General features: G+C 61.2%; 56 protein-coding genes and 1 tRNA gene (2 of these 57 only partly in view). 33 read left to right on the forward strand and 24 right to left on the reverse strand.

Going from position 1 to position 54,359, the window contains the following annotated elements; translation table 11 throughout:
• The 6 genes in view from QCE83_RS14060 to QCE83_RS14085 are tightly spaced (at most 11 nt apart) and all read left to right on the forward strand, a layout consistent with a single transcriptional unit that may run on beyond the window.
• Positions 1-140 carry the 3' end of a xanthine dehydrogenase family protein molybdopterin-binding subunit gene (locus tag QCE83_RS14060; protein WP_309811109.1) on the forward strand. Its footprint begins 2,242 nt before the window's first position, so the window shows 140 of its 2,382 coding nt (coding positions 2,243-2,382); its start codon lies off the left edge, out of view; it ends in the stop codon at positions 138-140.
• Between the two features lie 11 nt (positions 141-151).
• Entirely contained in the window at positions 152-952 is an 801-nt protein-coding gene (locus tag QCE83_RS14065; RefSeq protein ID WP_309811111.1) for a xanthine dehydrogenase family protein subunit M, read from the forward strand.
• A 5-nt stretch (positions 953-957) separates the two neighbouring features.
• Complete coding sequence (locus tag QCE83_RS14070) at positions 958-1,851, forward strand: MoxR family ATPase (RefSeq protein ID WP_309811114.1); 894 nt, start codon at positions 958-960, stop codon at positions 1,849-1,851.
• Entirely contained in the window at positions 1,848-3,047 is a 1,200-nt protein-coding gene (locus QCE83_RS14075) for a VWA domain-containing protein (RefSeq protein WP_309811117.1), read from the forward strand. The genes QCE83_RS14070 and QCE83_RS14075 overlap by 4 nt, the downstream gene beginning before the upstream one ends.
• Complete coding sequence (locus QCE83_RS14080; protein ID WP_309811120.1) at positions 3,038-3,601, forward strand: carbon monoxide dehydrogenase subunit G; 564 nt, start codon at positions 3,038-3,040, stop codon at positions 3,599-3,601. The genes QCE83_RS14075 and QCE83_RS14080 overlap by 10 nt, the downstream gene beginning before the upstream one ends.
• Positions 3,574-4,593, forward strand: coding sequence for an XdhC family protein (locus tag QCE83_RS14085; RefSeq protein WP_309811122.1), 1,020 nt, complete (start codon positions 3,574-3,576; stop codon positions 4,591-4,593). Before QCE83_RS14080 ends, QCE83_RS14085 begins: the two co-directional genes overlap by 28 nt.
• Positions 4,594-4,627: 34 nt before the next feature.
• Here the strand turns inward: QCE83_RS14085 and QCE83_RS14090 are convergent, their stop codons facing one another.
• The 3 genes from QCE83_RS14090 to QCE83_RS14100 all read right to left on the reverse strand — a co-directional run bounded on the left by QCE83_RS14090 (position 4,628) and on the right by QCE83_RS14100 (position 6,835).
• On the reverse strand, positions 4,628-5,356 hold the full coding sequence (locus tag QCE83_RS14090; protein WP_309811125.1) for a PepSY-associated TM helix domain-containing protein: 729 nt from the start codon (positions 5,354-5,356) through the stop codon (positions 4,628-4,630).
• 164 nt (positions 5,357-5,520) lie between these two features.
• Entirely contained in the window at positions 5,521-6,561 is a 1,041-nt protein-coding gene (locus tag QCE83_RS14095; protein WP_309811128.1) for a serine/threonine protein kinase, read from the reverse strand.
• A 61-nt stretch (positions 6,562-6,622) separates the two neighbouring features.
• The gene (locus QCE83_RS14100; RefSeq protein ID WP_309811131.1) at positions 6,623-6,835 is read right to left on the reverse strand and encodes a hypothetical protein; all 213 of its coding nucleotides are present in this window, start codon (positions 6,833-6,835) and stop codon (positions 6,623-6,625) included.
• Positions 6,836-7,160: 325 nt separating this feature from the next.
• Here QCE83_RS14100 and QCE83_RS14105 point away from each other — a divergent pair, with 325 nt between their 5' ends.
• Both QCE83_RS14105 and QCE83_RS14110 read left to right on the forward strand, forming a co-directional pair.
• Entirely contained in the window at positions 7,161-8,414 is a 1,254-nt protein-coding gene (locus tag QCE83_RS14105; RefSeq protein ID WP_309811133.1) for an MFS transporter, read from the forward strand.
• Between the two features lie 240 nt (positions 8,415-8,654).
• Positions 8,655-8,837, forward strand: coding sequence for a hypothetical protein (locus QCE83_RS14110; RefSeq protein WP_309811135.1), 183 nt, complete (start codon positions 8,655-8,657; stop codon positions 8,835-8,837).
• Between the two features lie 73 nt (positions 8,838-8,910).
• Here the strand turns inward: QCE83_RS14110 and QCE83_RS14115 are convergent, their stop codons facing one another.
• Positions 8,911-9,615, reverse strand: coding sequence for a dienelactone hydrolase family protein (locus QCE83_RS14115; RefSeq protein ID WP_309811138.1), 705 nt, complete (start codon positions 9,613-9,615; stop codon positions 8,911-8,913).
• 542 nt (positions 9,616-10,157) lie between these two features.
• Between QCE83_RS14115 and QCE83_RS14120 the strand changes: the two genes are divergently transcribed.
• A complete protein-coding gene (locus tag QCE83_RS14120; RefSeq protein WP_309811143.1) occupies positions 10,158-11,303 on the forward strand; it encodes a branched-chain amino acid ABC transporter substrate-binding protein in 1,146 nt (381 codons plus the stop codon).
• 57 nt (positions 11,304-11,360) lie between these two features.
• On the opposite strand, the gene QCE83_RS14125 is transcribed toward QCE83_RS14120, so the two are convergent.
• Positions 11,361-12,587 (reverse strand): MFS transporter, encoded by a 1,227-nt coding sequence (locus tag QCE83_RS14125; protein ID WP_309811150.1) that lies wholly within the window; start codon positions 12,585-12,587, stop codon positions 11,361-11,363.
• 161 nt (positions 12,588-12,748) lie between these two features.
• Between QCE83_RS14125 and QCE83_RS14130 the strand changes: the two genes are divergently transcribed.
• From QCE83_RS14130 to QCE83_RS14140, 3 genes are all read left to right on the forward strand, one after another.
• The gene (locus QCE83_RS14130) at positions 12,749-13,414 is read left to right on the forward strand and encodes a DUF2470 domain-containing protein (protein WP_309811153.1); all 666 of its coding nucleotides are present in this window, start codon (positions 12,749-12,751) and stop codon (positions 13,412-13,414) included.
• 364 nt (positions 13,415-13,778) lie between these two features.
• Positions 13,779-14,081, forward strand: coding sequence for an H-NS histone family protein (locus QCE83_RS14135; RefSeq protein WP_309811155.1), 303 nt, complete (start codon positions 13,779-13,781; stop codon positions 14,079-14,081).
• 206 nt (positions 14,082-14,287) lie between these two features.
• Positions 14,288-15,463, forward strand: a complete 1,176-nt coding sequence (locus QCE83_RS14140) for a cation diffusion facilitator family transporter (RefSeq protein WP_309811158.1) — start codon at positions 14,288-14,290, stop codon at positions 15,461-15,463.
• 30 nt (positions 15,464-15,493) lie between these two features.
• On the opposite strand, the gene QCE83_RS14145 is transcribed toward QCE83_RS14140, so the two are convergent.
• The 3 genes from QCE83_RS14145 to QCE83_RS14155 form a co-directional block, all read right to left on the reverse strand.
• Positions 15,494-15,952 (reverse strand): Lrp/AsnC family transcriptional regulator, encoded by a 459-nt coding sequence (locus tag QCE83_RS14145; protein WP_008352298.1) that lies wholly within the window; start codon positions 15,950-15,952, stop codon positions 15,494-15,496.
• 104 nt (positions 15,953-16,056) lie between these two features.
• Complete coding sequence (locus QCE83_RS14150; protein WP_309811161.1) at positions 16,057-16,680, reverse strand: exonuclease; 624 nt, start codon at positions 16,678-16,680, stop codon at positions 16,057-16,059.
• Positions 16,677-17,321, reverse strand: coding sequence for an MBL fold metallo-hydrolase (locus QCE83_RS14155; protein ID WP_309811165.1), 645 nt, complete (start codon positions 17,319-17,321; stop codon positions 16,677-16,679). Before QCE83_RS14155 ends, QCE83_RS14150 begins: the two co-directional genes overlap by 4 nt.
• 664 nt (positions 17,322-17,985) lie before the next feature.
• On the opposite strand from QCE83_RS14155, the gene QCE83_RS14160 reads away from it, so the two are divergent.
• Entirely contained in the window at positions 17,986-18,594 is a 609-nt protein-coding gene (locus QCE83_RS14160) for a septal ring lytic transglycosylase RlpA family protein (RefSeq protein ID WP_309811168.1), read from the forward strand.
• A 61-nt stretch (positions 18,595-18,655) separates the two neighbouring features.
• Here QCE83_RS14160 and rsmI read toward each other — a convergent pair whose 3' ends face one another.
• Complete coding sequence (gene rsmI / locus QCE83_RS14165) at positions 18,656-19,573, reverse strand: 16S rRNA (cytidine(1402)-2'-O)-methyltransferase (RefSeq protein WP_309811170.1); 918 nt, start codon at positions 19,571-19,573, stop codon at positions 18,656-18,658.
• Between the two features lie 79 nt (positions 19,574-19,652).
• Here rsmI and QCE83_RS14170 point away from each other — a divergent pair, with 79 nt between their 5' ends.
• The 6 genes from QCE83_RS14170 to QCE83_RS14195 all read left to right on the forward strand — a co-directional run bounded on the left by QCE83_RS14170 (position 19,653) and on the right by QCE83_RS14195 (position 22,562).
• A complete protein-coding gene (locus QCE83_RS14170) occupies positions 19,653-20,006 on the forward strand; it encodes a YraN family protein (protein ID WP_309811173.1) in 354 nt (117 codons plus the stop codon).
• Between the two features lie 122 nt (positions 20,007-20,128).
• A complete protein-coding gene (locus QCE83_RS14175) occupies positions 20,129-20,716 on the forward strand; it encodes a phosphoheptose isomerase (protein WP_309811176.1) in 588 nt (195 codons plus the stop codon).
• Positions 20,717-20,739: 23 nt separating this feature from the next.
• On the forward strand, positions 20,740-21,552 hold the full coding sequence (locus QCE83_RS14180) for a BON domain-containing protein (protein ID WP_309811179.1): 813 nt from the start codon (positions 20,740-20,742) through the stop codon (positions 21,550-21,552).
• 2 nt (positions 21,553-21,554) lie between these two features.
• On the forward strand, positions 21,555-21,893 hold the full coding sequence (locus QCE83_RS14185; protein WP_309811763.1) for a c-type cytochrome: 339 nt from the start codon (positions 21,555-21,557) through the stop codon (positions 21,891-21,893).
• Between the two features lie 67 nt (positions 21,894-21,960).
• Positions 21,961-22,036, forward strand: a tRNA-Ala gene (locus tag QCE83_RS14190).
• 94 nt (positions 22,037-22,130) lie between these two features.
• Complete coding sequence (locus QCE83_RS14195) at positions 22,131-22,562, forward strand: VOC family protein (protein ID WP_309811181.1); 432 nt, start codon at positions 22,131-22,133, stop codon at positions 22,560-22,562.
• Here the strand turns inward: QCE83_RS14195 and QCE83_RS14200 are convergent.
• Together QCE83_RS14200 and sap1 are read right to left on the reverse strand one after the other, a co-directional pair.
• A complete protein-coding gene (locus QCE83_RS14200) occupies positions 22,552-23,094 on the reverse strand; it encodes a YaeQ family protein (protein ID WP_309811187.1) in 543 nt (180 codons plus the stop codon). The two genes, QCE83_RS14195 and QCE83_RS14200, sit on opposite strands and share 11 nt — an antisense overlap.
• Positions 23,095-23,350: 256 nt before the next feature.
• Complete coding sequence (gene sap1, locus QCE83_RS14205) at positions 23,351-23,695, reverse strand: surface attachment protein Sap1 (RefSeq protein WP_309811190.1); 345 nt, start codon at positions 23,693-23,695, stop codon at positions 23,351-23,353.
• Positions 23,696-24,096: 401 nt separating this feature from the next.
• On the opposite strand from sap1, the gene QCE83_RS14210 reads away from it, so the two are divergent.
• Positions 24,097-24,723, forward strand: a complete 627-nt coding sequence (locus tag QCE83_RS14210) for a LysE family translocator (protein ID WP_309811193.1) — start codon at positions 24,097-24,099, stop codon at positions 24,721-24,723.
• Positions 24,720-25,190, forward strand: a complete 471-nt coding sequence (locus QCE83_RS14215; RefSeq protein WP_309811196.1) for an SgcJ/EcaC family oxidoreductase — start codon at positions 24,720-24,722, stop codon at positions 25,188-25,190. The genes QCE83_RS14210 and QCE83_RS14215 overlap by 4 nt, the downstream gene beginning before the upstream one ends.
• 2 nt (positions 25,191-25,192) lie before the next feature.
• Here QCE83_RS14215 and mnmE read toward each other — a convergent pair whose 3' ends face one another.
• Positions 25,193-26,581: a tRNA uridine-5-carboxymethylaminomethyl(34) synthesis GTPase MnmE gene (gene mnmE / locus QCE83_RS14220; protein WP_309811199.1), complete on the reverse strand. Its 1,389-nt coding sequence runs from the start codon at positions 26,579-26,581 to the stop codon at positions 25,193-25,195.
• A gap of 308 nt (positions 26,582-26,889) precedes the next feature.
• Between mnmE and QCE83_RS14225 the strand changes: the two genes are divergently transcribed.
• Positions 26,890-27,306, forward strand: a complete 417-nt coding sequence (locus QCE83_RS14225; protein WP_309811766.1) for a transcriptional regulator — start codon at positions 26,890-26,892, stop codon at positions 27,304-27,306.
• 79 nt (positions 27,307-27,385) lie between these two features.
• On the opposite strand, the gene yidC is transcribed toward QCE83_RS14225, so the two are convergent.
• Genes yidC through rpmH form a run of 4 tightly spaced genes read right to left on the reverse strand, consistent with a single transcriptional unit; the run spans position 27,386 to position 30,149 of the window.
• Complete coding sequence (gene yidC, locus QCE83_RS14230; protein ID WP_309811202.1) at positions 27,386-29,053, reverse strand: membrane protein insertase YidC; 1,668 nt, start codon at positions 29,051-29,053, stop codon at positions 27,386-27,388.
• An 8-nt stretch (positions 29,054-29,061) separates the two neighbouring features.
• Positions 29,062-29,397, reverse strand: coding sequence for a membrane protein insertion efficiency factor YidD (yidD, locus tag QCE83_RS14235; RefSeq protein ID WP_309811770.1), 336 nt, complete (start codon positions 29,395-29,397; stop codon positions 29,062-29,064).
• A 57-nt stretch (positions 29,398-29,454) separates the two neighbouring features.
• A complete protein-coding gene (gene rnpA, locus QCE83_RS14240) occupies positions 29,455-29,958 on the reverse strand; it encodes a ribonuclease P protein component (protein ID WP_309811205.1) in 504 nt (167 codons plus the stop codon).
• A 56-nt stretch (positions 29,959-30,014) separates the two neighbouring features.
• Positions 30,015-30,149 (reverse strand): 50S ribosomal protein L34, encoded by a 135-nt coding sequence (gene rpmH, locus QCE83_RS14245; protein WP_006998755.1) that lies wholly within the window; start codon positions 30,147-30,149, stop codon positions 30,015-30,017.
• A gap of 415 nt (positions 30,150-30,564) precedes the next feature.
• On the opposite strand from rpmH, the gene dnaA reads away from it, so the two are divergent.
• From dnaA to QCE83_RS14265, 4 genes are all read left to right on the forward strand, one after another.
• Positions 30,565-32,139 (forward strand): chromosomal replication initiator protein DnaA, encoded by a 1,575-nt coding sequence (gene dnaA, locus QCE83_RS14250; RefSeq protein WP_309811209.1) that lies wholly within the window; start codon positions 30,565-30,567, stop codon positions 32,137-32,139.
• 274 nt (positions 32,140-32,413) lie between these two features.
• Positions 32,414-33,517, forward strand: a complete 1,104-nt coding sequence (gene dnaN, locus QCE83_RS14255) for a DNA polymerase III subunit beta (protein WP_309811212.1) — start codon at positions 32,414-32,416, stop codon at positions 33,515-33,517.
• Positions 33,518-33,631: 114 nt separating this feature from the next.
• Positions 33,632-36,115: a DNA topoisomerase (ATP-hydrolyzing) subunit B gene (gene gyrB / locus QCE83_RS14260; protein ID WP_309811217.1), complete on the forward strand. Its 2,484-nt coding sequence runs from the start codon at positions 33,632-33,634 to the stop codon at positions 36,113-36,115.
• Between the two features lie 93 nt (positions 36,116-36,208).
• Positions 36,209-37,132 (forward strand): phosphorothioated DNA-binding restriction endonuclease, encoded by a 924-nt coding sequence (locus tag QCE83_RS14265; RefSeq protein ID WP_309811219.1) that lies wholly within the window; start codon positions 36,209-36,211, stop codon positions 37,130-37,132.
• 9 nt (positions 37,133-37,141) lie between these two features.
• On the opposite strand, the gene QCE83_RS14270 is transcribed toward QCE83_RS14265, so the two are convergent.
• Entirely contained in the window at positions 37,142-37,528 is a 387-nt protein-coding gene (locus QCE83_RS14270) for a DUF488 family protein (protein WP_309811220.1), read from the reverse strand.
• A gap of 203 nt (positions 37,529-37,731) precedes the next feature.
• Here QCE83_RS14270 and QCE83_RS14275 point away from each other — a divergent pair, with 203 nt between their 5' ends.
• Positions 37,732-39,120, forward strand: a complete 1,389-nt coding sequence (locus QCE83_RS14275) for an MFS transporter (RefSeq protein ID WP_309811773.1) — start codon at positions 37,732-37,734, stop codon at positions 39,118-39,120.
• Positions 39,121-39,134: 14 nt separating this feature from the next.
• On the opposite strand, the gene dbpA is transcribed toward QCE83_RS14275, so the two are convergent.
• Together dbpA and QCE83_RS14285 are read right to left on the reverse strand one after the other, a co-directional pair.
• Entirely contained in the window at positions 39,135-40,517 is a 1,383-nt protein-coding gene (dbpA, locus tag QCE83_RS14280) for an ATP-dependent RNA helicase DbpA (protein WP_309811223.1), read from the reverse strand.
• Positions 40,518-40,522: 5 nt separating this feature from the next.
• Complete coding sequence (locus QCE83_RS14285) at positions 40,523-40,717, reverse strand: hypothetical protein (RefSeq protein WP_309811225.1); 195 nt, start codon at positions 40,715-40,717, stop codon at positions 40,523-40,525.
• A 207-nt stretch (positions 40,718-40,924) separates the two neighbouring features.
• Between QCE83_RS14285 and QCE83_RS14290 the strand changes: the two genes are divergently transcribed.
• The 3 genes from QCE83_RS14290 to QCE83_RS14300 all read left to right on the forward strand — a co-directional run bounded on the left by QCE83_RS14290 (position 40,925) and on the right by QCE83_RS14300 (position 44,137).
• Positions 40,925-41,782: an AraC family transcriptional regulator gene (locus QCE83_RS14290; RefSeq protein ID WP_309811775.1), complete on the forward strand. Its 858-nt coding sequence runs from the start codon at positions 40,925-40,927 to the stop codon at positions 41,780-41,782.
• Positions 41,783-42,065: 283 nt separating this feature from the next.
• Complete coding sequence (locus tag QCE83_RS14295) at positions 42,066-43,415, forward strand: integrase family protein (protein ID WP_309811779.1); 1,350 nt, start codon at positions 42,066-42,068, stop codon at positions 43,413-43,415.
• Complete coding sequence (locus tag QCE83_RS14300) at positions 43,412-44,137, forward strand: hypothetical protein (RefSeq protein WP_309811227.1); 726 nt, start codon at positions 43,412-43,414, stop codon at positions 44,135-44,137. The genes QCE83_RS14295 and QCE83_RS14300 overlap by 4 nt, the downstream gene beginning before the upstream one ends.
• Here the strand turns inward: QCE83_RS14300 and QCE83_RS14305 are convergent.
• Positions 44,134-45,252 (reverse strand): hypothetical protein, encoded by a 1,119-nt coding sequence (locus tag QCE83_RS14305; protein WP_309811230.1) that lies wholly within the window; start codon positions 45,250-45,252, stop codon positions 44,134-44,136. The two genes, QCE83_RS14300 and QCE83_RS14305, sit on opposite strands and share 4 nt — an antisense overlap.
• 736 nt (positions 45,253-45,988) lie before the next feature.
• Here QCE83_RS14305 and QCE83_RS14310 point away from each other — a divergent pair.
• On the forward strand, positions 45,989-47,110 hold the full coding sequence (locus QCE83_RS14310) for a hypothetical protein (RefSeq protein WP_309811233.1): 1,122 nt from the start codon (positions 45,989-45,991) through the stop codon (positions 47,108-47,110).
• Between the two features lie 435 nt (positions 47,111-47,545).
• Here the strand turns inward: QCE83_RS14310 and QCE83_RS14315 are convergent, their stop codons facing one another.
• The 3 genes from QCE83_RS14315 to QCE83_RS14325 form a co-directional block, all read right to left on the reverse strand.
• Positions 47,546-48,454, reverse strand: coding sequence for a hypothetical protein (locus tag QCE83_RS14315; RefSeq protein ID WP_309811236.1), 909 nt, complete (start codon positions 48,452-48,454; stop codon positions 47,546-47,548).
• A gap of 511 nt (positions 48,455-48,965) precedes the next feature.
• On the reverse strand, positions 48,966-49,889 hold the full coding sequence (locus QCE83_RS14320) for an ImmA/IrrE family metallo-endopeptidase (protein ID WP_309811240.1): 924 nt from the start codon (positions 49,887-49,889) through the stop codon (positions 48,966-48,968).
• Positions 49,828-50,151: a helix-turn-helix transcriptional regulator gene (locus QCE83_RS14325; protein WP_309811244.1), complete on the reverse strand. Its 324-nt coding sequence runs from the start codon at positions 50,149-50,151 to the stop codon at positions 49,828-49,830. The genes QCE83_RS14320 and QCE83_RS14325 overlap by 62 nt, the downstream gene beginning before the upstream one ends.
• Before the next feature lie 355 nt (positions 50,152-50,506).
• On the opposite strand from QCE83_RS14325, the gene QCE83_RS14330 reads away from it, so the two are divergent.
• Both QCE83_RS14330 and QCE83_RS14335 read left to right on the forward strand, forming a co-directional pair.
• Positions 50,507-51,820 (forward strand): nucleotidyltransferase, encoded by a 1,314-nt coding sequence (locus QCE83_RS14330; RefSeq protein ID WP_309811247.1) that lies wholly within the window; start codon positions 50,507-50,509, stop codon positions 51,818-51,820.
• A gap of 539 nt (positions 51,821-52,359) precedes the next feature.
• Positions 52,360-53,124 carry a hypothetical protein gene (locus QCE83_RS14335; protein ID WP_309811250.1) on the forward strand — a complete coding sequence of 255 codons (765 nt, stop codon included), beginning with the start codon at positions 52,360-52,362 and terminating at the stop codon, positions 53,122-53,124.
• Positions 53,125-53,392: 268 nt separating this feature from the next.
• Here the strand turns inward: QCE83_RS14335 and QCE83_RS14340 are convergent, their stop codons facing one another.
• Positions 53,393-54,359, reverse strand: partial view of a DUF4087 domain-containing protein gene (locus QCE83_RS14340; RefSeq protein WP_309811254.1) — the 3' portion only. The gene runs 458 nt beyond the window's last position; only the last 967 of its 1,425 coding nucleotides appear in the window; its start codon lies off the right edge, out of view; its stop codon occupies positions 53,393-53,395.

The following is a 54,359-nucleotide window of genomic DNA, read 5'->3' on the forward strand; positions in this document are numbered from 1 at the left end:
AAGCGGGGGCGATCGGCTCGCCGCCCGCCGTCATCAACGCGATTCTCGACGCGCTCGCGCCGCTCGGCGTGAAGGACCTGCAGATGCCCGCGACGCCGCACCGCGTCTGGACCGCGATGCACACCGCCCAAACCGCATAAGGAGACCGGCCATGTACTCATTCGACTATCAACGGCCGGGCGAAGCGCAGGCGGCGGTCGCGGCGCTTTCCTCGAACGACGAGGCCAAGTTCCTCGCCGGCGGCCAGAGCCTGTTGCCGACCATGCGCCTGCGTCTCGCGCAGCCGTCGGCGTTGATCGACGTGACGCGCATCGCGTCGATGAAAGCCGTCACGCTGAATGGCGGCACGCTCACCATCGGCGGGGCCGTGTGCCATGCCGCGGTGGCGGCGAACCCCGACGTGCAGCAGGCCTTGCCGGGCCTCGCGGATCTCGCGGGCCGCATCGGCGACCGCCAGGTGCGCGAGCGCGGGACCATCGGCGGCTCGCTCGCCAACGACGATCCCGCCGCGTGCTATCCGTCCGCCGTGCTCGCGCTGAATGCAACCGTCGTGACGGATCGCCGGCGCATCGCCGCTGACGACTTTTTCATCGACATGTATCAGACCGCGCTCGAACCCGATGAACTCATCACCGCGGTCGAGTTTCCGCTGGCCGAGCGCGCGGCGTACGAGAAGTTTCGCAATCCCGCGTCGCACTTCGCGCTGGTCGGCGTGTTCGTCGCGAAGTTCAAGGATGGCGTGCGCGTCGGCGTGACCGGCGCGGCGCCTTCGGTGTTCCGGCCCGCCGAGCTGGAGGCGGCGTTGTCGAAGGACTTTTCGGTGGCGTCGGCGCGCGGCGTGACCATCGCGCCGGATCAACTCAACGCCGACATGCACGCCAGCGCCGCCTACCGCGCGCACCTGATACCGGTGCTCGCGGGCCGCGCGGTGGAACGTGCGCTGTCCTTCTAGCCGCGATGCAGGACGACCCCGCTTCCATCGACGAAACGCTCGCGCGCCTGCGCGAGCAGCAGTACTTCGCGACTCGCGAACTCGCGACGGCGCTCTTTCTCGCGCTGAAGCTGCAGCGCCCGCTGTTTCTCGAAGGCGAGCCGGGCGTCGGCAAGACCGAGCTCGCGAAGGCGGCGGCCGGCGTGTGCGGCACGACGCTGCTGCGGCTGCAATGCTACGAAGGACTCGACACCGCGAGCGCGCTGTACGAGTGGGACTATCCGCGGCAGATCATGGCGCTGCGGCTGGCGGAAGCGGCGGGCGAGACGCCGTCGAACGAATCGCTGTATCGCGGCGAGTTCCTGCTCAAGCGTCCGCTCTTGCAAGCCTTGCTGCCCGATGCCGCGCATCCGGAAGCGCGCCGCGTGCTGCTGATCGATGAAATCGACCGCGCCGATGAACCGTTCGAGGCCTTTTTGCTGGAACTGCTGTCGGACTTCCAGGTGTCGATTCCCGAGTACGGCACCGTACGCGCCGCGCGCCCGCCGCTCGTCGTGATGACGTCGAACCGCACGCGCGAAGTCCACGATGCGTTGAAGCGCCGCTGCCTGTATCAGTGGATCGGCTATCCGGCGCGCGACGTGGAACTGGCGATCGTCGCGGCGCGCGCGCCTGAAGCCGGGCAAGACTTGCAGGCGCGCGCGGTTGCCTTCGTCCATGCGCTGCGCACACTGGACCTGTTCAAGGCGCCGGGCGTGGCGGAGACGATCGACTGGTGCCGTGCGCTGGCGGCGTTGTCGGTGTCGGAGCTCGATCCGCAATCGGTGCAGGACACGCTGGGCGTGCTGCTCAAGTACCAGGACGATCTCGCGCGCATGGACGCCGATACCCTCGCGCGCTGTCTCGCGGCGGCGCCATGACGCTGGGACCGTTCGCGCGCAATGTCGTGCATTTCGTGAGGCTGCTGCGTGGCGCGGGGCTCGGCATGTCGCCTGCGCAGGCCGTCGATGCAATCGACGCATTGCGCCACGTGGATCTCGGCCGGCGCGACGATGTCCGCGCGACGCTCGCCTGTCTGCTGGTGCATGCGAGCGACGAGCGCGAGATCTTCGATGCCGCCTTCGATCTGTTCTGGCGCGATCCCGACTGGGAAGGCAAGCTGCGCGCGCTGCTGTTGCCGAAGGTGACGAACGGCATGCCGCCGCCGAAGCGCAACAACCGTCTCGCCGATGCGCTCGCGGCGCGCGCTGCGCCGGCGCAGACCCCGCAGCCGCCGGCTTCGGACGCGCAGACGGAGCAGGCGCATGCGCGCATCACGTTCAGTGCGCAGGAGCGCCTGAGTCACCGCGACTTCGACACGCTCAGCGCCGACGAATGGCGCACGCTGCGACATCAGATTCGCGCGCACCGTATTCCGCTCGCGACCGAGCCGACCCGCAGGCTCAAGGCAGCGTCGCGCGGCACGCATGCCGACCTGAAAGCGAGCGCGCGGCATGCCGTGCGTTCAGGCGGCGACTGGACCGTGTGGAAGTATCGCGCGGTCGTCGAACGCCGGCCGCCGCTGGTGTTGCTGCTCGATATCTCGGGCTCGATGAGCGCCTATTCGCGCGCGGTGCTGTATTTCTGCCACGCGCTCGTGCAGTCGCGTGAACGGCTACAGGTCTTCCTGTTCGGCACGCGCCTGACTCACGCCACGCGCGCGCTGCGCGAACGCGATCCCGATATCGCGATCGCGGCGCTCGGCCAGAGCGTCGCGGACTGGTCGGGCGGTACGCGCATCGGCGCGGCGCTCGCGGAGTTCAACCGGCGCTGGGCGCGCCGCGTGCTGGCGGGACGCGCAACCGTACTGCTCGTGACCGATGGCCTGGATCATGAAGCCATCGACGTGCTCGATGCCGAGATGCACCGGCTCAGGCGCTTCGCACACCGGCTCGTGTGGCTCAATCCGCTGCTGCGCTACGCCGGTTTCACGCCGCGCGCGCGGGGTGCGCGCGCGATCCTGCCGCACGTCGATGCGATGCTCGCGGCGCATAACCTCGACAGTCTCGCGGCCGTCGGACGCGAGCTTGCTGCCTTGTCGCAACATCCGCCCTCCGGAGGCCCGCGATGGAACTGACCGAAACGCACATCCTGCCCGTCACGCAGGAACGCGCGTGGGAAGCGCTGAACGACACGTCGATCCTGAAAGCCTGCATTCCGGGCTGCGACAGCATCGAAGCCGACGGCGAAAACGCCTACGCCGTCGCGATGACGGCGGCGGTGGGTCCGGTGAAGGCGCGTTTCAAGGGCAGAATGGAGCTGACGAACATCGACGCCCCCCGAACCTATACGATCGTGTTCGAAGGGCAGGGCGGCGCGGCGGGTTTCAGCAAGGGCAGCGCGACCGTGCATCTCGAACCCGGCGACGAAGCGGACTCGACCAGGCTCAGCTATACCGCCAACGCGCAGGTGGGCGGCAAGCTGGCGCAGATCGGTTCGCGTCTCGTCGACGGCGCGGCGCGCAAGATTGCGGCAGAATTTTTCAAGCGCTTCGGCGCGCAGCTTCAGGGCGATCAGGCGCCGCAGGATGCCACAGCCGAGGGCAGCGGCGACGCGCCGGATGCACCCGAAGAACAGGACGTGCAGCAAAAGGGAAAGAAATCATGGACAGCGTGGATCTCGAAGTCCTGAAGAACAGCGCGCGATGGCTCGAAGAAGGCCATCGCGCACTGCTCGTCACGGTCGTCAAAACATGGGGCTCGTCGCCGCGGCCCGAGGGCGCGATGCTCGCCGTGCGCGGCGATGGACACGTGGTCGGATCGGTATCGGGCGGGTGTATCGAGGATGATCTGATCGAGCGGGTGCGGCAGCGGGGCATCGAGCAGACCGCGCCCGAGGCGGTGAAATACGGCATCAGCGCCGAGGAGGCGCATCGCTTCGGCTTGCCGTGTGGCGGCACCATCCAGCTCGTGCTGGAGCCGCTCACGCGCGCAAGCGGCATCGCGGAACTGTGCGCGGCGGTGGAAAGCGGCAGGCTGGTGGCGCGCACGCTCGACATGGCGACCGGCGCCGCGCGCCTCGAACCGGCCCAGGCCACCGACGGCGTGCTCTTCGACGACCAGCAACTGCTGACGATCCACGGCCCGCGTTACCGGATGCTGGTGATCGGCGCGGGGCAGTTGTCGCGTTATCTGTGCAGCATTGCGGTCGGGCTGGATTATCAGGTGACCGTGTGCGATCCGCGCGAGGAATACACGGAAGAGTGGAACGTGCCGGGCACGACGATCGTCCGCACCATGCCCGACGACACCGTGATGGAGATGCAACTCGACGAACGCTGCGCGGTGATCGCGCTGACGCACGATCCGAAGCTCGACGACCTCGCGCTCATGGAAGCGCTGAAGACGCCGGCGTTCTATGTCGGCGCGCTGGGATCGCGGCGCAATAACGCGGCGCGGCGCGAACGTCTCAAGGAGTTCGATCTCAGCGAAGCCGAACTGGCCCGGCTGCACGGGCCGGTGGGCATCTATATCGGCAGCAGGACGCCGCCGGAGATCGCGGTATCGATACTCGCCGAAGTCACCGCCGCCAAGAACGGCGTCTCGCTGCCGGAGCTGCTGCAGGTGGAAGGCGCGAAGGCGGCGCGTGAAGTGGCGGGCAAAGGCGAGGTGTGCGGCGTGTGAGCGTCGTGAGAACGCTCATCGCGTGACCGAGCGTTCAGATCAACCCGCAGACGATCGCCGCAATCAGCGAAGCCGCCACGATCACCGCGCCTGCCGTGCGCTTCTTGTTGAGTTCGGTCCAGAGCAGCACGCCCGTCAGCGACAGCAGCACGATGCTGCCCGCGAACGTATCGATGAGCAGGATCCAGCCCACGCTCAGGCCCACGCCCTTGTGCAGGTTGGTCATCATCGCGAGGAAGGTGTTGTCGGTGCGCTTCACCGAAACGAAGTTGTTGCCCACCCAGTATTCGGCCATCACGTTGCCGCCCGGCGAAGCCACCATCACCGACCACTGTTCCGGCTGCATCGTGCTCTTGTCGCCCCAGCCCACGGGATGCGACGGTTCGCGGCGCGTGCGGCCGAGGTTGCCGTCGAGCTTCAGTTCGCGCTTGAGCCAGGCGCCCATGTCGCGCGGCGTCTTGAAGCCTTCCGCCGGCAGCGGCATCTGCAATTGCGACACCTGCGGCTCACCCGTGGAGATGCGCAGCGGCGGCGCGCGATGATTCAGCAGAAAGCCCGTCACGCCGAACAAGAGACCGAGCAGCGCACCCCACAGACCGATCCAGCCATGCACCTTGCGCAGCCATTTGAGAAAGGTCGAGCGGCGCGAGCGGTTTTTGCGCACGAACTGCTCGGCGTCGTCGATCAGACGGCCATGCGGACGATAGTGGGCCGGGCCGCTCGCTGCAGGCGGCTGCGGATTGAGGGTGTCGGGCGCGTTCAAGCGTCTCTCCAGGATTTCGAAAACGGGATGCACAAGGCCGCCCCCGATCGCACAAGCGGCGATCGAAACGAGGCGGGAAGATGAGAATCGTTATCGTTACACGCGTCAAAAGGCTTTGCAATCTTTTGTGATTGCTTAAAACGCGTGGGGTGTCACGAAAGATGTCAGACGGGCCAGAGCGGCCCTTCCTGCATGGCGCCGACTTGCTCCCGTAATTCGAGGATGCGTTCCTCCCAATAACGCTGCGTGTTGAACCACGGAAATGCGGCGGGGAAGGCCGGATCGTTCCAGCGGCGCGCGAGCCACGCCGAATAGTGGATCAGGCGCAGCGTGCGCAAGGCTTCGATCAGATGCAGCTCGCGCGGATTGAACTCGCAGAAGTCCTCGTAGCCGGCGAGCAGGTCGGTCAGCGCCCGCGAGGCGTCCGCGCGGCCCGCCGGCAGCAGCAGCCACAGGTCCTGGATGGCCGGGCCCATGCGGCTGTCGTCGAAATCGACGAAATGCGGGCCGCTGTCGGTCCACAGCACATTGCTCGGATGGCAGTCGCCGTGCAGGCGCAGATGCTGCACGTCGCCCGCCCGCTCGAAGCAGTGCGCGACGCCTTCCAGTGCCATTGCAACGACCGTTTCCCATGCCTCGCGCACGTCGGCGGGCACGAAGTCGTGCGCGAGCAGATAGTCGCGCGGTTCATAGCCGAAGGTGGCGATGTCGAGCGTCGGACGCTCGCGATACGGCTCGATTGCGCCCACCGCGTGAATCCGCCCGATGAAGCGCCCGAGCCACTCGAGCGTGTCGGTGCGATCGAGATCGGGCGCGCGTCCGCCGCGCCGCTCGAACACGGAAAAGCGGAAGCCGCCGAACGCCTGCAGCGTGGCGCCTTCGAGCACGCGCGCGGGCACGGCCGGAATCTCGCGTGCGACGAGGCTCGCGACGAACGCGTGCTCTTCCAGGATCGCGCCGTCCGACCAGCGTTCCGGCCGATAAAACTTCGCGACGACCGGCGGGCCGTCCTCCACGCCCACTTGATAGACGCGGTTCTCGTAGCTGTTCAGGGGCAGCAGGCGGCCGTCGGTGCGCGTGCCTGCAGGAATCAGGACGCTGTCGAGCGCATCGAGCACGCGCTCGGGCGTGAGGCCGGCGAAGGGGGGCGCGTCGCCATCGCGGGGAACGGGCGCGCCGTGGGAGTCGGGATCGATCGGGTTCATCCCGGCATTGTGCCGCGCCGGCGCGCGGACGGCATCGGCACGGCGGTTTTTTCAGTGAGCCTCAGTGAACGACCGTGTTCGCCGGCCGCACGATGTCGCCGGTGTCGATCAGGTCTTCAAGGAAGAACGGTTCCGTGTTGAGGAGCTGGGTGACGCCGGGCTCGCCTGCGTACCAGGCGACCATGGCCATGTCGCCGAGAATGCGCATGACGATGCCGCGCGCGCCCTGAGGCACGGCGATATGCACTGAGCGGACAATCGAACCGATTTGCATGATGAATCCCCGTTTCAACGCCGGCTGAGGATGACGCGCCGGTCAAAAAATATCGCAACAAGCACAGGCTTTTGACGGCCCGTGCACCACACTTTCGCTGCGTCAGCCTTGCGCGAAGGGGCTCGGCGCGCGGCGATCATGAACGATTGTGCGCTTACTTTAGCGCATCGCGGCGCGCCGACGCGACGCCAATTGCCGTCTTATGTTGTCGAGCGCAGACGGTTGGAAGTAATTACTCGCTGATCATCATTTAAAACGTCCAGCGCATTAGGCAAAACCCTTGGGGCGGCGTATCGTTGAAGGTTTGTCAGAGAATACTTAAAAAATGAGCGTTGCTTCGGCGGGGCAAACTCCGCAAGGCGATGGGGAAGAGCCCCCGTATCTCGAACGCGGCTCGCGGGCCTATTGGCGGGCGTCGCTCGCGCTGCTGTTCGCCGGCTACGCCACCTTCTCGCTGCTGTATTGCGTGCAGCCGCTGCTTCCGGAGTTCACGAGAGCGTTTGGCGTCAGTCCGGCGGTCAGCGCGCTGGCGGTTTCCGTCAGTACGGCCGCCCTGGCGATCGCGATCTTCATCGCGGGATTCGTCTCCGAAAGCTGGAGCCGTCATCGGCTGATGACGCTTTCGCTGCTGGCGTCGTCGGTGCTGACGGTGCTCGCGGCCGTGCTGCCGGACTGGCACGCGCTGCTCATCGTGCGCGCATTGGCCGGTTTCGCGCTCGGCGGCGTGCCCGCCGTCGCGATGGCCTATCTCGCCGAGGAAGTGCACCCGAAAGGACTCGGTCTCGCGATGGGACTGTATGTCGGCGGAACGGCCGTCGGCGGCATGGCCGGGCGCGTGATCAGCGGCGTGCTGGCGGACCTGTTCGGCTGGCGCGTGGCGATCGGCGGAATCGGCGTGCTCGGACTGCTCGCCATGCTGATCTTTCGCGCGCTGCTGCCGCCGTCGCAACGCTTTCAGCCCCGGCGCGGCGTCGGTTTCACGCAGCATCGACGCTCGCTGGCCGGACACGTGCGTCATCGCGGCCTGCCGTTCCTGTTCCTGCTCGGCTTCGTCATGATGGGCAGCTTCGTCACGCTGTATAACTACGTCGGCTATCGCCTGCTCGGGGCGCCGTTCCGCTTGAACCAGACCCAGATCGGCGCGATCTTCACCGTCTATCTGACAGGCGTCATCGCTTCGCCCAGTTCCGGCAAGCTGGCCGATGCCTTCGGGCGCGGCCGTGTGCTGATCGCCAGTCTTCTGCTGATGATGCTCGGCATCGCGCTGACGCTGTGGATGTCGCTGTCGGTGATCATCGCGGGCATCGCTTGCCTCACGTTCGGCTTCTTCGCGGGCCATTCGGTGGCGAGCGGCTGGGTCGGACGGCTCGCCGCACAGGCGAAAGGCCAGGCGGCAGCGCTCTATCTGCTCGCGTATTACCTTGGTTCGAGCGTGATCGGCTCGTATGGCGGGCACTTCTGGACCGCGTTCGGCTGGCCGGGCGTGGCCGGTCTCATTGGCGTGCTGCTGCTGGTTGGCTTGGCCGCTGCGGTGTATCTCGATCGCAGGGAGCGGGTCGGAACCGCACCCGCGCGATAGGCCACGCGTCGATCAGAAAGCCAGTTGAAATACGAAGAAAGTAAGGGTTTTTACGCGGGCGCTTAAAAAGGTCGCCCGCAAGCCCTTGTCGCGCAAGGGTTTTACGATCTCGCTCGTTTCCCGCCGAACGAAGAAGGCCCGACGCCCTTCGAGGCGCCGCCTATACTCGAAATGTCGACGCACAGAACAGAACTTCAGCGCGCGACAACCAGGTACAGACTGGACGAAGGGAGACGCACCATGACGTATTTCACGATCGGCGACTTCATCTTGATCATTCCGATGGCGCTCGCCGGCGCCCTGTTTCTCGGGGCCATTCCCTGCGCGACGCATTTCAAGAACAACACCTTGCGCGTGTGCGGCGCGCTGCTAGGCGTGCTCGCCGCGTTCCTGCTGGTCGAGGGACTGCCCGCGCTGATCTAGCGCCGGCCCGGCAGTCCCGCAGGCTGTTCCACGCCTGACCGGCGCGCGCTTGCGTGCGCGCGCCGTCGGGGTCTTACAGGTGTTCGCCGAGGAAGGTCAGCGTGCGTCCGTGCGCGAGCGCTGATGCCTTCGCGTTGTACGAAGCGCGATCGCCGCAATTGAAGCCGTGATCGGCTTGCGGATACACATACAATTCCGAATCCTTGCGTCCGGCAAACTTCTGGCGCACGGCATCCACGGCGTCGGCCGGGATGTGGGCGTCGAGTTCGCCGTAATGGAACTGCATCGGCACCTTGACCTGGTCGGCCTGGTCGAGCGCGTTCTGAATGCCGCCGCCGTAGTAGGCGACGCCCAGGTCCAGCGATCCCAGCGCCGCCGCCAGATACGCGAGCCGGCCGCCGAAGCAGTAACCGATTGCCGCCACCTTGCCCGTCACTTCCGGCAGTGCGCGCAGCGCCTTGGCCGCCGCGCCGACGTCGGCGACCGCGGCTTCCACCTTGGTCTTCTGCAGCAGTTCCATCGCCTTTTCGCGATCCGCGCCTTCGTAGCCCAGCTCGACGCGCGGCTGCGTGCGCCAGAAGACGTCCGGTGCGAGTGCGACATAGCCATCGGCCGCATATTGATCCGCGACGCTGCGGATGTGGCCATTCACCCCGAAGATCTCTTGCAGGATGATGACGGCCGGTCCGCTGCCGGTCTTGGGCAGCGCGAGATAGCCCTGAAAGCTGCCGCCATCGGCGGGAATGTCGATCCAGCGGGATGTCACGGGTACGGTCACGTCGAAGCTCCTTGTGTGTGAGATGCCGAGGCGGGTGAGTGTGCCAGCTTTCCCTTTCAGCCGCCCTGTGCCGGTTCGGTGCTGCCTGGCACGATGCTTGACCACGTGCAGCATTTTTAGAGCGGCGAGCCTAATCGCCGGCTAAAAGCTTCGGTTAAAAACCGGGCTAATGATCTGACGGCCGGAGATTATCGGCGTCGTGTGATGAAACTTGAATGACGCTCAAAAGACTGTAAGCCGATGTCGCGGAAACCCGCATGAACAGGGCGTCTTCGCGCAAGCGCCAGCACAAACCGACGGCGCTCACAACTGGCCGTTAATCGGTAGTGACACCAGTATCCTAAAAAACTTCCCTAAATTAATTTGACAACCCTACACTTGCGCGCAGTGCGGATGGCGGCCGCCACGAACGGCCCGCCGGAAGGACTTGCCAAGTGCATGACGATGCATCCGGCGTGGTCGTCCACGGGACTGAGCGGTCGAGATGAAAGACGGGGCACAGGGCGATTACGTTGTTTTTGGGACCGAAACTGGAGACTTACATGAACACCAAGCTTCACAAACTGTTGCCGATCAGCGCCGCGGCTGTTTTGTTCGCCACGCTGGCAACGACCGCAGCAGCCGACCAGGTCGTCAAGATCGGTCACGTCGCTCCGCTGACCGGCGGCATTGCTCACCTGGGCAAGGACAACGAAAACGGCGCGCGGCTGGCAGTCGAAGAAATCAACGCAAAGGGTCTCACGATCGGCGGCGAAAAGATCACGCTGCAACTGGACCCGCAAGACGATGCCGCTGACCCGCGTACCGCTACGCAGGTTGCGCAGAAGCTCGTCGATGACAAGGTCGTGGCCGTCGTCGGCCACCTGAACTCCGGCACCTCGATCCCGGCGTCGAAGATCTACAGTGATGCGGGCATCGTGCAGATTTCCCCGTCGGCAACGAACCCGGCCTACACGCAGCAAGGCTTCAAGACGACGTACCGCGTCGTCGCGACCGATGCGCAACAGGGCCCGGCGCTCGCCAACTACGCGGCGAAGAACCTGAAGGTGAAGACGGTTGCCGTCGTCGACGACTCGACCGCTTATGGCCAGGGTCTCGCGAACGAGTTCGAGAAGACGGCCAAGTCGCTCGGCCTGAAGGTGATCTCGCATGACGCGACGAACGACAAGGCGGTCGACTTCCGCGCGATTCTGACGAAGATCAAGGGCGAAAACCCCGACGCCGTGATGTACGGCGGCATGGACGCAACCGGCGGCCCGTTCGCCAAGCAAGCCAAGCAGCTCGGCCTGCGCGCGAAGGTTCTGGCCGGCGACGGCGTCTGTACCGAGAAGCTGGCTGACCTCGCCGGCGACGCAACCGACAACGTCGTGTGCTCGGAAGCCGGCATGGCGCTCGAGAAGATGGAAGGCGGCCAGGCGTTCGCGGCCAAGTTCCAGAAGCGTTTCGGCCAGCCGATCCAGATCTACGCGCCGTTCACGTATGACGCGGTGTACATCATCGTCGACGCGATGAAGCGCGCGAACTCGACCGATCCGGCGAAGATCCTCGCTGCGATGCCGAACACGGACTACAAGGGCGTGATCGGTCAGACGAGCTTCGATTCGAAGGGCGACCTGAAGCACGGCGTGATCTCGCTGTACGACTACAAGAAGGGCAAGAAGACCCTGCTCGACGTCGTCAAGATGTAAGTCACACGGGACTTCGGTCCTGAGAAGCGCGCGGCGCCGCAAGGGCCGCGCGTTTTTTTATATCTTCAGCCGCCTGAGGATCTTCGGTCCGATCAGCGTGATGATCGCGCAGCAGGCGGCGACCACGCACAGGCCGATGGGCAGACTCGTGACCTGTGCAACGCCGCCGATCAGCACCGGCCCGAGCAACAGCCCGAAGTAAGCGAGACCCGCGACCTGCGCGAGTCCTTCGGCGGGCGTCACGCCTTCCACACGCGCCGCCGCCGCGAACAGCACCGGCATCATGTTCGCGAGACCGAGTCCCATCAGCGTGAAGCCGGTCATCGTGAAGACCGTGTTGGGCAGCACGAGCGCCATCACCATGCCGACGAACGCGAGCCCCGCGCTGCCGAAGATCAACTGCGGCGCGCCAAAGCGCGCGCGCACCGCGTCGCCGCCGAAGCGGCCCGCCGCCATGCCGCCAGAGAAGGCGGCGTAGGCGGCGCTCGATACCGAGGGCGTCGCCTCCACCACGTCGCGCATGTAGACGGTGGCCCAGTCGTACATCGCGCCTTCGGCGATCAACGCGATCAGCGCCAGGCCGCCGAGCGCCCACAACGCGCCCGAGCGCCAGCGTCTCGACGACGACGCCTTCGCGTGTTCATCGTGATGCGGCACGTGCGGCAGCGTGGCGGGGATCGAGACGAGCAGGACCAGCAGGCTCACGCCCGAGGCCAGCGCGAAATGCGCCGCCGGCGCGAGTCCGTGGGCGAGCAGCGCGCCACCCGCCGCCGCGCCCGCCATCCCGCCGATGCTGAACATGCCGTGCAGCGACGACATGATCGGCCGGTCCAGAGCCTCTTCGACCGCGCTGGCCTCGGCGTTCATGGCGACGTCGAGCGTGGCCATGCCGAAGCCGAACAGGGCGAGCACTAGCAGCAGCAGCCAGAACCACGGCGTCACGAGCACCAGCGCGCCGCAGATCATCATCAGGACGCCGCCCGTCATGCACGCGGTCCGCGTGCCGGCGCGCGCGATCCACGAGCCGGCGGTGAGCATCGCGAAGATCGAGCCGCCCGCCACCGCGAACAGCGCGAGGGACAGCATGCCGGGACTGAGCGAGAACTTGTCGCGCACCGTCGGCACGTGGACGCCCCACGAGGCGTACATCATGCCGGCGATGAAGAAGATGGCCATCGTCGCGTAGCGGGCGCGCACGCGCGTGGCGTAGGGAAGGCTGCGATGCAGCGCGAGCGCCGGACTGGTTTCGCGGACGGCGGAAGAGGCGGTGGTCGAATCTGACACGGGAGGGATTCTGGAGTGGGGCGCAACGCAGGGCAACCTGACAGCTTGCCTGAGCTTGCCTGTTTGCGCGAAGGCTTTCGATTCTATCGAACGGCCAGGAGACACGCTTGAGGGCGCTGCATTACCATCGCGTGGACATATCGCAGCCGTACGAGGATTCAATGCATATTCCGTCGCAGGCCCCGCTCCATTTGCTGCATCACGTCGCGGAAGGCACGCTCGCCACGCATTCGCGCGAACCCGAGGGCTTTCCGTATCCGACCGCCCTGCCGTTCGCACTGACCGCGAAGCACCTGCCGATGCTGCTGATCAGCCGTCTCGCCGAACACACGCGCAACCTGCAAGCCAATGCGCAGGCAGGCTTTCTGGTCACGCACGCGGGACACGGCAACGTGCTGGAGGGACAGCGCCTGACGATGCTCGGCGCTTTCTCGCCTGCGGCGCCGGAAGAGAGCGACCGGCTCGCGCGACGCTATCTGCGCTATCACCCACAAGCGGCGCGTTATCTGGAATTGGGCGACTTCTCTTTCTGGGTGATGAAACTGGCGCGGATGCGTTATATCGGCGGCTTTGGCGCGATGGGCTGGCTCGGCGAAGACCAGCTGGATCCGCTCGAGCCGCTTTCATACGATGACGAATCATCGTTGTGTGAATATCTCGACACTTATCCCGGCCGGCCTGCCGGAACCCGATTAATGGGGATTGACCGTTACGGATGCGATTTGCAGCATGAAGAGTGTCGCAATCGTTTTACATTCGATAAGCCCATGGAAACAAAGGATGAACTGAAGCTGGCGCTTATCGATTGTTTTGAGCGAAACGTCTGAATTCCCACTGAATGGTAAAAGAGACGGACACCTCTCATGGACATTACAAAATCTGGCGAATGGGCCGGCAAGCTGTCATTCCATGAAACGTTGGGGGGGTGTCGGGTTGATTGTTCTCATGCGATGCCAGTGCGGCATGCTTATTTCAATTGCTCCGTATCTTTTTAAGCCTAATGGACGATGCTGCGGAGATCGGAATTATCGGCAAATCTTACGAAGAAAGTCGCAAAAGTTTATTAAGCGGCAAACCGCATGTGCCGCGTTAATCAGAACTGTGTTAATCTGCGTGCCAGTCCGAGGCTATACCGAAAACTGCAAGCGAGCGAGTCGATTCGTAAATCAGCAAACCACTTAGGGAATTGCCATGCCTTCATACAAGGAACTGCTCGCACAGCGCGAGTCTCTCGAACGCCAGATTGAAGAAGCGAAGTCGCGCGAATACGCCGAAGTACTTAATGAGATCAAGCAGAAAATGGCGGATTACGGCATCACGCTTCAGGAGCTCGCTGGCGGCCGGGGCGCAAAGGTGTCAAAGGCATCGCGCAGCCGTTCGGGCGTCGCACCGAAGTATCGCGACCCGGAAAGCGGCAGCACGTGGTCTGGCCGCGGCAAGCCGCCGAAATGGATTGCCGGACAGGACCGCGACAGCTTCCTGATCAGCAAGTAATTTTTTGCGTCAAGATTGCCGGTAAAGGCCGCGTCCGCAGGGGCGCGGCCTTTCTGTTTTGTTGCACAGGTTTTCTGCGGCGATGAATGCCGCAGTAGCGTTGTCCGAAATTCTTGCAGACCGGCTTCAAACATACGATGCAAACCCGGCATTATTTGCGCGCCGCGCGTTAAAGTGACCGTCTGAGCAAGCCAGGACGCAATCACATGTCACTTTCGAGTTCGATTATTGCTGAAAAGCAGGCAGTTGCACGCAGGACGACCTGGGCGAGCATTGGGCTGAATAGCGGACTCGTGATTGCGCAACTCGTCGTCGGTTTTCTTGCTCACTCCCAGGCCTTGATTGCGGACGGCATTCACTCGCTGGCCGATATCGTGTCCGATTTCATTGTTCTGATCGCCAATCGGCATGCAGCCGCCGCGCCGGACCTCGATCATAACTACGGGCATAGCCGCTATGAGACCGTCGCGTCATTATTCCTCGGCGGATTGTTGATCGCGGTCGGAGTCGGCATGTTATGGCGCGCCGGAACGCGACTCGTGAACCTTCAGGATATTCCGCCAGTTCACGCGATCGCCCTGCCGGTGGCAATCGTTGTATTGATTTCGAAAGAAGCATTGTTTCGGTTCATGCTCCGCGCCGCCGAAAAGGTTCGTTCAGCCATGCTGGTCGCAAATGCGTGGCATGCGCGCTCTGATGCGGCTTCTTCGCTGGTGGTGGCATTGGGGATTGTCGGCAGTCTGGCGGGTTTTCGTATTCTCGATCCCATCGCCGCGGCGCTTGTGGGCTTTCTGATTGGGAAAATGGGATGGACGTTCGCGTGGGACGCGTTGCAGGATTTGTCCGACCGCGCGCTCGATCAAACCACCACGAATGATTTGCGTGTGATTTTGCTGAACACGCCCGGCGTGCGGGAAGTGCATGAACTACGCACGAGAAAGATGGGCGATCTCGCCATGGTCGACGCTCATATTCTCGTGGATCCGCTGATATCGGTTTCGGAAGGTCATTTCATCGCGGAGTCGGCGCGCGCCCATGTCCGTGCCGACCCGCGCGTGCTCGATGCGCTCATTCACGTCGATCCGGAAAGCGACGAGCTCAATCCGTTGCCGGGCCACTTCCCCTTGCGTTCGGTGGTCAGCGAAGCCGTGCGCAGTGCCTTTGCTCAGCATGGCTTAGCGGTTCAGTCGCTGGGCCTGCATTATCTGAGCGGCGGCTTTGCCGTCGAGATCGTCCTGCCGGCCCCGGCCGTGAAAGACACGGAAGCAAGGCTCGGTGCGATTGACTTCGACGCACTCGCCCGACGAATAGGCGCGCGTGAAATTCGCCTGACACAGGCGCTTGAACTTTCCCGCGCTCCGCATCACGACCGTGCAACCTGAAGCGTCAGGCCGTAGCGCCGGTGCTTCGGCTCAAAGCGGCAACTGCGTATCGAACTTGATCTCGCGCAGCACGACGCTGGTGCGAACCTGCGCGACGGCCGGGATCTTGAAGATGCGGTCGTGCAGGAATGCGTCGTATGCCTTGATGTCCGGCGCGACGATCTTGAGGATGTAGTCCGATTCGCCGGTGGTGCTGTAGCACTCGGTCACTTCGGGGCAGGTCGCGATCTCGCGCTCGAATTGCTCGACGCCGCCTTCCGTGTGCCGCGTGAGATGGATATGCGCGAGTGCGCAGACGTGCAGGCCGAGCTTTTCGCGGTCGAGCAGCGCGGTGTAGCGCTGGATCACGCCGGACTGCTCCATGTCCTTGATGCGACGCCAGCACGGCGTACTCGACAGCCCGACCTGATCCGAAATTTCCTGAACGGAGCGTCGTGCATCCAGTTGCAGAAGACGCAGGATTTTTTGTGAGAATGTATCGAGAGTCAACTGCGCCTCCGTTCGGTCGCGATCTGACTCTTATGGTAGAGGCCTCGGAAAAGAAACGCAATGCAATGCGGCTGCACTGAGGGAGTTTCCCTAACTCGCTGGCCTCACTGCGCGGTTTTACCTTCCGTGTCTTCGGGTGTCCCGGCCGTGGCGTCAGCCGCCTTTTGCGTGGCGCGCAACTCCGCCAGCATGTTGCAGAAGAGCGCGCCTTGCTCGATGGCGTCGTCGAGTGCGACGTGGGTATGCGGCAACTCGTCGAACCAGTGCTTGGGCAGACGCGGCTTGATGGCCTTGCGGTACGGCAGGCCGGTCATCGCGAAGGCGAGCGTCTTGATGTCGAGCGCCGACCAAGAGAACGGGCAGCGCTCGGCGAAGCGCATCATGTACCAGAAGATATAGGTAAAGTCGAAGCCCGCCGGATACGCGACGAACACTGGCTTGCCCGGTAAGGCTTCCACCCATTCGACATAGGCCCGCAGTGCCGGCTCGGGTTTTTGCAGGTCCTTGCGGCAGGCCGCCCACGCGTCGGGCTGAGTCTTCCACCAGGCGGCCTGCACCGGATGCGGCGCGGCGCCTTCGAGCGTTTCGAGATTCGCGGAGAACGTGGCGATGAGCTGCTTGTCGGCAGTGAACGCGGCCGACGCGAAACTCAGCATCGAATGCGGACCGGGAATGGGGCCGTCGGCTTCGACGTCGGTGCTGACATAGATTTCGGGAATGGCATTCACGCGGGGACTCCATCGCCGACGTAGGGATTGCTGCGACGCTCCTCGCCGAATGTCGAGGCTGGCCCGTGGCCCGGCACGAAGGTGACGTCGTCGCCGAGCGGCCACAGCTTTTCGCGGATCGAGCGCACGAGATCGGCGTGATTGCCGCGCGGGAAGTCCGTGCGGCCGATGGATCCGGCGAACAGCACATCGCCGACGAATGCCACCTCATGCGCCCGGCTGAAGAAGATCACATGACCCGGCGTATGGCCGGGACAGAAATACACCTCCATGGTTTCGTCGCCGAACTGCACGGTGTCACCGTTATCGAGCCAGCGGGCGGGCGTGAAGGCTTCTGCATTCGAGAAGCCGAAGCGGTGCGTCTGCTCCGGCAACTGGTCGATCCAGAACGCGTCTTCCCGATGCGGGCCCTCTATCTGTATACCGTAGTGGTCGGCGAGCGCTTTCGCTCCGCCGCAATGGTCGAGATGGCCGTGCGTCAGCAGGATCTTCTCGACCGTTACGCCTTGCTGCTCGACCGCAGCAATGATGCGTTCGATGTCGCCGCCCGGATCGACGACGGCCGCGCGCCGGGCCGTCTCACAGATGACGATGGAGCAGTTCTGCTGGAACGGCGTCACGGGAACGAGAATGACTTTCATATGACTGTCGTGGGTACAAGTGAGGCTGTAAAAACGTCCATTGTACCGAGCCGCATTGGGGAGCGATGGGCCGCGTTTTGTGACTGAAAACGAGGAGGGAACCGGCAATTCTTACGGTCATAGTGAAAATCAATGACGGCTTGCACAGTCCGGCGAGCTCAACCCCGGTTTTTTTGTATAATGGCACTACTTGTGCATGGGAGTCACCATGCTGTCATCAGGTGAATGTTCAGACGCTAGCGCGTTTTTACAATTGCCTTCAGTACGCAGTTGGGGGCCAAAAGCCTCGCAATCGCAATTCAAGCACCTTCCGTAGGTGCACACGTCTTGTCCGGCCAGACGCTGCGCGTCTGTCAGATGGCCTTGCTGCCGTCACGCCGGATGGGGCCTACGCCGCCGTTCCTGCGCTTTTACTGGTTTGTCCAGCGCACGAGCGTGATGCCATGTTCGATGGCGGCATGTGGGGTCTGGTCAGGCTGCCGGGGACAGGTTGCGCCAGACGTGAACAATAACCGGGCTTTGCGGCACGAGTACGCCGCATCCGTGCAGGGCCGGCCGTTCGCTTGACCGAGCGGCTTTGTGCTTTGGCGCGGCCATGCCTCGTGCAGCCTTGCGCGCGCCGACCAGCGCAGCGCGGCTGCACTTTTATCATTGGTACACGTCTATGAATGCTCGATTTATTCGACATGTCGGGAGCCTGCTAGCCGTTGGTGTGCTGGCTGGTTGCGCCGCGCCGGGTTCGGGCGATGTCGCATCCAATCCTCAGACTACTAAGTCTCTTAGCACGAGCAGTGCCCGCCCGGTCGGGCCGCTCGCTTTCGATTCGCACCTTTCCGCGCTTCCGGCGGACAAGCCGGCGCAGCCGTCACAGTCGCTGTCTGACGCCGAGCCGATCACCACCGGTCCGGACGTCGGCAGCTTCGAACAGAAGGGCAAGGCGTCGTGGTACGGCCGCATGTTCCATGGCCGCAAGACCGCGAGCGGCGAGAAGTTCAACATGAACGCGATGACCGCCGCGCACCGCACGTTGCCGCTGGCTTCGTGGGTTCGCGTGACGAACGAGGCGAATCACAAGACGGTCGTCGTGAAGATCAACGACCGTGGCCCGTACGTGCGCGGACGCGTGATCGACCTGTCCTATGCCGCCGCGGCTGTGCTCGGCATGCGCGGCACGGGTACGCAGAAGGTGAAGATCGAAGGGCTCACGCAGCAGGAAGCGCGCGAGGCTCGCGAAGAACAGGCGCAGTCGCTGGCTGACGACAGCGTGAACTGATCGCCTGAACGAGTTTTCGTCGTTCCAGAACCATGACGGGCCGTCTTGCGACGGCCCGTTTTTATTCGTCGTTGTCTTCGTGGTTCTCGTGCCCTGCGCGCTTCGCGAGCATGAGTGCGCGCTCGTACAGCACATTGCGCGACGCGCCGGTCAAGGTCGCGGCAATGCGCGCCGCGCTCTTCACCGATAACTCCTCCAGCAAGGTTCCGAGCAGGCCGTCGTGGGCGTCATCCGCGTCCTCGGCATCGGGCGCGCCTTCCACCACCAGCACGAACTCGCCGCGTTGACGGTTCGCATCGGCTTCGAGCCATGCTGGCCCTTCGGCCAGGGTGCAGCGATGCAGACTCTCATGTAACTTCGTCAACTCACGGGCAATCAACAACTGCCGTTCGCCGCCGAAGGCCTCGGCGAGCGCGCGTACGGTCTCGACAATCCGGTGCGGCGCTTCGTAGAAGACCAGCGCCATTGGATGATGCGTGAGCGTCCGCAGATGCGTGGCGCGCTGCTTCGCCTTGGTCGGCAGGAAGCCGATGAACGCGAAGCTCTTCACCCAGGCGCCGGCCGCGCTCAAGGCTGTCGTGAGCGCGCTGGCGCCCGGCAGCGGGATCACGGGAAGACCGGCTTCACGCACGGCATCGACGAGACGCGCGCCAGGATCGGAGATGCCCGGCGTGCCGGCATCCGAGACACATGCAATGCGCTCGCCGTTGCGCAGATGCGCGATCACGCGTTCGGCGGCGCTCTTCTCGTTGTGCTCGTGTACGGCGATCGACGGTTTCGAGATGCCGTAGCGCGCGAGCAATTGCGACGTGTTGCGCGTGTCTTCGGCGGCGATGCGATCCGCCAGTCCGAGCACATGCAGCGCGCGCAGCGTGATGTCCGCGACATTGCCGATCGGGGTGGCGACCACGTAGAGCGCGCCCGTCGGATAGATCTGTCCATCGGCGAGGCCGGAGAGTGACGCGGGAAGTGACGACATGTGACGGGCATCGGGGGAAAGGACGTCATTTTGCCACGCGCGATGTCGCCGTCCCGTCGACAACTTTCGTGGAGAAGCCATGTCCAAGACGCTCGGCGATGCGTTCGAGGCTCACGCGCTCGACTATCTGCAGCGGCGGCGCATGCGCCTGGTTGCGCGCAATGTGACGTGCCGCGGCGGCGAGCTGGATCTCGTGATGCTCGATGCGCACTGCGCGCTGGTGTTCGTCGAAGTGCGGGCGAGGCGGAGCAGGCGGTTCGCGCAGGCGGCCGCGAGTATCGATGCCAGGAAACGTGCGCGGCTGGTGCGTGCCGCGGAGCATTTTCTGGCGACCTGGCGCGGCAAGTTGCCGGCGTGCCGTTTCGATGTCGTTACCTTCGATGCCGGCCGCATCCACTGGCTGCCCGACGCCTTTCGCGCGGACGAAGCCTGAAGCAGCGTCGTGCTGCGTGATGCATGCGGTAAACTGCGCAACAACCTTCGTCCGGGCAGCGCTTCGGGCGAGACCCTCACATGCCGCACGGCGCCGCAGGTTGCGGCCGATGATCGAGAGCGATGTCAGTCGAACGTATCCAGCAGCATTTTCGCGACAGCGCGTCGCTCACACTCGAAGCACTCGATGCGCTGGCGGTCCCGATCGCGGCCGCCGTCGACACGCTCTTTGGCGCACTCGCCAATGGCAACAAGATTCTCGTGTGCGGCAACGGCGGCTCGGCTGCCGATGCGCAGCGTTTCGCGGCGCATCTCATTGGCCGCTTCGAGCGGGAGCGTCCGGGCTTGCCGGCGATTGCACTGACCACCGATACCTCGATCCTGACGGCCATTGGCAACGACTTTGCCTTCGAGCAGATTTTCTCGAACCAGGTGCGCGCGCTGGGGCAGGCGGAAGACGTGTTGCTGGCGCTCAGTACGTCGGGGAATGATGTAAACGTGCTTGCGGCGATCCAGGAGGCGCACGGGCGCGAGATGCTCGTGATCGCGCTGTCCGGCGACGGCGGCGGCGCAATGAACGACGTGCTGGCCGAAACCGACATCCATATTTGCGTGCCGTCGGAGCGCACGGCGCGGATCCAGGAAGTCCAGCTGCTGACCATTCACTGTCTGTGCGACGGCATCGATGCGATGCTGCTCGGCGACGATTGAAACTCAAAGGGGGAACGGAGTTGATGAACAAGACACGCGTCAAGGCGACTTTGGCCAATGCCACGCTGGTGCTGAGCATGTTGTCGGGGGTTGCGTTGACGTTGCAGGGCTGTGCGCTTGCGGTGGTCGGCGCGGCGGCCGGGGGAACCTTGATCGCGACCGACCGGCGCACGCTCGGTGCCCAGACGGAGGATCGCGAGATTCAGGTGAAGGCGCTTTCGCGCATCAACGAGAACCTGCCGGATACCGCGCATGTGAACGTGACGGTGTTCAATCGGCGTGTGCTGCTGACTGGGGAGGTTCCTGATGATGCGGCCAAGCAGAAGGCCGAGGCTGTCGTGCGCGATATCAACAATGTTGGCAGTATCGTTAATGAGCTGTCGGTGCAGGGGGCGAGTTCGCTTTCGTCGCGGGCCAATGACTCGTATCTCGAGACGCGCGTGAAGACGGCGATGGTCGGCGAGAAGGATCTGCGCGCGAACTATTACAAGGTGGTGTGCGAGCGCAGCATCGTTTATCTGATGGGGCTTGTGACGCAGGATGAAGGTGCGCATGGCGCGGATGTCGCGGCGCGCGTGCCGGGTGTGGAGCAGGTGGTGAAGGTGTATCAGTACATCAAGCCGGAAGAGGCGCGGGCGCTGGAGGCGGCGGCGGCATCGGATGCGAGCGCGGTGTCGGCGGCTAGCGCGCCGGCTCCGGCGGAGGCTACGGTGGGGACGGTGCCTGATTCAGGGGTGACGTCGCGTCCGCTCGATCAGCAAGCGCCTGCGCCCGTGAAGAATTCGGACGTGCATCCGGGGGCTTCTTCTTCAGGCTCTGCTCCGGCGGTGAAATGAGGATGCGGGGGTTGGTGGTTGTGGTTGCGATGGTTGTGGTGGCTATCGATGCGCAGGCGGCGGAGCAGGCTGGCTCTGCCGCTGACGCGATGGCCATCGCTCGCAGCAATGCGTGCATGGGGTGTCATGCGGTTGATCGCAAGCTCGTTGGGCCGTCGTTTCAGCAAGTGGCGGAGAAGTACAAGGGGCAAGCGCAGGCTAGCGTGCAGCTTGAGAAGAAGGTGAAGAATGGTGGGGCGGGGGTCTGGGGATCGATTCCGATGCCTTCCCACCCGCGTATGAATGATGCGGATATCAAGACGGTTGTGGCTTGGGTGCTCGCTGGAGCGCCTGCAAAATAAGCGGGAGCGGCTATCGTCCGATGGCTTGCACCTCAGCCAATCCGCTGTGATATTATTTTGCTTCGTTGGGGGGGTAGCTCAGCTGGGAGAGCGTCGCGTTCGCAATGCGAAGGTCGGGAGTTCGATCCTCCTCCTCTCCACCACGAATTCAAAAGGCCTGGCCCAAACGCCAGGCCTTTCTCATTCCCACCTCCCCCGCGCTAAACTCCCTCGCACCCCCACCTCAAGCGCCCCACCATGTCCTTCACAATCCGCGAAATCGATCACGTCGTGATCCGCTGCGCTGACCTCGACAACATGGTGACCTTCTACCGCACCGTGCTGAACTGCCCGATCGAGAAGGAGCAGCGCGACCTAGGCCTGATCCAAATGCGCGCAGGCCGTTCTCTAATCGACCTCCTGAGCGTAGGCGCAAAAATCGACCGACCTGACAGCGGCAACCCAGGCGCAGGCCGCAACATGGACCACCTCTGCCTCCGCGTCGAGCCCTTCGACGCCGAATCACTCCGCACCCACCTAGAAAGCCACAACGTGACCATCGGCGAAGAAGCGCGCCGCTACGGCGCCGAAGGCTTCGGCCCGTCCCTCTACCTGTTCGACCCCGAAGGCAACATGATCGAACTCAAGGGACCGCCTGAAGCGTCAGCCGACAAACCGATCACCCCTTAAGCACACTCCACCGCAGCTCAACCGCATCGGCCGTCTCGCTACCGAGTGAAGCCTCCCCATCCTGCATCATCAATTGCAAACGCATCGTCCGTTCGGCCAGCTTGCCGAGCGCGTCGCCGACGCCTTCCTCAAGCGACCACACCGTCACATTGCGCAACCGATCGATCTTGCCCTTCACCCCCTGCCACCATATGTCCGCCGTCCTGCCCGCGTAAGCAATGACAATCACACGCCCAGAGCGGCCGCTCGCCTTGGCAATGCGCCGTTCGTCCGGCTGACCCACCTCGATCCACGTCTCGATCTGCCCCGTGAGATCCTTCTGCCAAAGATCGGGCTCATCGGTGTCGGAAAGGCCCTTGCAGAATTCCAGCCGTTCGCTCGCGAAGAGCGCAAAGGCGGCAATACGCACCATCATGCGTTCGTCCGTTTCGGACGGATGGCGCGCGATGGTCAGGGAGTGATCGCCGTAGTAGTGGCGATCCATGTCGGCAATCTGAAGCTCTGCCTTATAGATGGTGGATTTGAGAGCCATTCAGCGTCGGGCGCCGGCTGCTTGGCCGGCGAGTCAGGTGAGCAAAAGCGGTCGGTGCGACGCACACGAGCACGCGCGACCGGTATTGTGCGGGGAATCCGACGGAAATGGGAAGACGTGACGACGCACGCGCACCAAAAAGTCCGACGCGTGGGAAAGAAGAAGACTCAGGCTGAAAGCTGAAGCAAAACACACCAACCGACGCGATCAGAAAATCGCGCCGTACAAATCAAATGCAAAAGAAATACAGACCGGATTATTGATCGATGAAACGATCCGCCGTCCACATGCCTTGTGTATCGCTGTTCGACGCATTGACGAACTCGACGTCATGGCCGACAACGCGTAATACACGGAAGTGGGAATCGACAGGAGTCGAGATACATTCGAAGCCTTCGAAATACTGCTGCATCTTCTGATGCTCTCCGGCTTTCTGGTGCTGATCGGCCGAATCAAACTTGTCTTTCGACAAGCATCCATACGAATTAGGCCGGAAGGTGAATGTCTGCTGAGGCTGAACAACGCTGTCCTGGGCTTGCGCGGTGGAGACAATGGCGAACAGGCCGACCATCGCAAAGAGAGCACTGGCGCGTTTCTGCATATATTTAGCCTCCGAACGACTAATCACTCGAAATTAGCTACGTATTTAAAAGCGGTTGACCGCAAAAGTCATGCTAGTGGAGTGAGAAAAACTTGCAAGCACAACTTGTGTGCGTCCGCAACACGGCAGAATGCCGCGGCACGGGTAAATCGCATCGCCCAATCGCAGCAATTAACCGAAAAAACCTGAAAGGCCGTCAATCGGAAATGAAAGCTTTCGAGCTGCGGCATTAAGCCGCTGAAAACCGCCCGAGGTAATGGATATTGCACCGCACGATCTCGCGTTCGTTCGCGCGTCGACATCCAGACCCAACCGCATCGACCCGTCAAGCTGGCCAGGCGGCCTATTGCCACATCCGTGCGTTCATGGATAAATCGACGCTTCGACTTCAGGAGAAAGTAATGACCCTTGCTCAATGGCTTCCGTTTGCAATCGCCTCCGCGATTCTCGTCGCGATCCCCGGGCCCACCGTGTTGCTGGTCGTCTCATACGCGCTCGGTCATGGGCGCAGGTTCGCGCTGGCGACCACGCTGGGCGTCGCCCTGGGCGATCTCACCGCGATGACCGCGTCGATGCTCGGCCTCGGCGTGCTGCTCGCGGCCTCGGCCGAATTGTTCATGCTCGTCAAATGGATCGGCGCGGCTTATCTCATTTATCTGGGCATAAAGCTGTGGCGGGCGCCGGTCATCGATACCGACGCCGCTCAGCCCACCGACGAAGTCCGCATGGGCCGCATCATCGCGCACGCTTATGCCGTCACGACACTCAACCCGAAGAGCATCATCTTCTTCGTGGCTTTCGTGCCGCAATTCGTCGATCCGCATGTCGCGAGCGTGTCGCAGATTGCGATTCTCGAAGCCACCTTTGTCGGTCTGGCGGCAGCCAACGCGTTCGCTTACGCGCTCCTCGCTTCTGGCGCGCGCGAGGCGATTCGCAAGCCATCTGTCCAGCGAGCCGTGAATCGCACCGGCGGCACGCTCCTGATGGGCGCGGGCATCTTCGCCGCGGCATGGAAGAAGGCAGCATGAGCCAGGCGCAAGACTGGAGCACGAGTGCGCGCCGCGCGTATTTCGGGTTGCTGGAAGACTGGAACCGCCAGGACGCTCGCGCGCTGGCGGCGCGCTTCACCGAACGCGGCAGCCTCGTCGGATTCGACGGCAGTCAGGTTGATGGCCGCGCCTGCATCGAAGCACACCTGCGTTCCATCTTCGAGCAACATCCAACGCCGCTCTTTGTCGCGAAAGTGCGCGAGGTGCGGCGCATGGCGAATGGGCACACGCTGCTCGTGCGCGCGATCGCGGGCATGTGGCCGCGCGGCGCCACCACGCTCGATCCGAAGCTGAATGCCATCCAGACCATGGTGCTCTCGCTATGCGACGGCGCGTATCGGATCGAAATGTTCCAGAACACGCCCGCAGCGTTTCACGGGCGTCCGGAGGAGGGCGAAAGGCTTAGCAACGAACTGCGCGGAGTCGGCGAGCCGCACGGACTGTGAGCTTACTTGCCGATACAAAAGCGGCTGAAGATCACGCCGAGCAGGTCATCGGAGCTGAACTCTCCGGTAATCGCGTTGAGCTTATCCTGCCCGAGCCGCAGCTCTTCGGCGAATAAATCGAGCACTTGCGAACGTTGATCTGCATGTCCTGCAGCCATCGCGAGATGTTCACGAGCCTCGCGCAACGCAATCAGATGCCGCTCGCGTGCCAGATAGACACTCTCGGCGCCCGCCTGCCAGCCGGCGATCTTGAGCAGTTCGTCGCGCAGCAGCGCGATGCCGTCGCCATTCTTCGCTGAGAGCTGCACGACGCGAATGTGGCCTTCGGCATCGTGCGCAGCGGCGGGCATGCCGGCCAGATCGGTCTTGTTCATGATCCGCACGACCGGCACGCCCTTCGGAAAGCGGGCGGCGATGTCGCGGTCCGCGACGCTCAAACCCTCGCGTGCGTCGAGCAGATGCAGCACCACGTCGGCACGCTCGATCTCGCCCCACGTCCGCTCGATGCCAATCCGCTCCACCTCGTCCTGAGTCTCGCGCAATCCCGCCGTGTCGATGATGTGCAGCGGGATGCCCTCGACCTGAATCGTCTGCGCCACTTTGTCGCGCGTGGTTCCGGCGATCGGCGTAACGATGGCGAGTTCCGCGCCCGCCAGCGCATTCAACAGCGACGATTTGCCGACATTCGGCTGTCCCGCCAGCACCACCGAAAGACCTTCGCGCAACAGCGCACCCTGGCGCGCGTCGGCGAGTACCGTCTCGAGTTGCTGCCGGATGCGGGCAAGCTTGCCGCGCGCATCGGCGGCTTCGAGAAAGTCGATTTCCTCCTCGGGAAAATCGAGCGTTGCTTCCACCAGCATCCGCAGATTGATCACGTCCTCGACGAGCGCATGAATCTCACGTGAAAATGCGCCTTCCAGCGACCGCCCGGCTGAACGCGCGGCCGCTTCAGTGCTGGCTTCGATCAGATCCGCGACGGCTTCGGCCTGGGCGAGATCGAGCTTGTCGTTCAGAAACGCGCGCCGGGTGAATTCGCCCGGCTCGGCCAGCCTCAGGCCGAACGCCTGGCCCACTTCGATCGCACGCTGCAGCACCAGTTGCAGCACGATCGGCCCGCCGTGCCCCTGCAATTCGAGCACGTGCTCGCCCGTGTACGAATGCGGCGCGGGGAAGTAAAGCGCGATGCCGCGATCAAGCGCCTCGCCGCCCGCATCAAGGAACGGCACGTAGCTCGCATGCCGCGGCGACAGCGTTTCGCCGCACAGAGCAAGCATTGCCTGCTGCGCCGCCGACGCCCCCGCTCGACCTAACGACAGCCGCACCACACCAATGCCGCCACGTCCGGGCGCGGTGGCGATTGCGACGATCGGATCGGTGTCGTTGCTCAACATGAAGGCAGTCAAAACGGAGGGAGGAAGGGTGCGCGCATTGTATCGCGACGACAAATCCGGACGACTTGCCATGCCAATAGGACGATTCTTGCGCTATCTTATTTGAGATACTCGACTGTATCGCTCCACCAGGCCGCGCTGACGAGCGGATCGGCGTATAAGTCAACAATGAAGGACATTGTTGATGAAATGATGTTGGCTACAAGCAGCAATTTGATCAACGTAAGCAAGATAAATGCGGATGAAACAAGCCATATCTAGCGTAGCTGGTTGACTTGTTGTCAGCGGATATTTCGCACAATTCGGTCATGCCTACACCACAAGAAAAGGCCGATTTTTCTGAGCGGCTGAAATTCTCGATGACCCGCGCACCTGAAAAGATGCGCGGCGCGACCGATCTCGCATTGCATTTCAATCTGCGTTACCGGGGCGAATCGGTTTCGCCTCAGACGGCGCACAAATGGTTGACCGCCCGGTCGATTCCAACCGCCGACAAGCTGAAGACGCTTTCAGAATGGTTCAAGGTCGATCAGCATTGGCTGCACTACGGCCCGCCGCCGAGCGGAAGTCCGAAGGGACCGCCCAAGCCGCTGGCCCGCGACGAGAAATATCCGGCGTCGGGCGAGACGCTCGAGCTGGCGACCAAGATCGAGTCGCTGTCGCCGCATCATCGGTATTTGCTCGAAGAACTCATCGAGCAGTTCTATGGGTCGATGAAGCGCTGATCCATCGCCAACAAGCCATCACCCCAACAAAAAACGCCCGGCAAGCCGGGCGTTCTCGCATGCAATCGCGACAGCGCGCTTACGCCGCTTTCTTGCGGTTCTTGCCCATCATGCGCGTGATGTAGTACTGCTGGGCGATGGACAACACGTTGTTCACCACGTAGTACAGCACCAGGCCGGCGGGGAAGAAGAAGAACATGACCGAGAAGGCGATCGGCATGAACATCATCATCTTGGCCTGCACGGGATCCGGCGGCGTCGGGTTCAGCTTGGTCTGCACGAACATCGAGACGGCCATCAGCACCGGCAGGATGAAGTACGGGTCCTGCTGCGACAGATCGTGAATCCACAGGATCCACGGCGCGCCGCGCATTTCCACCGACGACAGCAGCACCCAGTACAGCGAGATGAACACCGGAATCTGGATCACGACCGGCAGACAGCCGCCGAACGGATTCACCTTCTCGGTCTTGTACAGCTCCATCAGCTGCGCGTTCATCTTCTGCGGATCGCCCTTGAAGCGCTCGCGGATCTGCTGCATGCGCGGCGTGATTTCCTTCATGCGCGCCATCGACTTGTAGCTCGCCGCCGACAGCGGGAAGAACACCGCCTTGATGAGCAGCGTGAGCAGCACGATCGCCCAGCCCCAGTTGCCGACGTAGCTGTGGATCTTCTCCAGCAGCCAGAACAGCGGCTTGGCGATGATCGTCACCATGCCGTAGTCCTTCACCAGCTCGAGACCCGGCGCGATGCCTTCGAGCATGCGCTCTTCTTCCGGACCGGCGAAGAGGCGGGCATCGACGTTGACGCTCTGTCCCGGCGCGATCGTCTGCGCGGGCAGCTTGACGCCGACGCGGTACAGATCCGGATCGATCTTCTCGACGTAGATGTCGCGCTTCACGCCCTGTTGCGGGATGAACGCCGACGCGAAGTAATGCTGGACCATCGCAATCCAGCCGTTGTCGGCGGAGTTGACGTAGTCCTGCTTCTTCTTGTCGATGTCGCTGAAGTCGATCTTCTGGAAGTGCTTCTGATCCGTATAGACCGCCGGCCCGATGAACGTGTGCGAGAAGCGCGGCGTTTCCACCGGCGTGTTGTCGCGCACGAGCTCCATGTACACGGCCGGCGAAACCGGCGCCGTGCCGACGTTCTCGATCTTCGTATCGACGTTGATCACATAGCTGCCGCGCGTGAACGTGTAGGTCTTGATGACCTTCACGCCGCCTTTCACCGGCGATTCGAACGCGATCTTCAGCGTCTTCTCGTCACCGGTCAGCGAGGTCTGGCCGGGAATCGGAGTGAAGACGTCGTTGTGGTTCGGGAAGTCGCCGCCGAGCAGGCCGGTGCGCGCCAGATAGGTGTGGTTCGCGGTGTGATCGAACAGCGTGATGTAGAGGTTCGGCTGCTTGCCGTCGCCTTCCTTCATCAGCGCGAGCTTCGAGAGCGTGCCGCCGCGCGTGTCGATTTCACCCGAGTACACGTCCGTCGAGAACTTGACGACCTGCGCCTGGGCCGTGGCGGGCGGCGTCGTCGTGCCAGGCGCGGCGCCGGCCGGCGCGTTCGGCAGTTCGGAGGGCTGTGCGCCCGGCGTCGCCGATCCGGGTGCGGGGTTGGCGGCGGTCTTGGCCGGCTGCGTCGCGCTCGGGAAGAACATCGACGGGCGCCCATGGTCCCGTTGCCAGTTGTCGAACAGCAAGACAACTGACACGAAGAAGATGACCCATAGGACGGTGCGTTTGATATCCATGCGTTGTCTCAGTGTCGATCGGAAAGCGCTTCAGCGCCGTTTAGTGTTGAAAGCTTGTTGCGCGCGGACGGGTCCGACGATGCGGAATCCGGTTGCGAAGCTGGCTTGTCGGGTTCGCCGACGTGCCCCGGAGGAGCCGGCACGAGATCGATGCCGCCGGCCGAGAAAGGATGGCAGCGGCAGAGCCGTTTAACGGCGAGATACGTGCCGTGCGCGGCGCCATGATACTGGATTGCTTCGCGTGCGTAGTCGGAACAGGAAGGATAAAAGCGGCAGCGGTTGCCGAGCAGGGGGCTCACAGCAAGCTTGTAGAAGCGCAACAACGCGAGGAGTGCCGTTTGCATAAGCTTCGCGCTGTGCGCCGGGTTCGTCACTGAGACAAAGCCTGGCGCATCTGCGCTTCATGACCCGGATGAACTGCTCGGGCCGGATGAGTCGTCGACGGCGGGCGCCTTGGGCGGCTCCGTCACGGAATCGGCCGAACGGCGCGCTGCTTCGCGTACCGCACGGTCGAACAAGGCTTCCAGTTCCTGACCGATGAGCGCCCGAAGCGGCGGAGAACTCGCGCTCGGCATGGCCTTGCGGTCGATCTTCAAATGCAGCCGCACGAGAATGTCGAAGCCGCTCAGCTGCTCGCGCCGCAACCGGAACGCATCGCGCGCCAGCCGCTTGACCAGATTGCGCGTGACGGCGCGCGGCGCCTGCTTCTTGCCGATGACCAGCCCGAGCCGTGCTGCATGACCCGTTGGCTTGCCGTACAGGACGAAGTGCGGCGAACGTCGCCAGGGGCGCAAACGAAAAACGGATGAGAACTCATCCGTTTTCAGCAGCCTTGCGGCCTTGGGGAACGTGGCCTGCGCCGGCAACTGAACGATGTCCTGATTCAAGACTTCTGTGCGGCGCATGAGCGGCTCGTCGGCAGAAGCGCCGCGAGCGGCCATCTGCGGCAGTGCCAGCAGACTCAGACTGCCAGGCGCTTGCGGCCCTTCGCGCGACGAGCGTTGATGACCTTGCGGCCACCCGCGGTCTTCATGCGGACGCGGAAGCCATGGGTGCGCTTGCGGCGCGTCACGGAAGGTTGGTAAGTACGTTTCATGGTGCTCTCACTTGAGTTGATTGACCGCGCGGGCTTGGCTCCAGTGTGGTCACTGCAAGCGCGATGGCCGGAGGTTCAGGAATTCTGTTTTCGCGGAACCCGCTATTTAAACTGCTTTTCACTTGACCGTCAATAGGTTAGCAGCACGCGAGGCGCGCGCCGGCCGCTTTTTCATGCTTCCGGGACCTTGATGTGTCCCTGTGGATAACTCGCGCGCCGGTCTCTTTTGGCGTTAGAATCTCGCCTTACTCCCAAATATCCGCCCGCTGCTTCGGCTCGCTGTCCGCCCGCAAACCCTTGCGGCGTAAGGCTCCGGAGCACGTCTGCTCGGCTGTGCCGGGACTTGCCGTCAACGGACGAACGTTCGGCAAGCACGGCCCTCAGGTGCGCGGAGCAACCAAAACGACCGCATTCGATGAACGATTTCTGGGAACACTGTTCCGCACTGCTGGCCCGGGAACTGACGCCGCAGCAGTACGTCACGTGGATCAAGCCGCTGACCCCGGTCGAATTCGATGCCGATGCGCGCACATTGCGCATCGCCGCTCCCAATCGTTTCAAGCTCGACTGGGTGAAAAGCCAGTTCGCCGGACGCATCACCGACGTCGCGCGCGATTTCTTCAGCGCGCCCATCGACGTCCAGTTCGTCCTCGACCCGAAGGCCACCGCGCGCAACGCCATCGGCGGCGGTCCGAACGCCGCACCGCGGCCGAGCGCGCCCGCCGCGCCGCGCGCACCGGCGCCAGCTGCGGCCGTGCCGCCGGCGCCGTCGGTCGTCGCGCACGCCAACGCGGCCGCGCACATCAACGCCCTCGCTGCCGAGGCCGCGCAGCACGCGCAGGCGACGCCCGAAGACCCGGCCGACCTCGACCTTCCGAGCCTCGATGCCAACGAAGCCGCCGCGGGCCGTCGCACGTGGCGTCCGGGCGGCGCTCCGCCGGCCGGCGGTGACAACGATTCCGCCTACGAGCGTTCGAAGCTCAACCCGGTGCTGACCTTCGACAACTTCGTGACCGGCAAGGCGAACCAGCTCGCGCGCGCGGCGGCCATCCAGGTCGCGGACAATCCGGGCATCTCGTACAACCCGCTGTTCCTGTATGGCGGCGTGGGCCTCGGCAAGACGCACCTGATTCACGCGATCGGCAACCAGTTGCTGATGGACAAGGCCGGCGCCCGGATCCGCTACATCCACGCGGAGCAGTACGTTTCGGACGTCGTGAAGGCGTACCAGCGCAAGGCCTTCGATGACTTCAAGCGCTATTACCACTCGCTCGACCTGCTGCTGATCGACGATATTCAGTTCTTCTCCGGCAAGTCGCGTACGCAGGAAGAGTTCTTCTACGCGTTCGAGGCGCTGGTCGCCAACAAGGCGCAGGTCATCATCACGAGCGATACGTATCCGAAGGAAATCTCCGGCATCGACGATCGTCTGATCTCGCGCTTCGACTCCGGCCTGACGGTGGCGATCGAGCCGCCCGAGCTGGAAATGCGCGTCGCCATCTTGATGCGCAAGGCGCTGTCGGAAGGCGTGAGCCTCTCGGAGGACGTGGCGTTCTTCGTGGCCAAGCATCTGCGCTCGAACGTGCGCGAGCTCGAAGGCGCGCTGCGCAAGATCCTCGCGTACTCGAAGTTCCATGGCCGCGACATCACTATCGAACTGACCAAGGAAGCGCTTAAGGACCTGCTGACGGTGCAGAACCGCCAGATCTCGGTGGAGAACATCCAGAAGACGGTGGCCGACTTCTACAACATCAAGGTCGCCGACATGTATTCGAAAAAAAGGCCGGCTAACATTGCCCGCCCGCGCCAGATCGCGATGTATCTCGCGAAGGAACTGACGCAGAAAAGCCTGCCCGAGATCGGCGAATTGTTCGGCGGCCGCGATCACACGACGGTGCTGCACGCCGTGCGCAAGATCGGGTCCGAGCGCAGCACCGACGCGCAGTTGAACCACGAACTGCACGTGCTCGAACAGACCTTGAAGGGCTAGCGGCCGATTGACGGAGCGCTGCGGGCGTACGCGTCAGATATTGCGTGCGCGGGCCTGTTTTTTGACGAAACGGCCCCCATTTTTAGGGAGCGCTGCCGTTTTGAGGCACAATACAGGTTTCGCCGCTCATGGCCTGGGCGGCTTGGCGCAAAGCTGTCGCGAGTGACCGGCGGGGGGCCGGCAACGCGGGTTACGAGGTTGTCCGTCGGTCAGGGTGGCATACCCAGTGGTGGCGAAACCGGCGGACGGGCCGATACATCAACGAAGGAACTCTATGCAACTGGTCAAGACCGAACGAGATAATCTTCTAAGGCCGCTGCAAACCGTGAGCGGAATCGTAGAACGCCGCCACACGTTGCCGATCCTCGCCAATCTGCTGATCACCAAGAACGGCGCCGACGTGTCGTTCCTTTCGACCGACCTCGAACTCCAGATCACGACCCGCGCCGACTTCGGCGTCGGCAGCGACCAGGTCGCCACCACGGTCGCCGCGCGCAAGTTGCTGGACATCCTGCGCGCCATGCCTTCCGGTGAAGTCGTGCTCGACCTTTCGGACAAGCGCCTGACCGTGCGTTCCGGCAAGAGCCGTTTCGCGCTGCAGACCCTCGCCGCCGACGAATTCCCGACCGTCAACCAGGCTACTGACTTCGGCGCGAGCCTTTCGGTTCCGCAGAAGACGTTCCGCCAGCTGCTCGGCATGGTCTATTTCGCGATGGCCCAGCAGGACATCCGCTACTATCTGAACGGCATGTTGCTGGTGGTGGACGGCGACCAGCTGATGGCGGTCGCAACGGACGGTCACCGTCTCGCGTTCTCGTCGATGAAGATCGAAGGTTCGTTCCCGCGCCAGGAAGTCATCATTCCGCGCAAGACCATTCTCGAACTCCAGCGCCTGCTGGAAGACATCGACGACGATCTGAAGATCGACATCGCCGCCACGCAGGTGAAGTTCAGCTTCGGCCAGGTGGAACTGGTGTCGAAGCTGGTCGAGGGCAAGTTCCCGGACTTCCAGCGCGTGATTCCGAAGTCGCACAAGAACACCTTCGAAATTGGCCGTGAAGAACTCCAGCGCTCGCTGCAGCGCGCGGCCATCCTGACCTCCGACAAGTTCAAGGGCGTGCGCTGCCTCGTCGAGCCGGGCCAGCTCAAGATCATGTCCACGAACGCTGACCAGGAAGAGGCGCAGGAAGAACTGGAGATTGCGTATCAGGGCGACACCGTCGACATCGGTTTCAACGTCACGTACCTGCTCGACGTGCTCGCGAACCTGAAGGTCGACACGCTGACGGTCAGCCTCGGCGACGCCAATTCCAGCGCGCTCATCACGATTCCCGAGAACGAGGAATTCAAGTACGTGGTGATGCCGATGCGCATCTGACCCGCGCATTCACGGTGAACACTCCAAGGGGCGGCGCGCCCCTTTGGCGTTTTTAATGGTGTTCAGAAAAGTTCGAGCGGTAACCCAGGCAGTGAAGCAGAACCGGAAAATTCCATGACTGAAAACACAAATTCGCAACCCGACAACACGCCCGACAACAGCTACGGCGCCTCGTCCATTCAGATCCTCGAGGGTCTGGAGGCGGTGCGCAAGCGGCCGGGCATGTATATCGGCGATACGTCGGATGGCACCGGTCTGCATCACCTCGTTTTCGAAGTGCTGGACAACTCCATCGACGAAGCGCTCGCCGGCTATTGCGACGACATTCACGTCGTGATCCATGCGGACAATTCGATTTCGGTGACCGACAACGGCCGCGGCGTGCCGACCGGCCTGAAGCGCGACGACAAGCACGATCCGAAGCGCAGCGCCGCCGAGATCGTCATGACGGAATTGCACGCGGGCGGCAAGTTCGATCAGAACAGCTACAAGGTGTCGGGCGGCCTGCACGGCGTGGGCGTGTCGTGCGTGAACGCGCTGTCCGAATGGCTGCGCCTCACGGTGCGTCGCGACGGCAAGAAGCACTTCATGGAGTTCGCACGCGGCTTCGTGCAGAACCGCGAGATCGTCGAGGAAAACGGCGTGCAGTATTCGCCGATGCCGGTGGTCGGCGACACCGAGAACCGCGGCACCGAAGTGCATTTTCTTGCGGATGCCACGATCTTCGGCAATGTCGAGTTTCACTACGACATTCTCGCCAAGCGCATGCGCGAGCTTTCGTTCCTGAACAACGGCGTGCGGATCCGCCTGACGGATCAGCGCACGGGCAAGGAAGATGACTTTGCATTCGGCGGCGGCGTGAAGGGCTTTGTCGAGTACATCAACAAGGCGAAGCAGGTGCTGCACCCGAACGTCTTCCATGCGGTGGGCGAGCGCGAGAACGTGACCGTCGAAGTGGCGATGCAGTGGAATGACAGCTTCAACGAGAGCGTCCTCTGCTTCACCAACAACATTCCGCAGCGCGACGGCGGCACGCACCTGACCGGCCTGCGCGCGGCGATGACGCGGGTCATCAACAAGTACATCGTCGACAACGAGATCGCCAAGAAGGCCAAGGTCGAGACGACCGGCGACGACATGCGCGAAGGTCTGTCGTGCGTGCTCTCGGTGAAGGTGCCCGAGCCGAAGTTCAGCTCGCAGACCAAGGACAAGCTGGTGTCGTCCGAAGTGCGGGCGCCGGTGGAGGAAATCGTCGCGAAGGCGCTCGAGGACTATCTGCAGGAAACGCCGAACGACGCGAAGATCATCACGAGCAAGATCGTCGATGCCGCGCGCGCCCGCGATGCCGCCCGCAAGGCGCGCGAGATGACGCGCCGCAAGGGCGTGCTCGACGGCATCGGGCTGCCGGGCAAGCTGGCCGATTGCCAGGAGAAGGATCCGGCGAAGTCGGAAATTTATATCGTCGAGGGTGACTCGGCGGGCGGCTCGGCGAAGCAGGGGCGTGACCGCAAGTTCCAGGCAATCCTGCCGTTGCGCGGCAAGGTGCTGAATGTGGAGAAGGCGCGCTTCGACAAGCTGCTTTCGTCCGAGCAGATCGTGACGCTGGTGACGGCGCTGGGGTGCGGCATCGGCAAGGATGACTACAACCTGGACAAGCTGCGCTATCACCGCATCATCATCATGACCGATGCGGACGTGGACGGCGCGCACATCCGGACGCTGCTGCTGACCTTCTTCTACCGGCAGATGCCGGAGATCGTCGAGCGCGGGTTCATCTACATCGCGCAGCCGCCGCTCTACAAGATCAAGGCGGGCAAGGACGAGCGCTACATGAAGGACGCGCACGAGCTGAACCAGCACATGCTCAAGCTGGCCTTGCAGGGCTCGGAACTGATCCCGACCGAAGGCGCCGATGCCATCGCCGGCGATGCGCTTGGGGAACTGGCGCGGGCATATTTGCTGGCGCAGGCGGTGGTCGATCGGCTGAGCCGGATCTACGATTCGGCGTCGCTCGAGTCGGTGATGGATGGCGTCGTGATCGATCTGTCGTCGCAAGAGGCGGCGGAGGATTCGGCGAAGCGTCTGGAAGCGCGCTTGCGGGCGGATCCGTTGAAGCCGGAAGTGAGTGTCGAGCCGGCCTACGATCAGGTGCGCGAGCTGCGGTCGCTGCATATCAAGCGGCGTCATCATGGGAACGTGAAGGTGTCGGTGATTGATGAAGACCTTCAGTTGACGGCGGACTACAAACAGCTCGTGTCGACGGCGGATACGTTCAAGGGCTTGATCGGCGAGGGTGCGTTGATCAAGCGCGGCGAGCGGTCGATGGCTGTGACGGACTTCAAGAGCGCGATGAAGTGGTTGATTGCGGATGCTGAGAGGAATGTTTCGAAGCAGCGGTATAAGGGTTTGGGGGAGATGAATCCTGAGCAGCTGTGGGAAACGACGATGGATCCGAATGTGCGTCGCTTGTTGCGCGTGCAGATCGAGGACGCAATTGCCGCGGATGGGATCTTCACCACGCTCATGGGGGATGATGTGGAGCCGCGCCGGGCCTTCATTGAAAGCAATGCGTTGAGGGCGGGGAATATTGATGTTTGAGGGGTAGGTAGGCAGACCCTTTCCCGGTCCCACAAACCCGTGATCGCACGATGCGTCACGGGTTTTTCTTTGTCGATGAACATTGTCTGAGCCATGACCGCAATCGGCGCATCCGGAATTCTGCAAAGCTTCGAGAACCTCAATATCTGGCGACGCAATGGCGAGCGAGCGCCTCACAAGCCGCTTCTGATTCTGATGGCGCTTGCCTTGTTCCAGCAGGGCGTAAAGGACATACCTTTTCGCGAATACGAGAGTCGTCTGAGCGAGCTCTTAAGAGAATTTGCGCCTCAGCGTCGCACGCTTTATCCCGAGGCCCCCTTCGTGCGCTTGAAGAATGACGCGATCTGGGAGGTCACGCTCGGCGCGAATCGCGAGCACATCCTGCGTGAAAACGATTTAACCAAAGGGCAACTGCGAAACCTGGACGCAACCGGACATTTCTCACCCGACGTTCAGACATTCCTGCAAAGCGACCCAAAGGCAATCACGACGATTGCCCGCGTACTGCTCACCGCTCATTTCCCGGAGAGCATCCACAGCGACATTCTTGATGCCATCGGTCTTGCTCTCGATGACTCAACTGCTTCCACGAACGGAGCTGACATCGCCGAAGTGAAACGTCGCCGCGACCCCGCATTCCGCGAAGCGGTCCTCACCGCCTACCAATATCGATGCGCCCTATGCGATCTGGACTTGCGCATCGGCAACATCACGATCGGTCTCGAAGCGGCGCACATCAAATGGCATCAGGCGAGCGGCCCGGACGTCGTCGAAAACGGTATCGCGCTGTGCTGCCTGCATCACAAGCTCTTCGATATCGGCGCCTTCACGCTCGGCGATCATCGGCGCGTGCTGGTGTCCGAGAAAGCCCACGGCGGCCGAAGTTTCGAAGAGATTCTCCTCCGACACCACGGCGGCCAATTAAACGCGCCCGTGCGCACCGAACACCACCCGGCGGGAAGCTTCGCCGAGTGGCATCGAGAGCAGGTGTTCAAGGGCAGCGCGCGACCGCTCTGAAGCCCAAGCTCAAACCACCTCCGCCCCTCGTGCCGTCAACAACTCCCGCAACACCGAGCGATGACACCGCGCCTCATCCTCGCAATAGCATCCCAGCGCCATGTTCGTCTGATGCGACAGCGCGGCCAACAGATCCAGCGTCCTGCTCGCATCCGGCGCGGCCATTTCCGCCTTGAACTTCCTCACGAACGCGTGCCATTCCTTGTCGCTCTCGGCATGAAGCGCCGCGGTCACCAGGTCCTGCGTCGGTGACAGCACCGGATACCACACGTCATAGAAATCGCGTTTCGCGAATTCCGCCTTGGGCACTCCACGCGGCGGCCTCCGCACCGTGCCGATACGCAAGCCTTCATCCGCTGCGCGCGGCGTTCCCAGTCTCACGATTCGAATCGCCATCTCTCGTTCTCCCTTGGCAGGCGCCATCGCCCGAGCATACCCCCGGAAAGCCATCTGAAAGCCCCCCATCCCTGCCTCAGCGAAAACCGCCGCCATCCCGTATCGTTTCGGATTATTCCTCTTCCGCTTAATCCGGATTCAGCGCCGTGCCCACCGAAGAACGTCCTCAAGACCAAGACCTGCCCCACGATCCCGACGCCCCGATGACCCCGCTCGAACGGCGCGGCATGGCGGCGATCCTGTTGTCGGTCGCGCTCGCGACGCTCGATACGGCCATCGCCAACACCGCGCTGCCCGCCATCGCCGCCGATCTGCATACGACGCCCGCCGCGTCCGTCTGGATCATCAACGCGTATCAGCTCGCGATGGTCGCAACGCTGCTGCCGTTCGCCGCGCTCGGCGGCATTCTCGGGCATCGTCGTGTGTACCTGGGCGGGCTGGTGCTGTTCCTGATCTCGTCGGCGTTGTGCGCGTTCTCCTGGTCCCTGCCGACGCTCGTCGCCGCGCGCCTGCTGCAAGGGCTCGGCGCGAGCGCCATCATGAGCGTCAACGCCGCGCTCATCAGCGCCATCTTTCCGCCGCATCGGCTGGGGCGCGGCGTCGGGCTGAACGCGCTGGTCGTGGGCATCGCATTCGCCGTCGGGCCGACGGTCGCGTCCATCGTGCTCTCGCTCGGCACCTGGCCGTGGCTGTTCGCGGTGAATCTGCCGGTCGGCGTGTTCGCGCTGATGATCGCGTGGCCGTCGTTGCCGCAGACCAGACGTGCCGAGCACGGCTTCGATCGCGTGGCGGCCTTGCTCAACGTCATCACATTCGCGTCGCTGATCTTCGCGCTCGGCGAAGCGTCGCAGCGCGCACCGACGCAGATCGTGCTCGCATCGTTCGGCGTGACGCTGGTGGCGGGCGTGTTGCTGTTGCGCCGCGAACGCGGTCATCCCGCGCCGATGCTGCCCGTCGATCTCTTCCGCCGCCCCATGTTCGCCCTCTCGACGATGACCGCCATCTGTTCGTTCGCCGCGCAGGGGCTCGCGTTCGTGTCGTTGCCGTTTTTCTTCGAGAACGTGCTCGGCCGCAGTCAGGTCGAAACCGGATTCCTGATGACGCCGTGGTCCGCGCTGGTCGCGTTGATGGCGCCGATCGCCGGCCGTCTGTCCGACCGGCAATCGCCAGGCTTGCTGGGCGGAATCGGGCTGGCGCTGCTGTGCGTGGGGATGGTGTCGCTGGCCATGCTGCCCGCACAGCCGCACGTGCTGGAAATCTGCATCCGCATGGCCATCTGCGGTGCGGGCTTCGGGTTCTTTCAGTCGCCGAACCTGAAGGCGTTCATGTCGAGTGCGCCGCGTGAACGCAGCGGCGGCGCAAGCGGCGTGATCGCGACCTCGCGTCTGATCGGACAGGCGACGGGCGCGGCGCTCGTCGCCTTGTGCTTCAGCATTGCCGGCAAGCATGGACCGACGCTCGCGCTGTCGCTGGGCGCGGCCTTCGCGGGCGCGGGCAGTATCGCGAGCGGCCTGCGGCTGATGACGCGCAATCCCGCGAACCCGACTTCCAAGCCGGACCACGTCGCCGGCGGTCCCTCGCAGAAAGTCTGAAAGTCTGAACCCGACTACATGCGGCGCACTTTCACCTTGCGCCCCTTGAGCTTGCCGTTGCCGAGCCGGCGCACGGCGTCGTCGGCGACGTCGCGTTCGATCGCCACGTAAGTGACCATGTCCATCACGTTGATCTTGCCGATCTGCTTGCCGTCGAAGCCCGCTTCGCCGGTGAGAGCGCCGAGCACGTCGCCGGGACGGATCTTGTCCTTGCGGCCGCCGAGGATCTGAAGCGTCGCCATCGGCGGCTTGAGATGCCCGGGCTCGGCCGACGTCAGTTCGGCCAGCGGATGCCACTCCACCTCGGCGCGTTGCGCCTGTTCGATGGACCCGACGCGCCCCATCTCGTCCATGCTCGCCAGCGACAGCGCCCAGCCTTCCTGATCCGCCCGTCCCGTCCGGCCGATGCGATGCACGTGCACTTCCGGATCCGGCGTGACATCGACGTTGATGACCGCTTCGAGCTGGGCGATGTCGAGACCGCGCGCGGCGACATCGGTTGCAACCAGCACCGAGCAGCTGCGGTTGGCGAACTGCACGAGCACCTGATCGCGCTCGCGCTGTTCGAGTTCGCCGTGCAGCGTCAGCGCTTCGAAACCTTGCGCGAGGAGGACGTCGAGCAGATCGCGGCATTGCTGCTTGGTGTTGCAGAACGCGAGCGTGCTGACCGGGCGATAGTGATCCAGCAACAGGCCGACGGCATGCAGGCGTTCGTGATCGGCGACTTCATAGAAGCGCTGCTTGATCTTCGCGTTGCTGTGTTGCTCGACGAGCTTGATCTCGCGCGGATTGCGCAGGAACTGCTGGCTTAGCTTGGCGATGCCTTCCGGATAGGTCGCCGAGAACAGCAAGGTCTGGCGATCCTTCGGACATTGACGCGCGACCGATGCGATGTCGTCGAAGAAGCCCATGTCGAGCATGCGGTCGGCTTCGTCGAGCACGAGGGTGCGCACGGCATCGAGTGCGAGCGTGCCGCGCCCGAGGTGATCCATGATGCGTCCCGGCGTGCCGACGGCAATATGCGCGCCGTGTTCGAGGCTCGCGATCTGCGGGCGCATCGGCGTGCCGCCGCAGAGCGTCAGCACTTTCACGTTGTCCTCGGCGCGCGCGAGACGGCGGATTTCCTGCGTGACCTGGTCGGCGAGTTCGCGGGTCGGACAGAGCACGAGGGCTTGTACGGCGAATTGCTTCGGATCGAGCTTGGCGAGCAGCGGCAGCGTGAACGCGGCGGTCTTGCCGCTGCCGGTCTTCGCCTGCGCGATGAGGTCGTGGCCAGCAAGCGCGGGCGGCAGGCTGGCGGCCTGGATCGGCGTCATCGATTGATAGCCAAGCTGCTGCAGGTTCGCCTGCATCGCGGGCGTGAGCGGCAGGCTGCTGAATGAGGTGTCGGTGGTCATGTCGATCAGCGCTCGCCGTGGGGCGGGACGTCGCGAAGTTGTTCGTAGGAGACTTGGCCGTCGGCCGCTTCATGACGGGCGACGTAATTGCGCGCGCCGCACATGGGGCAGCGGAACAGGAGGCCTTGGCCTTCGTTCTTGATGACGACGTCCGACGGCTCCCACTGTGCTTCGCAGGACTGGTTTCGGCAGGTGAACATGTTCGATGGTTCTCGTTGTTGCATCGCGCGCGGGCGCGGTGTGCGCTCGGCGGCGTGATTGCTTCGTTCAAAGACGGAAGTGTACGCGTCTCGCGAGGCGAGGCGGGCGGCGTGGGCTTTTGGGGCGTCGTGGAAAGTCAGCAAGAAATGCTAAAGCGGGTCGTGCTACTTTTTGAGCATCGAACTGACTTGATCCCGGAGTACGGCATGGGCGAGAAGCTTTATGAGGCACGGCTCGCGCGCGTGGTGACTTATATCCACGATCATCTCGACGACGAACTCGATCTCAATCGTCTCGCCGAGGTGGCGTGCCTGTCGCCGTATCACTGGCATCGGATCTATCACGGATTCTATGGCGAGACGGCGGCGGCGACCGTGCGGCGCTTGCGATTGCATCGTGCGGCGAACGAGTTGCTGCACGGTGAGGCGCAGATCGATGCCATTGCCGCGCGGGCCGGATACAGCAGCGCGCAGGCGTTCTCGCGGGCGTTTCAGGCAAGTTACCGGATGGCGCCGGGGCAGTTCCGGAACGAGGGCGGCGCTTCGATATTCGGAGCGATCGATGGAATCCGATCGGAGGAGGGAGCGATGCAACAACATCAGGTCGATATTCGTACGCAGGAAGGATTCAGTGTCGCGGCGATCGGGCATCGGGGCGATTACATGGGCATCGGTCGCGCGTTCGAGATGCTGTTTCACTGGCTGGCGACACGCGGTCTCGTCGATCCGCGGGCAAGGTCGCTCGGGATTTACTGCGATGATCCCTCAGCGGTGCCGGCTGAGGACTTGCGGTCGATGGCATGTTGCGAGTTGTTCGAACCCGATGCGGTGAGGTTTGAGGCGCCCGTGTCGCGCGTCGAGGTTCCGGGTGGCGAGTTCGCGGTGCTCACGCATGTCGGACCGTATGCGCAGCTTTGTTTTGCGTATCAGTGGCTGTATGGGGAGTGGCTGCCGAAGTCGGGCAGGGAAACCGGCGATGCGCCGGTGTTCGAGGTGTATCTCAATGACCCGAGAGAGACCGCGCCGGCGGACCTGGTGACGGAGATCTGGGTGGCGGTGAGGTAGGTGATTCGACAGATCCCGCAAAGCAAAAAGCCCAGTCACGAGGACTGGGCTTTTGCATGAATCGGGTGGTGGGGCGTGAGTGACTCGAACACTCGACCTACGGATTAAGAGTCCGAGCGACTTGCCATGGATTGAGATGGATCGAGATTGACCGGTATGGATAAGTAATTGAAAAATAACAATAAATGTGGGATTCGCCACATTTGGCATATTGACTGGATTTGACCCGGTGCCCTAGGATTTGCCTACACCATGCCTACACGACTTCAAGTGAGCAAATCAAATTTTCACAGCGGCGCGCATCCTGGCCTTTTCATGCGAGTCGGATAAGAAACAGTCTTTCTTCTGGGATGCGAAAACATCGGGACTCGGACTGCGCGTGACGCCGGGCGGCGCGCGTTCGTACGTATTCGAATCGAGACTGTTCGGCAACACAATTCGGCTGACAATCGGCGACGCCTACGCATGGGATCTTGGAAGAGCACGCACGGAAGCAGCGCGACTGAAGACCTTGATTGACGACGGAAAAGATCCACGAGAAGTTCGCGCGGAGCAGCAGGCTGCCCACGAAGCGCGTCGAGTAGAGGCACGTCGACGCGACGTCACGGTTGGTGAGGCGTGGGACGAATACGTCGCCAGCCGCAAATCTTTCTGGAGCGAGCGTCATCATCGAGATCACTTGCAGCATGCGGATGTAGGCGGAGTCAAGAAGAAGCGTGGAGAAGGAGTCACGCGCCCGGGTCCGCTAGCCGAGCTTCGGCCGGTCAAGCTAGACGAACTTACGAGCAGCCTGATTGCTGAATGGATGATGGCGCAGTCGAAGGAGCGACCGACTATGTCGGCGTTGTCGTTCAGGCTTCTTCGTGGGTTTATTCGCTGGTCGGCGGATACCGCTGCCTATCAGGGTATCGTTCCAGTCGATGTCTACAAGGCTCGGAGCGTGAAAGATTCCGTCCCGCGCGTGAGAGCCAAGGATGGGGACTCGTTGCAGCGCGAGCAGTTGGCGGTCTGGTTCAAAAATGTTCGCCGGATCGGAAACCCTGTCATCAGCGCTTATCTGCAGGGCCTATTAATCACTGGTGCACGCCGTGAAGAGCTGGCGGCGATCCGCTGGGATGATGTCGATTTTCGGTGGCGCAGCCTAACGCTCGACGACAAGGTCGAAGGAACTGGCGGGCGAACAATTCCCCTCACGCCATATCTCGCGTCGCTGTTGCTCGACCTGAAAAAGCGCAGCGAGATCCCGCGGACCCGCCGTCAAACCGGCCGACTGATGGCGAAGGGAAAGACGCTTTCGCCACCCCAATGGGTGTTCGCTAGCAACAAATCCGCGGACGGGAAGATTGCAGAGCCTCGCATCGCTCATAACGAAGCACTGCGTTTAGCTCAGCTTCCGCACATTACGTTGCATGGTCTGCGTCGGTCATTCGGGACCCTGTCTGAGTGGGTAGAAGTACCCGTTGGTGTAGTTGCGCAAATTCAGGGACACAAACCGTCTGCTATTGCCGAAAAGCACTATCGTCGTCGTCCATTGGATCTGCTCCGGATGTGGCACGACAAAATCGAATTCTGGATGCTAATGCAAGCAAGAATTGACTTCCAAGACACGCAAGACTCCACGGAATTGGCATGAATAGTCCACTTACTGCTCGGGATCGTGTCGCAGCAAGCCTGCAGTTGCGTTACGCGGTTACACCGTATCTGCAACTGCCGACCTGGACACCGATCATGGCGTCATTGTTGATGAGTGGGATTCATCCGTCGCAGTCATGCGCTGAGATACCGCACGGCGGAGTTGGACTGGACGGCGCTGTGTTTCAGAGTGGCGGCAACGAGCGATTCCATGACGCGAGACAGCTTTTGAAAGCTTGGCATCAGTCGGTCGAAGATGGAATCGCCCCTCCGGCCGAAAGCCTCGAACCGTTCAAATATCTCGTGTGGTGTGAAGAGCAGATCGTGGAGGAGGGGCTGCGGGTCGACCGGAAGTGGGTCGACTTTCTAATGGAAGTTTATTACGGTCCTACGCCGCAGCCGACAACTCTAATGTCGCCAGATGTAGCGGAATATTCGAGAAGCGTAGAAAGTGGCGCGCTCGCGTTGATCGAAAATTTGCGAGTCATTCCAATTTCGCAAGGGCGAGATCAAACACCGACCCGTTATGGCGTGGCAGAACGAGATTTCCTGACAACCCAAGAATTTGCAGATGGCGTCGGAGTTAAGCCGCAGACAATTCTAAAACGTTATTCTGAGACCGGAAGCTTTTACGGAGTAACTCCCATGCCATCGGAACTACGGACTCACGCCTGGCCACTTGATGCAGTCAAGCGGGTTATCAAAGATCGTAAGAAAAACTAAAATAAATCGCCGAGACTACTTGGCGGCTTTCGCTGCGTCGGAAAGTAGCGGCGCGAATCGCCGGGCGTTCGGGCTTGAGCGTAAAACTCCGATTCCATAGTCATAATGCAACGGAGTAGCAGAGTTTCAACAAATTCATCTGTGCCATAATTTTCAAATTCAATGGTCGCGCAGTCGAGACGCCAGTTAAGGCATCGCATGGTGATTCCTGAGACAAGCCTCTCCCTAGTTCTGAGATATTCCTCCATGGTACAGTTTTCGAGAAATACGTAAGTCTCAAGCCAATACCCTATGCGACCGTTTCTGCGCAGATGAATAAAGCGTCCCGACAGCATGGATGATGGGATTTCTTGGTTAATGATCTTCGTGATTGCTTTTCTAGCGCTGGTTATCTTGTCGTAGCTGATCCCGGTAGTTTTTTCAACCAGTAGGCGATCAAATTGCGGTACGCTTGCGGCGCGCTCAAGTTTCAGGTGGATAACCTTTGATAGAGTCCTTCGTGTGCAATGCGCCGATGATTTCATAAAAGATGTTCTTGTCTTCTCGGCTGCTCGTTCAAATTTCGCTACGTCAGTTTGTAGTTTTTCATTAGCGATTACGCAAGCAAATCTTCGGAAAAAACCATCCAGTACATTGCAGAGATGTGCGATGTCAATCTCAGAATTTTCAATATGCGAAGAAAACTTCTGAAAATCCGCGTTAGCAGCGAGTTGGACATCTGTCGAGTGCACATCGCTCGCATAACGCAATTTGCTCGCTTCGCGGAGATACAGAAGAATATAGGGATGAAATTTGTCTCCGGGATAAGCCCTTTCTACCTCTTCAGCATACCGGAGCCCTTTGGTTGAAAATAGGTATCTAGCCGCACCTGCCGCTTCCGAGGCAACTACCGTTTTTTGTGTTGTCTCCTGAACCTTGAGATGTACATACACGTCATTTGCAGGGTGACTGTTTCTTAACAATCTGCAAATGCGAACAACATCTCGCATGAATCCAATGAACGGATGACGGAAATGATAGCCGGGCAACATATGTGGTTTCTGATCAGCGGTTTCCCAAGCCCGATCAACCCAGTAATCGTCCGGAAGTCCATGAGCCAGTTCGTCTGCGCTCATTCGCAACATCTTCACTTTTCGTGATTTTCTCAACGCGATTTTCCAGATCTCGTGGAACGACAGATCCGCGCAAATGCCTGCTTCTGCGCGGAGGAAGTAAGCCAGCTTCCGACTAGATTAGCAGTTAGATCCGAAAATAGTTAGTTCCGAAACGGACGTAAGTTAGTTCCAATCGGTACGGGTTAAGCTCCCTGACACCACTGGCACCGCCGCGTCCACGCGTTCTCAGTCAGCGCACGTCGAAAAATCTGCCAAGACCGGATCGCGGTTGCTCTTATATTTGTGAGTGCCGTCGGTACAGACATGTCCTAGCTCGCTAAGATGACTGATCTGTCAGTAGAAGGCGCGGAAATTGTCAAGAGCTCAACGTGAAGGATGTTCTGCTTTGAGCTATCCCGTCAGGACATTTCTCTGCAATGAGTTGCTTGGCAAACCGCAGTTACGCTGCGGAAAACTCCCGGGATTGGTCGGGTAGAGGTCATCACTTCCTCAGACGAATTTGAGTTGCTGCGATACATGCTCATTATTAAGATAGTGTTTTTGACTTTAAGTATAAGAATAGATGCTGTATCCATTGAGGAAGCATCTATTCTTATATATGCATGAAAGAGAGTAGTGGTGATTAGCACAATGTAAGACAAGCAGTGTCTGTTGATGGTGTCTTACGATGAGAGATTGGGAAGTACTGAAAACTGAGTTGCTCTGTAGATCATCTGAACTCACTACGGAGCGTACGATGCTATCTGATTTGCCGAATCTCCTACCGCCATACAAGCTGCACGGAAAGTATTATTGGGCCGTCGGCGATCAAACCGAATTGTGGGACGCGCTTCGTCGTTTCACGCGAAGCACTCTGAAGACGGACCATTTGCCTTTTTCAATAACGAAGTCAGGCGCCCCGATAAAAACGGCGTGGGAGTCAGAAGAGTACGATCACTTGGCTAACTTCTTTTTGGTCTTCGACATCTGGATGGATTTATACCAACCGGGGTGTCGGTATTCTCCAGATGTCGAGCTGTTCTTCTCTTACGTGGCGACTTCAAAGATCGGTGAGATCCGGCGCGTAACTGCTTTAGGGAAAAATAATATTGATGACGCAACCCGTCAGGCACCGCTTTACAATGAACTGATTCAAGCTATCCGTTTTAAAGCGCGGGAAGGTCGTTTGTCTAGAAAGCTTGCGACGCTTCGCGCAACGGTACCTGAACAAGAACGGTCGATTGAGTGCTATCTAAGAGCATTGAGTAGTCGGTATAAAGTTCTTCGATTTAACCGACTGGATCACTTTTACGAGAAATCACCTTTTGATGTCGCTGATGGACTGGAGCGCCTTCCCTGGGGGGGAAAAAGCCGCGAAATCATCCGGCAAAACAATTTCAACGAGAACTGGATTGATCAGCCCGAGACGCGAGGCAGGATTGACGTGAAAACGATTATCGGCCATCGAAACGCTTTCTTCGGAACGCGCGATCGTGAAGAAGCGTACCTCGGTTATCTAAGCAAAGTCGAGCGAGGTGGCAGTCACGGTGCATTTCACATGCACACTCTGCTCATTTACGACGGATCAAGAGTTCGGGACAATCAACTTGAAGCACTCGCGGATTTAGACGCTAGATTGTGGGGCGAGATTACTGGAGGAACAGGCTTAAGCTACAACTGCAAAAGCCGTAGAGACATCGGGTATCTCATGCAGACTAATCGTTGGGCGCTCGATCCACTTAACGAAGGGGATGAGCTGGCGCTAACTCGGCTGGTTGAATACTGCCGCTATTTTTCCGACGACAAAGGGCAGATGCCGCTCGTAAAGCCGAGCCAAAAGTCGAATTTGATGACCAAGGGACACTTTCCGAAACGGTGAACCGGATGGTTGGTATTTCCAAAACGCGAACTGCATACGGTCGCGCGATACGAACTTGCGAGCCTACCGGTGTGATCACCGCCTCTGAGTGGGGGCGGAAGCAACGTTAGGGACGGTTTTGACTGGGGGCGCATTGGCGGGAAAAATAATTGCACCGCCGGTGTTTCATTTTTCGCATTGACCGACGGTTCACGCTCGATGATCATCAAAGCAACTTCCTCGGATGCGGACAGCATTCGATTCGCGGCCCCTCCCGTCTTGGTGGGGCTTTTATGCTTTTATCATCATCACCGATCTAAATTCGCGACGCCCGGCAAAGGTTGCGCCTGCAACTGCATGCTGAATTTTTCCTCTCGAGCGGCCGACGATACCGCCTTGACGACGAGAAATTACGATGTGCATCTAACGTACGGCGGCAAGCGGTTTTGCAAAGCTTCAGGTCGCTGACGCGTCACTCAAGGGTGAGAAAGTCACTTCGAGCGTGCGGGTTGATTGTGTCGACGTTTGAATTGCGCCCCCGGCACCGAATTTTGCATTCACGACTTTGCGCTCTAGGTTCGCGCTGATCTCAAAGCGCGTCGTTCGGACTGTCGATGCTTCGAGCCGTACCTTCGCGGTCTTGCATCCGCCGACCTCACGAAGATTTACGATTTGTTCCCACTCCGGCTCAAAAGCGAGCCACGAATAGTCCTCTCTGTTGAGGCGATCGCCGCGCTTCCACGATTTTCCCTCAAGTTCGATCACTTCCTCCTCTGACGTAGCCGATTCGCTTCGCTTCCGTGCCTCGGCATCAAAGCTGGCGGAAAACGCCGGGTGGTCAACCTTCGCACTCGCCTTCCCCGATTGCTCGGACTTGTCGGACCTCTCGACGATGCTTGACACACGTGTTGCACCTAGGTCGACAAGGATTCGCATAAGCTCCGCCTTGCGCTCGTTGTACAGGGTGTCGGCGAACCGGTCGAGCGGCAGAAAGCGGTTCATCTTACTAGCGTTTGACTTCGCAAGCGGATGACGTTGATATACGTGCTGCGGCTGCGGGTGCCCCGGCTCAAACGCAAAACCTTTCGCTGTCGCCTCGTCCTCAGTCACTGCGTGATTACGATAGAAAGTGATGTCCCGCTCGTCCGGTGTCGAATTTCCAGATGATTTTGGCGGTCTGCTGAACCTGTCGTATGCCGATTTCGCAAGTAATACACCGAGGCCAACTGCTGGAACAAAAGTGCCGACTGCCAGAGCCGCGCCTGTCGTGCTTTTCCAACCGGAGCCACCAGCGTTTGGTGCGGTGGTGGCGGATCCGACCGGCTGCTCTCCGGGACTCTTGATGTAGATAAGATCTTGACTCATGCAGACCGTCGAGTATTAGATTCAATGACTGTATAACGGCACTGGACGAACCTCGCTTGAGGGCGAGAAAGGCATGTCTGGTTTGGGTGACACACGGTATCGGCGTGGAATAGATTGGCTGGAACGAAATTGTGAAGCGTGACGCGCTGCACGTAAATCTGCGCTATTTGTCTAAAGCAGAGCAATACCTGCTGATCCGAGAAGATGAGAGAGTTCGGACATTTGGGGTTGGAAGAATTCCAAAACGATCGAAGTCTGGTCGACCGAGGGCTAAGAACCCCAACCTCTAGCCGTATGAATCTTGAGTCTCCCAACAAGACGTGAGATTGTCTTGTTGGGCGATTCAGCGACTATCAAGGGCGTGAGGCGCCGAGCGGTAGTCAGTCCGCAAGGTGCGTATAGCTATGGCGAGAGCCTATGGTTAGTGCGGGGCGCCTCATATATACCGGTGCGACGAGATGGCCGCGGGAGAAGTTGACCACTGCTCGCTCACTATAACGAACGCCTTCACTCAAAAGCTGGGTGCTCCCGTCAGTGGGACGAGCAGTTCGTCCTCACCAGCGTCCCGCGCTGGCCGGTCGAGCATCAGCAGCGAAATGCTCATGTCATAACGATCCGATACGACCGCCATCTCGCGAGTCTTTGAGTCGGGGAACCAGACCCCACGTTCATGCTCAATTCCCTTTCGTGCGTCGACGTCAAAAATCCCCGAACGCGGCTGCATGGCCAGAGATTGCATAGGCAACTCCATGCCTTCGTGCAAATGGCTGAAGCCAGATTTCTTCGCGCTCGTGCTTCCCTTCCACCAGTGAAGCATGCCCTCTCGGGCGAAAACGATGATCGCGGAGTGCTCGGTGAAGTCGATCCACTTTAGAATGGCCGCAGTCAGAGAGACACCATACCGGGCGGCGCATTCACCGAGAACGTCAAGGGTGATGTGCTTTCCCGTTACCTGGTCTCGAAAATCATCAATCGGCATGAGCAGATACGAGGCGAACAGATCTGCCTCGCGTTCGATGGCCTTTGCCGCCAGTCCAAGCGTCGCGCTCTGGGAGCATCTGAATGCATCGTTACGCGTGCGATGCAGCACATAATGGCCGAACTCGTGGCCTATCGTAAAGTTCGCGCGGCCGGGGGCGTCTTCATTCGGGGCGTGTAGGATCACCCATTCCTCCCTTTTGGGGAGCCAGAAAAGGCCGCCCTCGAAGCCGTCAAGATCTTGGGCTAGAACTTCACCGATAGGGCGAGCCGGCGACACCTGCCGTGACCATTCAATGGCTAGTTCGCCAGCTCGGATCGGGAACACCAAGCCATTTACAGCCCGCCAAAGCTGCACTAGCTTCATTGCTTCGCGCTGCGGCGATAGAGGCTGATCAATCACGTTTTCGGTCGAGAACTTCGAGGATGTCCTGGAGCTGCTTTTTAACTGGCTCATCCAGTTGTTCGTATTTTCGAAAAAACGCTTCGTCGGCAACCTTTCTGGTTGGCTCGGTTTGCGTGTCGTCCAGCAGATACGCAGAAGTGACGCCGAGCGCTCGCGCGATCGCGTCGATTCTGTCGGCCGACGGGCGTGCTTTCTCTTTGTTCTCCAGCTCCCAGATCGATGATTTGGAGGCGCTAACCTGAAGGGCCAACTGATCGAGCGTGAGCCCTTGCCGTTTCCGCAATGTGCGAATCTTTTCGCCTAGAGTTGGCATGATGTTCGGAATTTCGATAAAAAAAATACTTGACTTCGATGATTCTGAAGTCCAGTATTTTCATTGTCGGACTTCCGAACCGAAAAGGCAAGAAGGCCGAACACCATTTCGCGTGCGTGTCCGGTGGTCGGACTCGGCGCGAAGCTCTTGAGGAGAAGGAGAGCATCATGCCGAAAGCACTAAAATCGGGGACGCCGGCACCGTCCTCCGGGCTGTACCGCAATAACGTCACTCGCACCGAAGTGACGGGGACGATAGGCTGTCCGCTGCCGCCTACGCCCGAGCTTCATCAGAACTACCCCCTGGTTGATCCCGCGAAACATAAGCGCTAATTCGAGAGCGGGAGGACGCCGGAATGAAAACACCAACACTCACTACCAGCCTTTTGGGCGGCGGCAGCGATGAAGGCCGCGGAGCGACGTCGCAGGTGCCGCAACGGCGACCTGCCTTTTCGTACCGTGCCGCAACGCAGTTTTTTCACCTCGCCGATACTATCGCGCGCTCGCACGAGCCCACGTTGACGCAACTTCTGGCGCTTGAGTCTTCCTACATCAGCACCGCGGAGTATCTTGCCGATAGTGACGAGTTCGCCGGTCTGACGACGAACATTCACTGCCATGGCTCGAGGGCACTGGGGACGTTGCTCAGGCCTTCCGACGAATCGCGTGATGGCTTTGATATCGATCTCGCCGCCCGGCTCGATCAGCGCGCCATGTCGAGATACGGTGGAGACGGCGGCCCCGGATTGCTGATCAACCACCTGCATGCCGTCCTCTCACGCTATGCGAGCGCGCACAGTCTGAAGATCAAGCGCTGGGAACGGTGCGTCACGCTTGAATATTCAAGCGGCATGTTCGCCGACATCACGGCGGTTGTCGACGATCCGCTATCTTGGGCCCCGTACGGCGATACGCATGGCCGTGTCCCAGATCGCCAGTTGCGGACGTACGAACCCACGAATCCGCGCGGGTTGACCCGCAGCTTTGCGCGCGCAGCAGCGATTGCGCCGGTCTTCACTGCCGTCGAGCTTCTGACATTCGCGGCCGATTCCGTTCGCAAGTCCATTTCCCCCCTTCCGAAGGCCGATGAGGTTTTCGAGCGATTGCTGAGCCGCCTCGTACAACTGCTCAAACTACATCGGAACGTAGCGTTCGGGAAGGCGAGCGGTCACAAGGATTTCGCTCCCTCGTCCGTGTTCATCACCACCCTCGCTGCGGCGGCGTACGTTGACCTGGCTCCGAAACCACATTCCACGCCGCTGGATCTTCTGCTTGATATCGTCGAGGCGATGCCGCGATATTTCACGCGGGAGCGCGATTTCGGCGGCAGGGAAGTCTGGTACCTCCAGAACCCGTCGTCGCCTTACGACAACCTCGCAAGCGGCATGAACACACGTGAGCGCCAAGCGGCATTCGACGAGTGGCATACCCGAATTTGTCGGGACCTGCGCAAACTCCTTGACGCGATTGAAGCAAACGCGGGCTTGGATGCCGTCGTTCGTATAGTGGGCGCTGTTTTCGGGGAGCGGGCGGAGGCGGAGATTCTCAAGGACGATCGGGCGCGTAGGGAAGCGGACCGGAAAGCGGGGCGCGTGGCTATCATCGGCGCCGGCGCGGCCCCATCTTCCGTCATCGCCAGGTCGAAGCCGCACACCTTCCACGGTGATTGAATGCGCCGCGTCACGCCACCACCGACTCTTGCTGCACGGGCGCTGGATCTTGAGTCGTTTCGATTGCCTGACAGTTCATTTACCTTGTGTTCCGGCAAGGAGCTGCGCTTTGTGTTCGTGGTCTCCCCCGGACCATATGCGCGCAGATACCGATGCCTTCTTCGGTTGAAGGCCGGACGCAAGGTGCCCGAACTCTTGGTACTGGAACCCGACCTGAGTGCTCTCGCAAACGGCAAGCGCCCGCCGCATACCTACTTACACGACGGTCCGGGCACAAAACTCTGCCTGTGGTGGCCGAAGGCGCGTGAATGGTCTACGGGTATGAAGTTGTCTGAGACGTACATTCCGTGGGCCGTCGAGTGGCTGGGTTATTTTGAGGAATGGCTGGCGACGGGAAAATGGACGGGCGGCGGTGAGCATCCACCATCGGCTCCCCGTCGACGGTATGGCATCGGACGAACGGCCGCTTGAGGACCTTCCGGTGGGGCATAGCCAAGCATGATTTGCTGGTGTTATTGAACGCTTTCTTTGAAACAAAAATGTCTAACGCAGACCCGATACGAAAACGCTACTTCGATGACCTCGAGCTTGCCGATACCGCAACAGACTGGCTGTTTTACGTCGGCGCGGTCTTGTCGGTTCTGTCGCTGCTGCTCAACAAGAGCGTGTACCCGAGAATCTACGATTGGGTTCAGGTCGGGTTTCTGATTGATGCCATCGTCCTGTTTGTCCTAAGTCAGGTTTCCCGGTTGTATCTGACGCCCCGGGCTGAGGATAAACGTCGTCAAGACTTTTTCGGACGCGCGTTCGATGTCAGTCTTAGTCACGAAGTGACCGATGGCTACTACAACAACGATGCCCGTGATCCGAACAGGAAGCTCGCCGCACAGTTGCTCGAAAATAGCCTATTCAGCAAAACCATCGCTCTGTCTATGGCACGGGTCGAGCGCATCAAACTTCTCATATATGCAGTGCTTTGGCTCACCTGTGTAATTAATCGCCAGTCCGATCTCGGCGTGATTCTGGCAGCGTCGCAGGTGGTCTTCAGCGAGCAACTGGTATCACGGTGGTTGCGACTCGAGTGGTTGAGGATGCGATTCGAGAAGACATACGACGACGTGTATCGACTGTTTCAATCTCGTCCCGCTGCCTCGACGTTTGCTGCGATGGCTCTCGATTCACTGACGTCGTATGAAGCGGCGAAATCCACGGCTGGGATCACGCTTTCGTCAGAGACGTTCGATAAATTGAACCCGTTGATTTCGAAGGAGTGGACGTCGATCAAGGCGCTGCTTAAGCTTTGACGGCTCGGTCAGGAGAGCGCGTCGCGCGTGCCGAGCACTCGCATCTCAACGAAATCACGGCGCACGTGGCCGGATCAGTTTGCAGTGCAAATCGACAGGCTTGCATAAGCGTATGTCTGTTGCACTCCGGAACTAGTCATTGAAGGCTATGGATCCTCGAACGGCGGTCCGGGTCGAGGGGAGACATCCATGTCGCGCGCCCGATCTTACTTGATGATACGCGTGCAAGGATGTATGCAATTGGCTCCGGATGTGAATGTACACTTCACTACTGCCTTAGATGAGCGTCCGCCTCGCATTTCGAGTTTGGAATGATTTCGCCGCCAAAGATTTGCGTGACGCGTTTGCTCTGCTTGTCTACGGCGACCGACAGACATCCACAACTGTCGCCTTTATCCGTGGCCGGCATCCGGTCGAAGCCTGCCGCAAGCCCGTCAGCACTCGAAATCGCCCAGGTGCCGTCGCGATCTTGCAGCGTAAGCTCACCGCCTGGAAGGCTATTTTCTATCCATCCACAGCGCTTCTCTTGGGCAGCCTGAGTCGACGAGCGAGTGGGCGCTGCTACCGGAGTTGACGCCTCGGTTCCACCACTGCCGCCGTTGGTACTGGCACTCGCGACAACTGGCGGCTGGTTTTGGTCTGTGTTGACCGATTGAAGGTAAGCCGTAGCGGCATCGCTGCCATCCGCCACGGCAGCGAGAACCGAACTACCGTTGTCTTTGGTCGCCTCGCCTGTGCCGGTGACGTGGGCTTTGCATTGCACGACCAACTGCTTTTCTTCGTCGGAAGTGAGATATGTCCGACCGTGTTCTTTCGCGACCGAATACGCAGTGCGGTGCACGCAGTCAACGACCTGACGCCCGAACCGGTTCATGCGGTCAATGTCGTCCTGGTTCTGGATGACATCGTAGGTGTACTTTGCATCGACATGAATATCGTATCTATACTCGTCGTTCGCAAACGATGCGGGCTTCGTTCCGGTGAATTTCCCGTTATCGTAAGTACCCTTGGTGACAAGCGGCTCTTCATCAGGACGACTGGACTGGCTATAGAAATCGCCGTTCAACATGCCCTGGCGATAATTCGCCGCGTAGGTGAGATCGCCTGTTTTCGGATCCCAGATTTTCGTTTCCCCGTCCAGCTTGCCCTCGTCCCAGTGTACCGTGCGAAGTGTCTTGCCAGTCGAACCGAGCAACTGCTTCACTTCGCCATCCGGCTGGCCACGCTTGAAGTGA

It is taken from the genome of Caballeronia sp. LZ034LL (genome assembly GCF_031451215.1).
Lineage (GTDB): Bacteria > Pseudomonadota > Gammaproteobacteria > Burkholderiales > Burkholderiaceae > Caballeronia.

What these genes read in the sequence shown, in the direction of transcription:
- QCE83_RS14170 (WP_309811173.1), top strand. Translation starts at nt 19,653, where the DNA reads ATGTCCAAGACGCTCGGCGATGCGTTCGAGGCTCACGCGCTCGACTAT.
- mnmE (WP_309811199.1), bottom strand. Translation starts at nt 26,581, where the DNA reads ATGTTGAGCAACGACACCGATCCGATCGTCGCAATCGCCACCGCGCCC.
- QCE83_RS14285 (WP_309811225.1), bottom strand. Translation starts at nt 40,717, where the DNA reads ATGTTCACCTGCCGAAACCAGTCCTGCGAAGCACAGTGGGAGCCGTCG.
- QCE83_RS14075 (WP_309811117.1), top strand. Translation starts at nt 1,848, where the DNA reads ATGACGCTGGGACCGTTCGCGCGCAATGTCGTGCATTTCGTGAGGCTG.
- QCE83_RS14130 (WP_309811153.1), top strand. Translation starts at nt 12,749, where the DNA reads ATGCATATTCCGTCGCAGGCCCCGCTCCATTTGCTGCATCACGTCGCG.
- QCE83_RS14325 (WP_309811244.1), bottom strand. Translation starts at nt 50,151, where the DNA reads ATGCCAACTCTAGGCGAAAAGATTCGCACATTGCGGAAACGGCAAGGG.
- QCE83_RS14110 (WP_309811135.1), top strand. Translation starts at nt 8,655, where the DNA reads ATGACGTATTTCACGATCGGCGACTTCATCTTGATCATTCCGATGGCG.
- QCE83_RS14315 (WP_309811236.1), bottom strand. Translation starts at nt 48,454, where the DNA reads ATGAGTCAAGATCTTATCTACATCAAGAGTCCCGGAGAGCAGCCGGTC.
- yidD (WP_309811770.1), bottom strand. Translation starts at nt 29,397, where the DNA reads ATGCAAACGGCACTCCTCGCGTTGTTGCGCTTCTACAAGCTTGCTGTG.
- QCE83_RS14135 (WP_309811155.1), top strand. Translation starts at nt 13,779, where the DNA reads ATGCCTTCATACAAGGAACTGCTCGCACAGCGCGAGTCTCTCGAACGC.
- QCE83_RS14065 (WP_309811111.1), top strand. Translation starts at nt 152, where the DNA reads ATGTACTCATTCGACTATCAACGGCCGGGCGAAGCGCAGGCGGCGGTC.
- QCE83_RS14225 (WP_309811766.1), top strand. Translation starts at nt 26,890, where the DNA reads ATGCCTACACCACAAGAAAAGGCCGATTTTTCTGAGCGGCTGAAATTC.
- QCE83_RS14215 (WP_309811196.1), top strand. Translation starts at nt 24,720, where the DNA reads ATGAGCCAGGCGCAAGACTGGAGCACGAGTGCGCGCCGCGCGTATTTC.
- QCE83_RS14275 (WP_309811773.1), top strand. Translation starts at nt 37,732, where the DNA reads ATGACCCCGCTCGAACGGCGCGGCATGGCGGCGATCCTGTTGTCGGTC.
- QCE83_RS14310 (WP_309811233.1), top strand. Translation starts at nt 45,989, where the DNA reads ATGCTATCTGATTTGCCGAATCTCCTACCGCCATACAAGCTGCACGGA.
- QCE83_RS14180 (WP_309811179.1), top strand. Translation starts at nt 20,740, where the DNA reads ATGAACAAGACACGCGTCAAGGCGACTTTGGCCAATGCCACGCTGGTG.
- dnaN (WP_309811212.1), top strand. Translation starts at nt 32,414, where the DNA reads ATGCAACTGGTCAAGACCGAACGAGATAATCTTCTAAGGCCGCTGCAA.
- QCE83_RS14120 (WP_309811143.1), top strand. Translation starts at nt 10,158, where the DNA reads ATGAACACCAAGCTTCACAAACTGTTGCCGATCAGCGCCGCGGCTGTT.
- QCE83_RS14070 (WP_309811114.1), top strand. Translation starts at nt 958, where the DNA reads ATGCAGGACGACCCCGCTTCCATCGACGAAACGCTCGCGCGCCTGCGC.
- QCE83_RS14290 (WP_309811775.1), top strand. Translation starts at nt 40,925, where the DNA reads ATGGGCGAGAAGCTTTATGAGGCACGGCTCGCGCGCGTGGTGACTTAT.
- QCE83_RS14335 (WP_309811250.1), top strand. Translation starts at nt 52,360, where the DNA reads ATGTCTAACGCAGACCCGATACGAAAACGCTACTTCGATGACCTCGAG.
- yidC (WP_309811202.1), bottom strand. Translation starts at nt 29,053, where the DNA reads ATGGATATCAAACGCACCGTCCTATGGGTCATCTTCTTCGTGTCAGTT.
- dbpA (WP_309811223.1), bottom strand. Translation starts at nt 40,517, where the DNA reads ATGACCACCGACACCTCATTCAGCAGCCTGCCGCTCACGCCCGCGATG.
- rpmH (WP_006998755.1), bottom strand. Translation starts at nt 30,149, where the DNA reads ATGAAACGTACTTACCAACCTTCCGTGACGCGCCGCAAGCGCACCCAT.
- QCE83_RS14160 (WP_309811168.1), top strand. Translation starts at nt 17,986, where the DNA reads ATGAATGCTCGATTTATTCGACATGTCGGGAGCCTGCTAGCCGTTGGT.
- QCE83_RS14270 (WP_309811220.1), bottom strand. Translation starts at nt 37,528, where the DNA reads ATGGCGATTCGAATCGTGAGACTGGGAACGCCGCGCGCAGCGGATGAA.
- gyrB (WP_309811217.1), top strand. Translation starts at nt 33,632, where the DNA reads ATGACTGAAAACACAAATTCGCAACCCGACAACACGCCCGACAACAGC.
- QCE83_RS14140 (WP_309811158.1), top strand. Translation starts at nt 14,288, where the DNA reads ATGTCACTTTCGAGTTCGATTATTGCTGAAAAGCAGGCAGTTGCACGC.
- QCE83_RS14330 (WP_309811247.1), top strand. Translation starts at nt 50,507, where the DNA reads ATGAAAACACCAACACTCACTACCAGCCTTTTGGGCGGCGGCAGCGAT.
- QCE83_RS14195 (WP_309811181.1), top strand. Translation starts at nt 22,131, where the DNA reads ATGTCCTTCACAATCCGCGAAATCGATCACGTCGTGATCCGCTGCGCT.
- QCE83_RS14080 (WP_309811120.1), top strand. Translation starts at nt 3,038, where the DNA reads ATGGAACTGACCGAAACGCACATCCTGCCCGTCACGCAGGAACGCGCG.
- QCE83_RS14175 (WP_309811176.1), top strand. Translation starts at nt 20,129, where the DNA reads ATGTCAGTCGAACGTATCCAGCAGCATTTTCGCGACAGCGCGTCGCTC.
- dnaA (WP_309811209.1), top strand. Translation starts at nt 30,565, where the DNA reads ATGAACGATTTCTGGGAACACTGTTCCGCACTGCTGGCCCGGGAACTG.
- QCE83_RS14320 (WP_309811240.1), bottom strand. Translation starts at nt 49,889, where the DNA reads ATGAGCCAGTTAAAAAGCAGCTCCAGGACATCCTCGAAGTTCTCGACC.
- QCE83_RS14200 (WP_309811187.1), bottom strand. Translation starts at nt 23,094, where the DNA reads ATGGCTCTCAAATCCACCATCTATAAGGCAGAGCTTCAGATTGCCGAC.
- QCE83_RS14085 (WP_309811122.1), top strand. Translation starts at nt 3,574, where the DNA reads ATGGACAGCGTGGATCTCGAAGTCCTGAAGAACAGCGCGCGATGGCTC.
- QCE83_RS14095 (WP_309811128.1), bottom strand. Translation starts at nt 6,561, where the DNA reads ATGAACCCGATCGATCCCGACTCCCACGGCGCGCCCGTTCCCCGCGAT.
- rsmI (WP_309811170.1), bottom strand. Translation starts at nt 19,573, where the DNA reads ATGTCGTCACTTCCCGCGTCACTCTCCGGCCTCGCCGATGGACAGATC.
- QCE83_RS14105 (WP_309811133.1), top strand. Translation starts at nt 7,161, where the DNA reads ATGAGCGTTGCTTCGGCGGGGCAAACTCCGCAAGGCGATGGGGAAGAG.
- QCE83_RS14305 (WP_309811230.1), bottom strand. Translation starts at nt 45,252, where the DNA reads ATGAGCGCAGACGAACTGGCTCATGGACTTCCGGACGATTACTGGGTT.
- rnpA (WP_309811205.1), bottom strand. Translation starts at nt 29,958, where the DNA reads ATGCGCCGCACAGAAGTCTTGAATCAGGACATCGTTCAGTTGCCGGCG.
- QCE83_RS14155 (WP_309811165.1), bottom strand. Translation starts at nt 17,321, where the DNA reads ATGAAAGTCATTCTCGTTCCCGTGACGCCGTTCCAGCAGAACTGCTCC.
- sap1 (WP_309811190.1), bottom strand. Translation starts at nt 23,695, where the DNA reads ATGCAGAAACGCGCCAGTGCTCTCTTTGCGATGGTCGGCCTGTTCGCC.
- QCE83_RS14100 (WP_309811131.1), bottom strand. Translation starts at nt 6,835, where the DNA reads ATGCAAATCGGTTCGATTGTCCGCTCAGTGCATATCGCCGTGCCTCAG.
- QCE83_RS14265 (WP_309811219.1), top strand. Translation starts at nt 36,209, where the DNA reads ATGACCGCAATCGGCGCATCCGGAATTCTGCAAAGCTTCGAGAACCTC.
- QCE83_RS14185 (WP_309811763.1), top strand. Translation starts at nt 21,555, where the DNA reads ATGCGGGGGTTGGTGGTTGTGGTTGCGATGGTTGTGGTGGCTATCGAT.
- QCE83_RS14210 (WP_309811193.1), top strand. Translation starts at nt 24,097, where the DNA reads ATGACCCTTGCTCAATGGCTTCCGTTTGCAATCGCCTCCGCGATTCTC.
- QCE83_RS14300 (WP_309811227.1), top strand. Translation starts at nt 43,412, where the DNA reads ATGAATAGTCCACTTACTGCTCGGGATCGTGTCGCAGCAAGCCTGCAG.